This window comes from Metabacillus kandeliae (assembly GCF_021166585.1).
GTDB lineage: Bacteria > Bacillota > Bacilli > Bacillales > Bacillaceae > Metabacillus_B > Metabacillus_B kandeliae.
Genome location: NZ_JAJOZE010000007.1, coordinates 1 through 57,671, shown reverse-complemented (window position 1 = coordinate 57,671; position 57,671 = coordinate 1). Strand labels below are relative to the sequence as shown.

The following is a 57,671-nucleotide window of genomic DNA, read 5'->3' as shown; positions in this document are numbered from 1 at the left end:
TCTTTGCCAATAATGGGAGTTAAATTCGTGCGGAAGTTAGAGAAGGTTTAGCTATTGGCGGATAACGGGATATATACCATTTACCCGTTAAAATAGACTGATAAACATCTTCTTATTTTATTTTTTCAAAATAGGTTTTGTTTCTATCGAGGATGGGAAACTATATATTTGGAATCGTTTTCTGAAAGGAGTACATCAATTGAAAAAACTGAAAATTTTCGCCTCCATTATGCTTCTTCTTTCCTTTTTCCTTACTTCCTGCAGCAACCCCCTTGCAGAAAGCCAAAAGAAAGTAAAGCTAGGATTAATCAACTGGGTTGACAGCATCTCTGTCGCCTATCTCTGGAAAGCCATTTTAGAAAAAAAGGGCTACAACGTACAAATGATGGAGCTTGACAAAGGCGCTATGTGGACTGGTGTAGCAAGAGGTGATGTAGACATCACTGGGTATGTCTGGCTTCCTCAAACAGACAAGCCATATTATGATAAGTACAAAGATAAAGTAGAGGTTGGCGGTTCCTGGTATAAAGGAGCAAAGCTCGGCCTTGCTGTCCCCGAGTATATGAAGGATGTAAATTCAATTGAAGATCTGAATAAGCACAGCAGTGAATTTGGAGGAAAAATTTTCGGAATTGACCCCGGATCAAGCTTAATGCAGCTCTCCCAGACAGTGCAAAAAGAATACGGACTCAAAACCGACCTGATTGAATCCTCAGAGGCTGCGATGCTGACAGAGCTGAATAAAGCCTACGAGCAAAAAAAGCCTGTGGTCGTAACGCTTTGGAATCCCCACTGGATATTTTCTGTTGAAAAGCTAAAATACTTAGAAGATCCTAAAGGTGTTTATGGAAAGCCTGATAACATCCATTACATGATGAAAAAGGGCTTCAGCAAAGAGCACCCTGAAATTGTTAAAATGTATGAAAAATGGGACATGACTGATAAAGAACTTTCACAGCTGATTAAATATGTCAATGAATCAACTAGCGGTGATGCTGGTTATGAACCTGAAAAAGGTGTAAAAAAGTGGATGGATGAAAATCCTGAGCTTGTTAAGAAGTGGATGAATGCGTAAATTTAAAAGAAGGTGCCTCAATATTTTGAGGCACCTTCTTTTATTTTATTTGCCGTTCTGTATAGGCTGTAATGAGTTGGAGCATATGAATTAGCTTGGATTGCTTTTTGTTCTTTCATGCGCAGCTTTCACTTCTTATGCGCGCCTTCCAGTCCCATTCTTCTTATTCAAAAGATTCAAGCGTAATTTTCCCAATCGTTTTGCCGCTTTCCAATTTTCTATGGGCTTCTTTTAATTTTTCAGCATTGATGGGAGAGAGTGTTTCGGTTGCTGTTCCTCTTATTGTTCCCTCATCAAGCATTTGTGCCAGATTGGAAAGAATTTCGCGCTGCTTAATCATATCGTCTGTTTCAAATAAGGATCTTGTAAACATGAACTCCCATACAAATTTGCCGCTTTTTTGCTGCAGCATGGATAGGTCAATTTTTTGGTCGGTTTCCACAATCGAACAGATACTTCCTTGCGGCTTAATTGATTGTACCATCTCTTCCCAATGCTCCGCAGTGCTGTTCAAGCAAAAAATCGCATCCACTTCAGAAATGTCCAGTTCTTTCAGCTGCTCAGAGAGGGACTCGCGGTGATTGATCAAGTAATCTGCCCCCATCTCTCTTGCCCAGCGTTCTGTTTCAGGGCGTGAGGCTGTTCCAATTACAGTAAATCCAGCCCAGCTTGCAAGCTGCACTGCGATAGACCCAACCCCGCCTGCAGCACCGATTATCAGCATTCTCACTCCTTTATTCCCGCCTTTTTCAGCTTTATAGCCAAGCCTTTCAAAGAGCGCTTCCCATGCTGTTATGCCTGTCAGCGGGATTGCAGCCGCTTCTTTAAAACCTAAGCTCTCAGGCTTTCTTGCCGCAATTCTTTCATCAACGAGATGGAATTCACTGTTTGTTCCCTGCCTTGCAACAGATCCGGAATAATATACTTCATCACCCTGTTTGAAAAAAGTGACTTCTGGTCCTGTTTCCACTACAACTCCTGCAGCGTCCCAGCCGAGGATTTTCGGCTCTTCCTCTTCCTCGCCTTTGGATTTTCTGATTTTTGTATCAACTGGGTTAACAGATATAGCCTTTACTTCTATCAGCAGATCTCTTCCTGTTGCCTCAGGCTTGTCTATTTCCAGGTCCAGCAGGCTTTCCGGATGCTCCACAGATAAGTGCTTATATAGCCCTACAGCTTTCATTTTCCCCATACAGTTCTCTCCTTCATTTTTTATTCCCAAAGATAGTTTCCCCTTTATCGCTTTATTGAAAACCAGCTGCTTTTCGAATCGTGCTGTGAATGAGGGGCAAAACAAAAAGAAACCCTGGACGCAGGTCCAGGGTTCTCTTATTAAGAAGCATACATTGTTTCAAGCTGTTTTTGGATCTCTCCATTTTCCAAATACTCATCATATGTCAGCTGCTTATCCAGCATACCGCTTGGTGTGATTTCAATAATGCGGTTGGCAATCGTCTGTACAAACTGATGGTCATGAGAAGTAAAGAGCATTGAGCCTTTAAAGCTTGTCAAACCATTGTTCAATGCGGTAATGGATTCAAGATCCAAATGGTTTGTCGGGTCATCCAAAAGAAGAACATTTGAGCCGCTAAGCATCATTTTGGACAGCATGCAGCGGACCTTTTCTCCACCCGAAAGGACGGATGCTTTCTTTTGCACTTCTTCTCCTGAGAACAGCATTCTTCCCAAAAATCCGCGCAGGAAGCTTTCGCTTTGGTCATTCGGAGAGTATTGGCGCAGCCAGTCAACAAGGCTCATGTCATTCTTCTCGAAATACTCGCTGTTATCTCTCGGGAAGTATGCCTGTGACGTTGTAATGCCCCATTTGAACTTTCCGCTGTCCGGCTCCATCTCGCCTGTCAAAATTTTAAAGAGTGTAGAATAGGCAATTTCATTGCTGCCGACAAAAGCTATTTTATCGCCTTTGTTCATAATGAAGCTGACATTATCCAGAACTTTTACTCCATCAATTGATTTTGAAATGCCTTCAACTGTCAGAAGATCGTTCCCGACTTCTCTCTCAGGCGTAAAGTTGACATAAGGATATTTCCGTGATGACGGCTGAATATCATCAAGAGAAATTTTATCAAGAAGCTTTTTCCTTGAAGTGGCCTGTTTCGATTTAGACGCATTAGCGCTGAATCTCGCAATAAACTCCTGAAGCTCTTTGATTTTTTCTTCTTTTTTCTTGTTGGATTCCTGAGTCAGCTTAGTCGCAAGCTGGCTTGATTCATACCAGAAATCGTAGTTTCCGACATAAACTTTGATTTTGCCAAAGTCAAGATCGGCAATGTGAGTACAAACCTTGTTCAGAAAGTGACGGTCATGGGATACAACAATGACAGTGTTCTCAAAGTTGATCAAAAATTCTTCAAGCCATTGAATAGCTTTCATATCAAGGTTGTTCGTCGGCTCATCGAGCAGAAGAACGTCCGGCTTGCCGAAAAGAGCCTGTGCAAGGAGAACCTTTACTTTGTCTCCTCCAGTAAGCTCTGACATTTTTTTGTCATGAAGGTCTTCGCCAATGCCAAGCCCTTTCAGCAGGATCGCTGCTTCGCTTTCTGCTTCCCAGCCGTTCAGCTCGGCAAACTCGCCCTCAAGCTCAGCTGCGCGCATGCCATCCTCATCAGAAAAGTCCGCCTTCATATAAATAGCATCCTTTTCCTGCATGACTTCGTAAAGGCGGGCGTGGCCCATAATAACAACCTTCAGAACTTCATGTTCTTCATATTCGAATTGATTCTGCTTCAGCACAGCTAAGCGCTCGCCTGGACCCATGTGCACATCGCCTGTCTGAGCTTCAATTTCACCTGACAGGATTTTCAGAAAAGTGGACTTTCCGGCACCGTTCGCTCCAATCAAGCCATAGCAGTTGCCGGGAGTAAATTTTATATTAACATCTTCAAAAAGTTTGCGGTCTCCATATCGCAAACCGACATTGCTAACAGTTATCATGTATGAATCCTCCATCATTATTGCATTTGCCTATTTAAGCTACTGTCATTATAAAGGATGATGCCTGCTGATTACAATGGAATCATCTCTCATACCCATGAAAAGAACACAGCTGACAAGAGCTGTGTTATCTCGTTGCTTTCACTTCATTAAATGGATAAAAAACAAACTCGGATCTGCCCACTATCCGGTTTTCTTTTATCAAACCAAGTCCGTTTCGGCTATCCATGCTGTTCAGCCTGTTGTCACCCATTACAAAATATTGCCCTTTTGGCACCTTTTTCGGTCCAAAATCGGCTGTCAGCTGAAGTCCAAGCTGAACGGCTTCCTTTTCATTGCTGTTTAAGTAAGACTCCTTCAGCTCTTTGCCGTTAATATACAGTTTGTCATTTTTCGCTTGTACAGTGTCCCCGGGAAGACCGATTACCCGTTTTACATAATGGACGTTTTCTTTTTCTCCATCAATGATGACTATGTATCCCCGCTTAATTTGCCCCATGTAATGTATTGTTTTATTAACGAAAAGCTTTTCGCCATCCCGGAGTGTTGGATACATAGAGGACCCTTCAACCATGTACGGCTCAAATAAGAACCAGCGGATGACTGCTGCAAGCACCACTGCAATAAGAATGGCTTTTAACCAGTCTAAATAGGCATTTTTCTTTGGCTTTGATGAACCTTCCGACACGCTTCCTTTCCCCCTTAAAGTGCTGAAAGGCTGTTTAGATCCTATCAGTACTTTTTCATTCACCAGCTTATTTTACCATAGTCTTTCTTTACCCGAGGAAAAATTTTAGCCTGGCCTGTTAATCAGTTTTTCCATGACAGGGGGAGATATAAACAATGAAAAAGAAAAAGCTCTATAAAGATGAAAGAGTGAAAAAGATATTGCGCGGAAAAACTACCTTTGCTGACAGATAAAGAGATAAGGCAGGTGTTTAGAAAAGTGCCGTTTATTAAAATCAGAAGGAATGTAACGCTTCATTATGAATTAAAAGGCAGCGGCCATCCTATTGTGTTTATCCATCCGACAGGAATGGGATTAAAGACTTTTTCCTATCAGGAGGTTCTCAGCAATACCTCCAAGGTGCTTACATACGACATGCGGGGCAATGGCTTGAGCAATAGCGGCAGCGTTCCTGTCACCATCAGCCTTTTAGCAGAGGACCTGCTGTATTTGCTCGATGGGCTCGGCATTCAAAGAGCAGTCGTTGTCGGGTACTCAAACGGTGGAGCCATTGCTCAGGAATTTGCATTGGCTTACCCTGACAGAACGAGAGGTCTTGTTCTGATTGGCGGATTTCCAGAAGTGAATACAGAGCTATTAAAGATGGAATTTTTGCTTGGAATCTCGATAAGCGGGTTTGGCGGACTCCCCCTTCTTGCAGCAGGCATTTCAAAAGCCCATGCACCGAATGAGAAAATCTTTTCTTCCCTTTATGACTCATTTATAAGGACAGACCCGTATATCCTTCATCAAATGTACAAAAAAACCTTTCATTACAAGTCAACCGATCGGCTTCATACTCTTGCATGCCCGCTCTTGCTTGTTTACGGAGCCAAAGATCATTATATTCATTCCTATGATTCTTTATTTAAAATGCATGTTAAAAACACGGTATCTGTTTACATTTCAGGTGCAAAGCACGAGGTGCCGACGAAGAATCCTGCAGAGCTGAACGCCATATTGCGCCGCTTTATGGAGAAGCTGGAACAGCAGGTGAAATGAAAGCATCCGCCCGGGACTTTCCGGGCTTTTTTCCTTTTCATAAGCAAGGTATAATACGTGTGGCCCTCTGCTGAATTTAATAGAAAGCCGTAACAAAACACGCCTGATTGCCGTCTAAAAAAATAGAGAAACGAAACATTTTTGTTTCCCGCAGGATCAGGGAGTATGATAGGATGTAATATAGTTGAAAAAAGCTGGAGACATTGCCAGCCTGTATTTTAGAAAAGAAAATTTTGTAAGTTGGTGAATAAACGGTTATGGAAAGAGAAACAAAAATGATGGGTTCGCGGTTTGATTATCAGCTGGCTTTTTTGCTTTTTTTATTTTTCTGCGTAAGCTGCATTGCCATATATGGATCACAGCTCACTTCCGGACAGTATAGTGAAGGTCTGGGCTTTGTATACAGACAAATCCTATTTTACTTTGTAGGGAGCGGAATTATAGCAGGTGTCATGTTTTTTGACTCAGATCAGCTGCAAAGGCTCTCTTGGTACTTATATGGATTTGGGCTCTTTCTGCTTGGGCTGCTCATCATCGCGCCTTCAAGCATTGCCAAACCGGTCAATGGGGCAAAGAGCTGGTTTAACCCGACATCGAGCCTCACTTTTCAGCCGTCTGAGCTGGTCAAAACGTTCGTTATTATTGCCATTAGTCATGTTATTGTAAAACATAATGCGAAGCATACGGAAAAAACCGTTAAAACCGATTTTATCCTGCTGTTCAAAATTGGTTTAACAGCTCTTGTACCGATCGCATTTATCATGAAGCAGCCTGACTTGGGTACTGCTCTGGTTATTATTGCAATCGCTACAGGATTAATTTTAGTCTCAGGTATTTCCTGGAAAATTATCACAACCATTTTTCTTTCCATTACGCTCGTTGCTGTAACTGTTTTTTACTTAGTGCTGAAAGCCCCCAATGTACTTGAAGCACTCGGTTTTCACCAGTATCAGTTCGGCAGGATCACTTCCTGGCTGAACCCTGAGGAGTACAGCAGCGGAGAAGGGTATCACCTTCTGAATTCCATGAAAGCTATCGGATCTGGACAAATTTACGGCAAAGGATTTGGCAACAGCCAGGTTTATATTCCTGAGAACCATACAGATTTTATCTTTAGCGTTATTGGAGAGCAATTTGGATTTCTCGGAACAAGCGTTGTGCTCAGTCTGTTCTTTCTTCTCGTTTACCACTTAATTAAAGTGGCCATGGAAACGACAGAGCCATTCAACAGCTATCTATGCGCTGGTGTTATCAGCATGATTGTTTTTCATGTATTCCAAAATGCCGGCATGACAATCGGTTTGCTTCCTATTACAGGGATTCCCCTTCCATTCATCAGCTATGGAGGAAGCGCAATTCTTGGAAGCATGCTAGGAATGGGACTCATCTTCGGCATTCGATACCATCACAGAGTTTATATGTTTTCCGATAAGTAAAAGAAGAAAGGCGCAGACCTGTAAAAGGTGCTGCGCTTTTTTTGCGGGAAAATCAGAGATGCTTTTCTTCCCAAATATCTTCAAGCCGCCAGATGCTTACTGTTTTGGCCTTTGCCCTGCCGCCTTCTGCGAACAGCTTGAGAGCGAGGCTTTTCTGATCAGGATAAATTCTTGACGTCATGGCAGTTTCACCGTCATTTACAAACAGTTCAACCGACGACCGGTCAAGAAACAGATGAAACAGGAGCTCGCCGCTGTTCACAGATACTTCGGCTGACCGGATCCCCTTTGGTCCTTCTCCTGAATGTTCTCTGTCAAGATAGACTTTCTGCTCCTTTGCTTCAAAGAAAACAGCCGTCTCCCCGCTCGCTCCGCTGCGGAGCTTAAAGCCAAATTTGCCGGCACTGGTTTTACTGATGTCAAACACTGCTTTCAATTCAAGCAAGTCGCCGAAAGCCAGAACATTTTCCCCTTCCATGCTCACGTCCTCCAGATAGGCCAATTCCTTTTGGCGGAGTTTTTCCAGTTCCTTAACAGGCTTCATGCGCAGCTTCCCCTCAGAAGACATTTCAAGCTCCCGCGGCAATGTCAGGGCTCCTGCCCAGCCATCCCTTTGGGACGGCATTTCCTGCTCCCACATGTCCATCCAGCCGAATAAGAGCCTTCTTCCCTTTTCATCCTGAAATGTTTGAGCTGCATAAAAATCATGTCCTTTATCAAGCTCCGAAAACTCTCCATGCTGAAAAACGCCATTTTGAAAGCTGCCGCAAAAATAGCCGGTTTGTTTTAAATTCCGGTAATTTTCCCCTTCCGCCTCCATTCCTTCAGGAGAAATAAGAAGAATGCGCTGGCCCGAAATTTCAAAAAAGTCCGGGCACTCCCACATGAACCCAAGATTTTTCCCGCTGGTGCTTTCCGCAAGCACACCTTGATACTCCCAGCTAAACAGATCATGAGAATGATAGTAGAGCACCTGCCCGCTGTCACCCATCCGGCAGCCAAGCACCATATGCCATTTACCATCTTCCTTCCATACTTTTGGGTCCCGAAAGTGATTGGAAGCTCCTTCAGGAGGTCTTGATAAAACAGGGTTGTCAGCAAGCTTGATAAATTCCCTGCCATCCTTGCTTTTCGCTGCACATTGAACCTGAACAAGCTCTTCATCACTGTCCTTCAGCCATACATTTCCTGTGTAGAAAAGGACAAGCTCCCCATTCTCTTCAACAGCGCTTCCGGAAAAACAGCCATCCTTGTCATACTCTTCAAACGGTGCCAAAGCAGGCGGCAGGTGCTCCCATCGGACAAGATCATTGCTTACGGCATGTCCCCAGTACATGGGCCCCCATTCGGCACTGAACGGGTGGTATTGGAAAAACACATGATATTCTCCTTTATACTGAATCAGCCCGTTTGGATCATTGATCCAGCCAGCCTGTGCTGTAATATGATAACCAGGCCTGAAGGGCGTCCTGCTGATTTCCTGTCCTCTTTTTTCAGCATGCGCTGCAGCTTTCTCCAATTTTTCTCTATACTCGGAATTCATGCTCTATCAAGCTCCTCTTCTATGTATAAGAGATCAATCCAGTTTTTCCGGAAAATGTTTCTTCATTTCCTCAAAAGGTGTTTTCTCTTTTTGATCGCCTATCCAGCTTTCCCCGTCTTCCCACTGCTCTTTTTTCCAGATAGGAACAAGCTCTTTAATCCGTTCAATTGCATAGCGGCTTGCTTCATATGCATCATTTCGATGAGGCGTTGAAACAGCAATCACAACGGCAATATCCGAAATGTCGAGCTTACCCACCCTGTGAGTAATAGCAGTTACTGCTTCCGGCCATTTTCCCTGTATTTCATCCCCTATTTGCCTCAGCATCTTTTCAGCCATCGGCTTATACGCCTGGTATTCTAAAAATAATGTTTTCTTCCCTTTTGTCATTTCGCGAACCGTGCCAATAAACGATACGATGGCTCCAGCGTTCGGATGAGTGACCTTTTCAATCAGCTCTTCTGCTGAAATCCTGCTATCTGTAATGGTAAACAAGTCTTCTCCTCCTGTCGGCTTCTTACGTTTTAATTTTACATTGTTTCGCCTGCTGCATCCAATGGTATGATGATTCCTATAAAACTGCAAAAAAAAAAAACAGCCGCTTTCCATAGATGGAAAGGGCTGTTTTGAAAAATTATAGTTTTACAACGTTTTCTGCTTGAGGGCCGCGCTGACCGTCAACAACGTTGAATTCTACTTTTTGGCCTTCTTCAAGAGTTTTGAAGCCGTCGCCAGTGATAGCGCTGAAATGAACGAATACGTCATTTCCTTCTTCAAGTTGAATGAAACCAAAACCTTTTTCTGAGTTAAACCATTTAACTGTACCTGTTTGCATGATGGTACCTCCATACTGATTAAAATTTATGCTACTTAAAATTTACCTGTGTAAATAAAAATTCACATACAGTAAGAAACAGCTTCACAAAGTAACACTCTACCTTGGAGATGCATCCTTTTGTATGTGAACTTTACTAATCTTATTAACATTTTTAACTTTATATTAAGAGTATACCTCACTCAGCTGCAAAAGACAAGACATTACATTTTTGTTGTTCTGAATCTCACTTTATTCATGTTACACTTATTCCAGCACCTTTTCAACCAATAACTCACCTTCTGCCGGCAGATTGCGGCAGCCTTTCAAACAGCAATCAATAAAATAAAGCAATTAACTAGATAGGAGAATATCCGCGATGAAAAAAAATAAATCCAGATACATAGCCAATGTCAGCCTTGGCGTTATGGCAGCAGGCTTTGCTGCTACCCTCCCGTTTCATGCACTTCCCGTAAGAATTCTGCAGGGAGGATTTGAGGCAGGGCTTGTCGGCGGGCTTGCAGACTGGTTTGCCGTTACAGCACTATTCAGGCATCCGCTGAATATTCCTATTCCGCACACAGCACTTCTTCCAAAAAACCGGAAGAAAATTACTGAGTCGATTTTAAATGTGGTGGAAAAGGACTGGCTTAACAAGGAGAGCATTACAAAAAAAATTCAAAAAGTACCCTTTTCATCACTTTTATTCAATAAGATGGAAGACTATCTGCACACGGAAGAAGCTGCAGCTCAAATCAGCAGTGCAATCAGGACCGTCTATTCCTATATTGACAAGGAAAAAATAAAATCCTGGATGAAGAAGGCTGCTGCAAAGGAAATTAAACAGGCAGACAAGCCAAAAATGATCGGGTTTTTGGCTGAGGAAGCGATCAAACAGAAGTATCATGAAAAAGGATTTGATATTCTGCTTAACCTGGCAGAGAAAAAACTGACCTCACGGGAAACGAAAGAAAAAATAACAGATTATATTTTAAAAATGATAGAGAAAAAAGCGGAAAACAGTTTTTTCAAATTTGCCTTAACTCCTCTTCTGATGGCAGGGAAGGAAAAAATTCAAACAGCTTTTGACAAAGCCCTTGATGATTTGCTGACAGATTTGAAATTGCCATACAGCGAGAACAGGCAAAACATTCTATCGTATATTGAAAATGAAATTGGAGCAGCGAAAACGAATTCTCTTCTGCTGCTGAAAGCAGAACAGAAAACCGAGGAATTCCTTGAGGGTGATTCTTATGATCAAGTTATTTCGAGCACCGCCGATCTCTTGTTTTCACGGATAGAAAAAGTTATTCATGATCCTCATTTTGCGAAAGCTTCAGTCATACCAAAGCTTCAGGAGCTCACAGCTAAAATACAGGGTGATCAGAATGCCGTTCAGCAGCTGGAAAAAGCTTCTCAAACGGTCATCGTCCAAATCATAGATCAAAATCATGCGAAAATCGGCGGTCTGGTGAAAGAAAATCTGGACAAGCTGAATACAGAAGAATTGGTTGACCTGATGGAAAATAAGATCGGCAAAGAACTGTCCTGGATTCGTGTTAACGGATCGATTTGCGGATTTATTATCGGTATTTTGCTCATCTTTATTAAATTATCAACAGGGTCCTTGTAAACAATGAATGAAAATAGGAATTTCACCTCATTCTAAAACAGAAGAAAATAGGATGAGGAGGAGTTTCCTTGAATATTCAAAGAGCAAGGGAAATTTCAGAACAGACTGAAATGGCAAACGTGACGTATAATGGGAAAGCTGTCTATATACAGCATGTTGATGAGGGCAGCGGAATGGCACGGATTTATCCTCTTGGACAGCCGGAAAACGAAAAAAATGTGGCTGTTCATGAATTACTCGAAGGATAGCAGCCGTGCATACTTTCGAAAAAGCATAAAAAAACGCCGGAAAATTCCCGGCGTTTTTCTTATTCTGCTGCTTCTGTTTCGTTCAGTACACGATTGACTCTTTTTTCAAGCATTTTCATGCCGCTGCCGCCAGCCTGAAAGTGACGCAGGTTGCCATCTTTATCAAATACATAGTAAGCCGGCACATACTGGTTTTCAAAAGTATCATTCAGCTTAAGCTTGCTGTCAACAAAAATTGGCTGTGTAATGCCATGCTCCTCAGCCGTTTTCTTAATATCCTCAATGTCGAGATCGTCCTCTGAACGAGGCATATGAACAGCCACTACGTTCAGTTTATCTTTATAGTCATCACGGAATTGATTTACTTGAGGCATTGCTTCCTTGCACATATGGCAGCTTACAGACCAAAAATGAATTAAGGTTGGTTTTTCCCCAATCAGGTCACTTTTGGACTTCTCGCCGTTCAGCCATTCCACTGCACCTTCTAATTCCGGCATTTGTTCGCGAAGTTTCATTAATAATCCCTCCAATAAGTCATTAAACTATTTAAAAAAGGCCTAACATGTTGTTAGGCCTCGTGAAAGTCAGACAAGAAGCTGATTACAAAGTTTCTTGGCCTGGTCTCCAGTTGGCTGGGCAAAGTCCGCCAGTTTGCAATGCTTGAAGCACACGAAGAGTTTCATCTACGTCACGGCCAATGTTGTTATGGAATACAGTCTGATACTGCACTTCGCCTTCTGGATTGATGATGAACAGTCCGCGCAGGGCGACACCTTCTTCTTCAATCAGAACGCCATAGTCGCGGGACAAGGCATGGTTTGTGTCAGCTGCAAGCGGGTATTTCAGCTCGCCAAGGCCGTTTTCCTTGCGGTCAGTATTGATCCATGCAAGATGTGTATGGATTGTATCTGTTGAGACTCCGATTACTTCTGCATCAAGATCTTCAAACTCATCATAACGGTCAGACATAGCTGTGATTTCAGTCGGGCAAACAAATGTGAAGTCCATTGGATAGAAGAAAAGGACTGTCCATTTGTCATTTTTCATGTTTTCTTCAAGACTTACTTTACCGAATTCTTTGTTCGCCATTACTGCATCAAGTTCAAAGCGGGGAGCTTGTGTTCCTACAAAACGCTCTGCCATATGTATCCCTCCAGGAAGTATATTCAGCTGCTAATGCCAGCTGGTTTAATTGAGAAAAATCTTGTATTTTTCTCAACTATTAAAAACAATCACAAGTACCATTATAATACTTTGGGTATTTCTAGTCAATGTTAGATGATAATAAATTTAAATAAAGATGTGTTCATCCCCCTACATTGGTATGCCCACATCTATAAAAAACTTGCATCTCACCTACCAGTTTTTTCAGCCTTGCAAATATGTTACATTTTTTTATATCCTTATTTATATCCGGGATTAGTTTAACATGGCCAAATAGGGGTATCCAAATGATTAGCCTCATATAGACAGCCACGGAATGAAAGGAAGATGCGAATGGATTTGCTCAGCAAAATTAATTGGGCAGGAATTGCCGTCAGCGCGGGGGTTATTTTTCTAAAGCTGATAGGAATTTTTATTGCCTACTTTTTAATCAGGCTCGCAGGCAATGCTTTTATACAAAAAACTTTCGAACGCGTGCAAAAACGAAAAGACGTGACGGCAGGCCGTGCTAAAACACTTGAGAGCCTAGCATTAAATGTTTTTGGATACATATTGATTTTCATTTTTGTCGTCATGGTTTTCCAGGTTTTCCACTATGATGCTACAGCTATTCTCGCTGGTGCAGGAGTTGTGGGGCTTGCCATAGGGTTTGGGGCTCAAGGTCTTGTGAGTGATGTTGTTACAGGGTTCTTCCTCCTTTTAGAAAAACAAATTGATGTAGGCGATTACGTTACGCTCGGCAGCTTTGACGGCGTTGTGGAACAGGTTGGCCTCAGAACAACTCAGCTTCGCGGATTTGACGGAACTCTTCATTATATTCCTAACAGGGAAATTACAAACGTCAGCAATCATTCCCGCGGGAACATGCGGGCACTTGTTGATATTGGGATCTCGTATAATGATAATATCGATGAGGCCATCAGTGTCCTGCAGGATGTCTGCGATCAAATCGCTAAAGAGAATCCTGTGATCGTGGAAGGTCCGAACGTTGTCGGTGTGCAGACATTAGGTGAATCTGATGTGGTGATCCGGGTTATTGGGAAAACATTGAATGGCGAGCAGTACGGCATTGAACGGTTATTGAGAAAGGCTATAAAGGAAGCTTTTGATGTACATGGAATTGAAATACCCTTTCCTCATCAGGTTACCATTGAAAAAAGGGAAGCTTAGCTGCATGTTAAAAGGCGGAACAGATAAGATCTGTCCCGCCTTTTTGTTATGCCTGATTCATTCTGTGCTGAATTTGCTCGCAGATCTCATCTGCTGAATAACCTCTTGCGTCAATGACAGCCCCTTCGGGAACACTGCTCGCGATTCCCATTACATTTTCTTCTAATCCTGTGATAACACAGCAGTCACAGTTTTCCATATCATTTTCGTTCCGGATTTGAACAACCTCATAACCCATTGCTTTTAAAGCTTCCTGAACATTTGTCAAGGATTCTTCCACACCGATTTTCGCCATGGTACACACCTCCTGAAATTAATGTGTCAATTTTTCAGGAGGATTATTCTTATAAATCATTTTTATAAGTGATAAAGTCACAAACAGCCTTCACAGCCTCCTGTATGGCTGATTCGTCAGGCAGGAGCTTGCTGTGATGAAGGCCGTAAGGAGAATCAACGCCAAGCCAGAACATGAGGCCGGGTATTTCGGCAAGAAAGTAGCCGAAATCCTCTCCAGTCATTGCCTCCTTGCTGAGTTTGACAGAATACCCCTTATCTTTAAGAACATTCATAAATTCGTTTGTGAGCTTTCCTTCATTGTATACTTGGTGGTACATCGCGCCGTAATCAATTTTGGCCTCGCATTCAAATCCTGCTTCAATGCCTTTCACTACAGCTTCGATCCGGTGCTTTACTTTTTTCATCGACTCAACAGAAAGCGTTCTGATTGTTCCTTCAAGCCGTGCTTTTTCGGCAATGATGTTCTGCACAGTGCCCCCGGTTATTTTGCCGATTGTTATAACAGCACTGTCCAGCGGGTCAACGTTTCTCGAGATGATGGACTGCAGCTGGGCGACGAGCATACAGGAAGCGACAACCATGTCCCGTGTCTCATGAGGGTAGGCAGCATGCCCCCCTCTCCCTTTCAGGTCGATGAACAGCTCCGATGTATTTGCAAAAAGAAGCCCCGGCTTTGTAGAAATGATCCCTGATGGAAGCTCTGGCGCTATATGCAGAGCCAGAATAAAATCCGGCCTCCACTCGCTAAGTTCTTCACTGGCAAGCATTGGTTCTGCTCCTCCGGGCCCCTCCTCTGCAGGCTGAAAAAGAAAAAGCAGATTGTCATCAATGGGATGCTCTGTAAAATAACTGAGAATGCCAAGCGCGATCGTCATATGCATATCGTGGCCGCAGGCATGCATCATCCCTTCATGTTCTGAACGGAACGATAGGCCTGTTTCCTCTTCAATCGGCAATCCATCGATATCTGCTCTGTATCCGATCGTTTTTTTGGGCTTTAGCCCTTTGATCAAAACAAGCAGACCTGTCCGCCATTTTCGAATTTCCATTCTTTCCTGCGGCAGCTTGGAAACCACTGATAGAAGAAACTGCTGTGTTTTTACTTCTTCAAAACCTTTTTCAGGAATTCTGTGCAAATCCCGTCTTATTTGAATGAGCTCTTCTGCCGTAAGCATTTTTTCCTCCTTCTGTGAGCCAATATAAAGAAGAGCGTGAATGCTTGGGCATTCACGCAAGTTCTTTTAAGATTAAAGCTGGCGCAGTTCCTGTTTAATCTCAATTTTTGATTTTGTTTTTTCATCAATGTCTTTCAGTTTTTTAGCAGGTGTTCCAGCTACAACAGTGTAAGGCTCAACATCTGAAATCACGATCGCTCCCGCTGCAACAACAGCGCCTTTGCCGACTGTTACACCTTCTAGAATAACGGCGTTTGCTCCAATCAGCACATCGTCCTCTACAACAACAGGTTTTGCAGACGGCGGCTCAATGACTCCCGCCAATACTGCTCCTGCACCAATATGGCAATTCTTTCCGACCGTTGCGCGGCCGCCAAGTACAGCATTCATATCGATCATGGTTCCTTCTCCGATAACAGATCCGATGTTGATGGACGCGCCCATCATAATAACAGCATTATCGCCGATCTCCACTTGATCGCGGATAATCGCACCAGGCTCGATACGGGCTTTGATTCCTTTTAAATCAAGCAGCGGAATCGCTGAGTTGCGGCGGTCGTTTTCAACAGCGTAATCTTCAATTTTAGAAGAATTTGTGTCGATAGCATCCTTGATTTCGTTCCATTCGCCAAATACGACGCCAGTCTGGCCATTGATAAATGTTTTAGAAGAAGAACCGAAGCTGATGCCTTCCAGATCCCCTTTTATGTATACTTTTACAGGTGTAGATTTTGTACTGTTTTGAATAAATGAAATAATTTCATTTGCATCCATTTGTTTCAATGACAATTCCTCCTTCTCATCTATGTCATTTAATGTATCAAAGGATTCACCGTTTATCAAGAGACGCTTCACCGTTATATCCCTTCATCTGTTTCTTCTCTGACAAGCTCCAAAAAAGCCTGAACCTGGCGCAGGCCGAAAGAGGCCTCATAGCCGAGCAGCCAAGTATCCCTGACAAGCGGCTTGCCGTTTTCATCCCGAAGCGGAATTTTATGCACATCCCTGTCCCTTTCATCAATCGTAACTGCCGGCAGGATCGCATAGCCGATTCCATTCAAAGCCATTTGCTTGCATGTCTCAATCTGGTCCACCACAATCGTCCGCTTTGGCGAGGTTTGAAATTTCCTCAGCCACCAATCCTGGATTTCCTGGTAATAGGTCGAATCGCTTTTGAATTGAATAAAAGGACGCTCTGTAGAAAGAACCTGATCGATCTCGCTGATTTCTTTATCTACAAGGTAAAGGGCATCTGTCAGCAAATGCCGCTTCATTCCCTTCCACTCCGGATTGCCGCGGATAATGCCAATATGAACATTATCCTCATAAAGGCTTTTTAAAATTTCACTGCTCCAGCCTGTGATGAGAGATATTTTGGCATGGGGATATCTGGTCACATATTTTTTCAGCACTTTTGGAAGCCAGTGCTGGCCGATAATCGATGCAACAGCCAGCTTTAATGTGCCGCTCACCTCACTTTCGAGAGCGGAAAGCTCCTCTCTTACCTTTTCTTCTCTGTATACCATTTCAGCTGCAAATCCGATAACTTTCTCTCCTGCAGGTGTCACCGTGAGCCCCCGCTGCGATCTAATAAAAATTTTAAACCCCCATGCCTTTTCAATTGATTGAAGCCTTTGCGAAAGTGCTGGCTGTGAAACAAACAGTCTTTCAGAGGCTTTCCGCATGTTCATTTCTTCAGCCAGAACGGTCAGCATGCGAAGTTCTGAGATTTGCATTTGCCCGCCTCCTTCCTATATAAGTTTTACTTATATTATGCACTAAGTATTTTGATATTTCATTAAAGGAATAACTTGAATAAAATAAAATTACAAAGGATCCCATGCAACCTATGAAGCCAGTTCTACTGGTTTATTGCAGACTGCAGGATCATAATTGAAAGCGGGGTGCATTCTTTTGATTTGGCCGCTATTTCTTATCGGAATTTTTACCTCCCTGCTCGGAACCCTGGCAGGAGGAGGCGGACTGATCGGCATGCCGGCGATGATGCTGTACGGTCTTCCGGTTCATACCATTATTGCCGCCAATAAATTTTCCAACACCATTAGTTCATTTTCAAGCTTTTTCGTCCTGTTAAGGGATAAAACCATCAGGCTGAAGGATGCTCTTGCCATCATTCCATTCGCATGTGCAGGAGGAATAACCGGGGCTTTGCTGGCAAGCCTGATCAGCGAAAAAACGATGACAGGCATTGCTTTAGTGCTTCTTGTATTCGCACTGATTCTTCAATTTGTTAAAAAGCCTGTTGCCATGGCAGACCAGACCGGAAAAATTCCCGCAAAAATATACCCGCTCCTATACGGAATCAGTGTTTATGACGGACTGTTCGGGCCAGGGCAGGCTTCTCTTAACATGCAAGTCTATTTGCACCAAGGCTTCTCCTACTTAAAGGCCATCGCGTTTACAAGGTTTCAAACTTTCTTAAGCTGCTTCGGAGCTCTATTGATGTTTCAGGGTCATGGCCTTGTAGACTGGCAAGCAGCCCTGAGCCTTGCCGCCGGATCGCTGATCGGCGCTCAGCTTTCTGTCCGGATTGCTAAAAAAATCCGTTCGAATCAGGCCATTTGGATTGTACGGCTGATTACCATATTCATTATCGCCCAGCTGCTGTATTCTTTTTTCACTTAAACTTCATTTGAAAGGATGAACAAGTTGAAAATTCACTATATAAAGCTCGATCATTTGCAAATTTGCATTCCGCCTGGAAAAGAAGAAGAAGCAAAACGCTTTTATTTTGAAAAGCTCGGCTGGACGGAAATAGTAAAGCCTGAAAGTTTGAAAAAAAATGGAGGCTTTTGGTCATTAGCCGGTGAAACAGAGATCCATTTTGGCATTGAAGAAGAGAGCGGAGCAAGAAGCAAACGCCACCCTGCCTTTTGGGTCAGTGAAACAATGCTTGTGAAAGAATTTCTTAAAGGCAGCGGAATCTCCATTCAGGAGGAAACACCGATTCCAGGGGTAAACCGGTTTTCTTTCTATGATCCCTTCGGCAATAGAATCGAATTTTTGGAAAGGGAAAAATAACCTTCTCTTTGATAAGGAGCATAAAAAAAAGACTGGAAAGGTGACCAGTCTTTTTTACTTATTCAATGTTTTTATATGGGTATTCAGTTGTTTTAGAATCGTTCTTCTAGTAAAAATGCCTTCAAAGTATCCTTCTTCATTTTCCACACAAATAAAGGCATGGTTGACAACAAGCTCAAGTCCTTTTGTAAGCGGATCTGTCAGGCGGAGCCGCGGAATATCAGCATTCATGGCAGCTTCTACCTTTAATTCTTCCAGCTTCTCAAATTCAATTCTTTCCAATCCAAGAATGGCATCCATTATCATGTTTGTACCAATGAGGCCATGGAGCTTAAAGCTCGGATCAAGTACAGGTATCGCTGTATATCCTGTTCTTGTCAGGACGAGCAGAGCATGCTCCAAATTGTTTGCTAATTGCACATGTGCTACTTTGTCTGCAGGAATCATCATATCATTGACTGTTGCTTCAAGCAGTTCTTCAGAACGAAGACTAATCATTGCTGTACTTCCTCTCCTTAAAACTTCCCAATACTTTTGTACCCAGTTTCAGAAAGAATCAAACGCACGTTCATCATACCATACTTTTGACTGCTGTGCAGGCTATTTGTAAACGCTTTCATAAGAAGGTTGCTTCTTTGCTGCAAAACATGTTTTCTTACATGCAATATATACGGCATCCTGAAAAAGGTGCGGGACAGCGATAGAATATAAGCAATAAAAAACGATACCAATTTAATATTGAGGCATCGTTTTTTATCAATTCATTTGCTGAATCTAAGGAGATCATACAAAGCCAGAAGACGGTTATAATCATCTTGGCATATAGCCTTTTCTCCGCTTTCAATATCATTAATTTCACTGCTGACTAATTCCAAGGCATATTGCTGTTTTAGAAGGATATCTACCAAAAGCTTTTGATCGTCATGCGAGATTTGATCCAATGCTAAATTCATTTAGCTGCCCCCTTGTCGCTTTCTCAAAACAAGCATAAAAGAAAAGCTAAAGGTTCGTCAAACGCAAGTTTCGACAAGGTTTAGGCTACTTTGTAAACCTGTTTGCATACCCGAATGCCGTGTATGAATCAGGTTTAATTTTGGCTTCAATCCCCATTGCCTGGATTCTGCCGGTCATTTCCTGTATAAGGTCCTTTGTTAAGCCTTTTCTCCCAATATCAAGATGAATTTCAAAAGTTAAATCTGCGCCTTCTTCTGAATACGGGATGAGAATATCTGACAGTTCCCCCAGGTATTGACTGGTAAAAATGTACGCAAGCTCCTGGCTTAGCGCGGTTTCCGTCGAAATTTTTTCGTGCAGGCTTTGAATTGCTCTCGGAATAATCATGTTCTTTAAACAACCCCAGGCACCTTTTCCGACTCTATGCAAATGAATGGCTGTAATGAATTTAGTTTCTTTATGGTGCACGTGAGAATCAGTTCCAATCGACAGGACATACTCTGAGCGGGGATCCGCACACATGAACGCTTTCAGCCGTTCCATCACTCTCTGAAAATTCATGCCTCCTTCAGAGAGATTGTAAAACATGAAGGATTCAGTCATCTTGCATCTCCTTAGAAGGTTCTCATGTTACAACATATACGAAAACAAAAAAGGATATGTCTATGGAATGGCTTAAACGTTCAGCCCTTGCTGGTCTGAATATTTCTAACTATGTACCCGCATTTCGCGCATTGATAAATCACATTCTGATTAGCCTGCGCTGTCAGAACATCAGACAGCTCCCGCTCGTCTGAACAATCAGGGCATACCGCTTTTGGCAGCTTCATAACATCCTCCTTACTGCTGCAGCAAGTCAAATATTTCTATAGCTATAATATCGATATTGTCGAACTGGAAGGATTGAGGCTTTTCCCCTTTTTCAAACACTTCAAGTTCATATGTACCGCTTTTGTCAAAATATTTCACGCTGCATCTTTTTTCGCCTTCCACTTCAAAAAAACGCTGTGATGGTTCGCTCCCCGTGGCAGTTTCCTGCAGACTTTGCAATCTTTGAATGATACCTAATAGCTGTGACATTTATTGTTTCTCCTTTCGAAGAACCCATCCAGTTTGGCTTTTTAATAATTTGATCTTTTCTAAACTATTTTATCCATTTTTACTGGTGTTTCTTCAAGTTTCTTTACTAGAAAGTGTATCACAATTACAATTGAGAATGAATGACTGAAGCCTTCCATGTTCTTTTTTTTTCTAAGTCAGGCGTTTTGCCGATCATCTCAACTATTTTCTGGCGCTATTGCATTTTAACGCATGATTTCACAGTTGTACATACTATCTTCAGTGCTCAAATGAAGAGTCTGCTCACAAGCAGTACGGCCATTAGCTTTCTTATGGGACTTTAGCTTAGTTCTCACCTGGCAGATTGGAAAAAAATTATAGTGAGGGGATTTAATATGGAAGAAAACAAAAAACTCCATGACTCCATTTCAATCATCGACAGCTATGATCTTCAAAGGGAAGGGCGGACGAGCACCTATGTAATCAGGGATCAGAAAAATGTCCTGCTGGAGCCTTCCGCAAGTCCTTCTGTTCCGCATATTTTAAAGGGACTCAGCAAAATCGGACTTTCTCCTGAAGACATTGACCTCATCATTGTGACACATATACACCTTGACCATGCAGGCGGTGCCGGCCTTTTGCTTAAAAGCTGTCCAAAAGCAAAAGTGGCCGTTCATCCCAAAGGGGCAAAGCATCTGTCAAACCCCTCCAGGCTTATTGCAGGCGCAAAATTAGTATATGGCAGCGAATTTGATGAGCTTTTCGACCCTGTCCTTCCTGTCCCTGAAGAAAGGCTCCTCATTATGGAAAATGGCAGCACCCTTTCCATTGGAGAAGACCGCGAATTGCAATTCTTTGACTCACCAGGCCATGCAGCCCACCATTTCAGCGTTCGGGATACGCTCACAGAAGGTATTTTCACCGGAGATACCATCGGCATTTTTTATCAGGAGCTGGCTGAACATCTCCCATTTTATCTGCCTTCAACCTCTCCAAATCAGTTCGATCCTGAAGCAATGCTGCAGTCAGCCAGAATGATTAGAGAAAAGAATCCCCGCGCTATTTATTTCAGCCATTTTGGAGCAAGCTTTTCTCCTGATAAAGCCCTCGCCTCCCTTGAAGAATGGCTTCCTGAGTTTTTAGAGGCAGCAAGCCGCACCCTCCTCAAGCCAGCCTCAATGGAAGCTGAGGATAAAGTACAGGAAGTAAAGGGGGCGCTTTTCGAGAAAGTCAGCCAATATTTAAAGAAACATGGCGTTCCAGACAGCCATCCTGTTTATGATATATTAGAGCTTGATTTATCAGTCTGCAGCATGGGGCTGATCGATTATTTTTCAAAAAGGAGATCTTGAGATGTCTGAAAGAGTAACTGTTTACACACAAAATGACTGTCCTCCGTGCAAAATCGTTAAGGAGTTTCTAAAACATCATGGCATTGAATATACAGAGCTGAACATCAGTACTGATGCAAAAGCAAAAAACTATTTGACGAAAGAATTAAACTCCTACAGCACTCCAACAGTAACAGCAGGCGGCGGAATTATGAAAGGCTTCGACCTTCAAAAGCTGGAGCAGCTTCTCGGTATCGCTTAAAATGGCTGTTAATTTCTCTGCATGCTTGGCAATTAAGAAAAGCCTTCAGAATGGTTCTGAAGGCTTTTCTTATGAATTATTGCTTTAATGTTTCTGAGTAAGGATTAATAGAAGAAATTTTCCATGCACCGTCATCTTTTTTCAGCGTTACGGATTCATAGTGTCCTGAATAGCTTACAGGCCCTTCATCCTCTGCAGCAAAGTGCTGGTAGACAAGTACACCATCTTTTTCATTGGCAATTTTCGTATTTTGGCTATAGTCAAAATACGGTACAGCCAATGCGGGGAAATCTGTTCCATATACAATCCATTCATTATTGCCTTTAACGGCGTTTGCTTTAATATACTGCCCGGCAATTTCAGGCGTCATGTATGTAGTGAGTATGGCGGCCATCTCTGCCTTAGAGCGTTCTTTTTCAGTTAAAGAAGCTTCAGCGTCCTGGGCTTTTTTGAGCAGAGCACTGGCATCAGCTTGTGATAGCGGGGCTTGATCGGCCTCAGCTGAATTCCCAGCAAACGGCAAGCCCATCATTAAGAATAAAGCACCGGCGATCAGCAAATAAGTGAGCTTTTTCAATTTTGTTCCCTCCATGGTAGCGAAAGTTATAAGTATGTTTAACTGTTTCCACACCTGATGAAGGATGAAACATTATTAGTAGAGTTTCCCGGATAGCTAGAAACCAAAAGGGGCTGGGACATAAATGAAACCACTATCCTTAAAGACGAACAATGTCTGATTGATATGAATAGTTCAGCTGGAGGCACAGGTTCGTTCCATTGCGCTGCAGCCACTCCCTTTCCGCGGGGAGGAAGGCTTTAGCCTCCTCGGCTTCGCCTGCGGGGTCTCAGCCTTTCCTCTACTTCCCGCAGGAGTTGAGTGGCTTCCGCTCCATTCCACTAAGGTTTACGATCCTTAGAAAGAATAAAATCTAATTAAACAAAATAAAAACCCGAACGAGTAGAGGAATAATTCACTTAAATCCACCTAATCATTCGGGTTTTTCATTGTCTAAAGTACTTATGTCCCAGCCTCTTCACGCCTTAAACTTTTTTGAGGACACTCCAGAACTAAAAATAATGCCTAGTAATAAAAAAACCAATCAGAAGGGCAGCAATCACTCCTGCTCCAATATAGGCAAGAAAGATGGGATTCAGCATGTAAGGATGCGCTTTAGTGCTTTCCTGCCCTGGAGGAAGATCCTTGTCTGTCTCCTGCAGGCTTGTCTGTCTGCCAAGCTTAAACGTGTAATAGAGGGAAAATAAAACAATCAGAACTGCGGCAGCCGCGAGCATTGAAAAGATCATGTTACCAGTCCTTTTTCACTAGCATGCCAAAGTTCTTGGAAGATCATGCAAATTACAGCATGCCATCCTGGTCATATAAATAGGCATAAGGAAGATCAATAAAAAGATACAGTCCCTCTCCAATCGGATAAGAAAAGGTCCTGATTGATTCTCCTGTTTCAATATCCCTGTATAAGTCGCTGAAATAGCCTCTATTGTTTCTGCGCATGCGGAAAATAGTTTCAAGAAAATATGGCCGCCAGCTCCAGTTTTTCAATTTGTACTCAGGCTGCGATACCCATGTTTCCCCTGATTTGAAAATGTTTTCAGTTTGCTGAAACCCCTCTTCATTGCAAATATAAATTCTAAAGCTGCAATCAGTGAGATCTAAGGACAGCTCTCTAATCAATGCATCGTAATCAGAACCGATTTTTTTGAATTTAGCCAGCGATTCTTGAACCCGTTCGGAGAAGGATTGAGATAATTGATGAAACTTTTCCAGCTTGTTTTTTTCTCTTTGAATAAATTGCCTGAACTCCCCAGCCAGCTTATCTTTATGAAGGGTTTTTTCAATAAAATGGCCTTCCGGATGGCTTAAATAATAGCCTTGAAAAAACCGGCCGCCTGTCTTCCAGGCATACTGAAGCTGAAAGTTGACTTCTATATCCTCATATAAAACGGCAGCTCCAATTTTGCGGGCCAATAAAGCGATGGACTGAAGAACGTGATGGTAAGCTTCATCAGGTGAAGTCGTAACAAGCGGCTGAAGACCTATTTTTAAAATATCAGGAGACAGCTTGCCTATTCTGTCCAGGTTGCTGCTTTCCTGTCCGGCATTTTCAATCGCCAATTTGATTCCATATGTACGAAAATAGGTCAGCATATGCTGCAGTCTTCCAAAATCGCCTTTAAAATTATGTTCTGTAATTTCCAAAACAATCCGATCGAGCGCAAGACCCCGCTCCTCATATTCTTTTAAAAGTCCTAGAAAGCTCTCTCCCTGGTCCATCATCAGAAGGTTTGCATCCCGATTGATAAACAGCAAAAAAGAATCATTTTCAGAAACAGCAAGATCCAGAGCTTTTGCTAAAATCAAATCATCCATTTCGATTTTATATTCTTCCGGAACTGATTCATCCATAAAAAAGGGACCCATCGAAATGATTTTATCATTGTATTCTATTCTGCCTAATATTTCATATCCGATTACAATTTGCCCGTCTGCACTGTAAATCGGCTGAAAGTAAGGCAAAGCACGATCTGCGCTAGTCAAAATATCCAGTGAATCCAAGACAATCCCCCTTTCTCTTTCTGTTTGGATGATTATATCATATCCATGAGAAAGGGGATGAAACAGTCAGAAAAGTCCTGTTTTAGAAAGGATGCGGGCTTAGCCACTGGCCTCCGTCCATTGTGATGCATTCGCCGTTAATATAGCCTGCGTCATCAGATAAAATAAATGAAGCGAGCGCGGCGATTTCTTCAGGTGTCCCAAGACGCCTGAGCGGCACACTGTCAAGCGTCCTTGCCGCAGCAGCTTCAGATTCCCACAGCTTATCTGCCCCGCCAGTCCTGTCAATCGGACCGGGTGCTATAGCATTGACCCTGATGCCGTAGCGGCGTCCCCACTCAACAGCAAGCGTTCTGGTCATAGACAAAACACCAGCTTTAGCGGCGGCAGAATGAATGACTCCAGCTCCAGCGTTCCAAGCATAAGTTGCCACCATATTAATAATGGAACCTTTTTTGCCATTTTCAATCCAGTAATTTCCTGCAGCAGAACTGCAGTAAAACGTGCCATTCAACACAATGTTAATCACGGAATTCCAGCCGTTTACGGAAAGCTTTTCTGCAGGCACGATAAAATTTCCAGCCGCATTATTGATCAGCGCATCAACACTTCCGAAATTCTCTTCTGTAAACGCTATCATTTCTTTCGCTTTTTCAGGCTCCCTGACATCCATTTGAAAAACAGCTGCCTGGCCTCCTGTGCCTTCTATTTCTTTTTTTGCTTCTTCCAGTTTTTCAAGATTGCGCCCTGTGATGACAACCTTTGCCTTTTGTTCAGCAAAGCGCTTCGCCATAGCTTTGCCCATGCCGCTTGAACCGCCTGTTACAATGATAACTTTTCCTTCCATTCTGCAACCCCCCCTAAAATGAATGAATAACCATTCATATTTTATCATAGTTTGGCATGCACCTCTATGCCAGTTCATAAATATTAGTATGAGAACTGTCAGAACCGTTAAAAAAAGTGCTGCTTTTGCTGTAATTCTTACTGCCGCCTTATTCTTTTATGCTCTGTTCATTGAACCGAACACTCTCCGTGATGCAACAGTCAGGCTGGACATTCCAGATCTGCCGCCTGCCTTAAAAGGAACCAAAATTTTTCAGCTCAGCGATGTGCACCTTGGAGATCATTTCAGCCTTGCCCGGCTCAGCAGCATTGTTGAGAAAGCAAACAAATTAAAGCCAGATATTTTTGTGTTCACTGGAGACTTGATGGACAAACCGAATCGTTACGGGGATATCCATTTGATTCAGAAGGTTTTAAAGAAAATAAAAGCGCCTATGGGGAAATTTGCTGTCTATGGCAACCATGATCATGGCGGTTTCGGAACAGACAATTATAAAAAGATCATGAAGGAATCCGGCTTTACCCTGCTTGTTAATGAAGCACAGCTGCTGTATTCATCAAAAGACTACCGTTTCTATGCAGCAGGGATTGATGATGCCATACTGGGCGCTCCGAAGTGCCCGGTCATCCCAGACAATAAAAAATCACATGTTCTGCTGCTGGTACATGAACCTGTGCTCATAAAAGGAGGCGCCTGCAGCAAAACAGTGCTTCAGCTCTCAGGACATAGCCACGGCGGACAAATAAACCTTCCCTTTATTGAGATTCCTGACCTCAGCCATAGCAGCGGCAATTACAAGCAAGGACTTTACATCAAAAACGGCCGCTACCTATACGTCAGCAGCGGCGTCGGAACAGCCCGCCTCCCCCTGAGACTGTTTTCACCCCCTGAAGTGACGATGTTTGTATTGGAATAAAGAAAAGCGGAAGCCGCTCGTTCAGCCCCGACAAGCATAAGAAGATCAGCCGGGGAAAGGCGTTCTTTCCTTTCCCTGGATGAGCGGCTTAAGACCTCGAGGGGCTAGCGGCTGGAGCTGGACAAAGAAAAGCGCAAGCGCCTCGAACAGCCCCGACAAGCGCTGGAGGAAAAAACCGAAAAGTCTGGTCTTCGACTTTTTGGTTTTTTCTGAAGCGACTCGAGGGGCTAGGCGCTGGAGCTGGACAATATAGAAAAGCGGAAGCGCCTTGACCAGCCCCGACAAGCGCTGGAGCAAAAATCCAGAAAGTCCGGTTTTGACTTTTTGGATTTTTGTGAAGCGACTCGAGGGGCTAGGCGCTGGAGCTGGACAATATAGAAAAGCGCAAGCGCCTTGACCAGCCCCGACAAGCGCTGGAGCAAAAATCCAGAAAGTCCGGTTTTGACTTTTTGGATTTTTGTGAAGCGACACGAGGGGCTAGGCGCTGGAGCTGGACAATATAGAAAAGCGCAAGCCGCTCGTTCAGCCCCGACAAGCATAAGACGATCAGCCGGGGAAAGGCGTCCTTTCCTTTCCCTGGATGAGCGGCTTATGACCTCGAGGGGCTAGCGGCTGGAGCTGGACAACGAAAAGCGCAAGCGCCTTGACCAGCCCCGACAAGCGCTGGAGCAAAAATTCAGAAAGTCCGGTTTTGACTTTTTGGATTTTTGTGAAGCGACTCAGATCGGGCTAGGCGCTGGAGCTGGACAATAAAGAAAAGCGCAAGCCGCTCGTTCAGCCCCGACAAGCTCTTAAGGAAAAATTCACACCATAACAAAAGGACCGGGAAATTCCCGGTCCTATTCCTCGTCTTCAAGCACTTGATAGGCCAAGTCAAACAGCACTTTCTGGCTGTCAACTTCCTCTTCTGATGGCGCTCTTTTTACATACTGATAGACACCATCGCTGTCTTGCTCTCTTGCTTTCAAATTATCTGACAGCTGAATATCCATCACCTTTTTAATCCTGCTTTTTATCTTTCCATCATAAATGGGGAAAAGAATTTCTACACGCTTCTCCATATTTCTTGTCATCAGGTCAGCAGAAGATAAAAATGTTTTTTCTTCTCCATTATGATGAAAAAAGTAAATTCTGCTGTGTTCCAGAAAACGTCCGACTATGCTTCTGACTCGGATATTTTCACTGACTCCCTTAATTCCTGGCTTCAGGCAGCAGATTCCTCTTACTATCAGATCGATCTTCACCCCTGCGTTTGAGGCTTCATAAAATTTCATAATGATGTCTTTATCTGTCAGGGAGTTCATTTTGGCAATCATTCGGCCGTTGCCGTATTGCTTTTGATAGCGGATTTCTTCGTCAATGTTTCGGATAAAGTCCCGCCTTATATCAAACGGTGCGACTGATAGATGATGAAACTCAGGCTTTTCCGCATACCCGCTTAAATAGTTAAAAAAGTTCGTTGCATCTATTCCAAACTTTCTCTTTGAGGTAAACAGCCCCATGTCAGTATAAATGGAAGCTGTTTTATCATTGTAATTTCCAGTGCCAAGATGGACAAACCGCTCAATCCGGTTATTTTTCCTTCTGACAACAAGCGTTATTTTGCTGTGTGTTTTCAGGTAATTCATCCCATAAATAACATGGCAGCCGGCCTTCTCAAGCTCTTTTGCCCATTGAACGTTGTTTTCTTCATCAAACCTTGCTTTCAGCTCGACCAGGACAGTCACCTGCTTGCCGTTTTCAGCTGCTCTCTTCAGCGCTTCAATAATCGGAGAGCCTCCGCTCACTCTGTACAGCGTTTGCTTAATAGCGAGGACATCAGGGTCATCTGCAGCATCTGAAATGAAATCAATTACTGGAACAAATGATTCATATGGATGATGAAGAAAGAGGTCCCGTTCGGAAATTTGTGAAAATAAATCCTGTATTTCAGGAGCAGCCATGTCTTTCGGGGGCTGAGGAATAAGATTTTGATACACTAAATGTTCATAATGTGCAGCCAGCACTTTAGAAAAACTGAATAAAAACGTAAAATCAATCGGGGCATCAATTTCATAAACATCTTTTTCATGAATTTCAAGTTCATTTCTTAAGTAAGCCAGCAAACTTTTGTCAAACTGGTCTTTTCTCACTTCAAGCCTGACAGCTGCGCCCCATTTCCGTTTTTTCAGTTCTTTTTCGATTTCCTTTAAAAGGTCTCTTGCCCCTTCTTCGTGAATCGTCATGTCTGCATTCCGCGTAATTCGGAAGGTAGAAACCGATACAACATGATAGCCTCTGAAAAGCTTATAGATAAAATGGCTCAGCACATCTTCCAAAAGGACAAACTGGTGTTTGCCGTCTTCATTTTCCACTCTGACAAATCTGTCCAGCATTGAAGGAACCTGTACAATGGCTGACTTCACTTTGTTTTCTTCAATTTCATCAGGGTCCTCTAATAGGACGGCCAAATTCAAGCTTTTATTTGAAAGCATTGGAAATGGCCTGTAGGCATCTACCGCCATAGGAGTCAGTACAGGGAAGATCTGTTCTTCGAAGAATTCTTCCAGCTGGTTAAATTGCTTCCTGTTGAGCTCTGCCATCGTAAGGAATTGAATCCCTTCCTCCCGCAGTGCAGGAAGCAGCACCTCTGAAAAGGTGGTGTGCTGCTTTTCTACAAGTTCATGATTTTTTCTCGCTATTTCAGCCAGCTGCTGTTTCGGAGTAAGTCCTGCTTTATTTTCAGGTTTGTTAAAGCCTGCTTTCACTTGATCCTGAAGCCCTGCAACCCTGACCATAAAAAACTCATCAAGGTTCGAGCTGAAAATAGCCAAAAAATTCAGCCGTTCCAGCAGAGGGTTTCTTTCGTCCATGGCCTCTTCTAAAACCCTTTCATTAAAGGCAAGCCAGCTTAATTCTCTGTTGTTGTAATAAAGCGGACTTTTCAAATCGATTTTCTCTGTAGATACGTTCATGTTATCGCCACCCTGTATATTGCAATAGTTTTTTCTTTTATTTTAATCCACTGACTTTCTTAAAGTAAGGAATATTTTATATTTTTTATATGTATGGTATGTAAATTAAATGTTGATTTTATACCGTTTTGTCCCCATAAAAACGGGCGGTTAGCTTTACAGCAGGTGTGAAAAAGGATAGAAGCCTACTATATGACTTCTATCCTGCTGCGTTGAGCCGCAAACCAGCATTTTATTAATTTTTTGTAAATATAATATCAATATTTGTTTTGAGCAGCTTTTCAAGATGCTTCTTCTGCTTTTCAACCTGATATTCCTCTGGTCCCCAATCCTGATCGCAGCCAACTGTTAATGACAGGCCACGCTTGTCCCTTTCCAGTTTAATGTCCTTCACAATATTTCTCCTTGTTGCATTAAGGCTGTAAGAGATTTTCAGGATGGCTCCCAAAAGCCTCATGTTTTGCTGTTCTTCCTTCGAATACCAAGAATCAAAGGGCTCAACATATTGCTTAAAAGAAGCTTTGCTTTTATAAGATGCAATTAGAGCAATTTTCAGGCGCTCTCTTGGAAACAAACCGTCAATAGAGCGATTGGCTAAAAGGTAAAATGTGTGCTGGCTGCTTGATTCAGAGTCAATATATTGGCCAAGGTTATAAACAAAAGCACTTCGCTTTAAGTCCTGGAAATTCTCCGAAGCAAAATCTGCATAGCCTTCCCTCTCAATCAGCTTATAGAGCATTCCTGCGATTTTTGTTACTTGAAATACATAGGCCAAATCTATTTCGAAATCAACTGCAAGATCATGGAGGCTTTCTTCAATAACGTTTGGAAATTTGCTGATCCCAAAGTCTTTTGTCAGCTCCTCAAAAAAAACCCCGTCCCGCAGTCCCTTTCGGCTAAGGATAAACCGGCTGGATCCTGTCAATTCGCAAAGTGTGCGGAAAACTTCAATAGCAGGGATAATTATATCCGCTCTGTCCTTCGAGAGGCCTTCAACCCGCTGCAGGTCCTGAAAAGACAATGAAGTTAAATAGCTTTGCACCATTTCAATATCCTGAAAGCCAATGTCGTACTGGTGCACTCCTGCAAGAGGATACCCTTTTAATGCCTGCTCTGTCTGAATAAGGTTCCTTGCACTTCCCCCGATTCCTATAATTGGAAGTTTTTGACCTTTAAGCCATGGCAAAGAAAGAAGCTGGTCCTCCAAAAACTGGTGCAGCTTTTTTAGCTCTCCCTGTGTGGGAATGCTGTTTTTTACGAACAGCTTTTTCAGCGATAAAGCGCCAAATGGAAAACTGTGATATTCTTTCAGCTCTCTGCCGCGGAAAAGAGTGATTTCCGTACTTCCTCCCCCAATATCGATCGTAATTCCATCTTTTATCGAGGTTGAATTCACGACTGCCAGATAGCCATAATAGGCTTCTTCGTATTCGGAAAGCACACGGACGGCAAAATCCGTTTTTTCTTCTGCTGCTTTCAGTATTTCTTTCTGATTATCTGCCTGGCGGATCGTAGCTGTAGCGACACACTTAATATCCGTTAAATTGTGATGCCTTGTAACCTCCTGAAAACTGAGCAATGTCTGAACGAAAACCCTTATTCCCTCATCAGACAGCTTTTGGTCTTCTGTTAAATAGTTACGGAGCCTCGCAACAGCCTTGACGTTTTCAATCTCCCTTAAACGACCGCTTTTATCGCGCTCAAAAATCACTAGCCGCATCGTATTGGATCCTATATCAATAATCGCACATTTTTCTTTTTCCAATCGAAACACCCTATCCTAAAAAGATCGACCTCATTATACCATAGCTTGGAAGATCAATAGCAAGAACTTCCTTTGTGAGTGACTGCATATAGTTTATAAAGGGAGGAAATGATTTTCCCCTCCGGAACCATTGCTGCATTTAATACTTGTTTCTTTTTTTTTGAAAATGAAAGGTATAAAGGGGGCACTGCGTTGAAATATTATCCATATTCACCCAATTATTACCTTCCAATACAAAGGATGGCTCTATCGGTTCCTCAGAGGGTTTATGGACCGAATGCTTCCAACAGAAGAATCAACCCATACTCTATCGCCGTCTCGCTCTCCAAAAAGCGGCTGATCTTATTTAAAAACGGCCGAATATTGAAAGTGTATCCTGCTGGAATCGGAAAGATGCTGACTGCTACTCCATCCGGCGTTTTTTTCATAGTAAACAGAGAGCCGGATCCCGGAGGACCCTATGGAGCCATGTGGCTTGGCTTATCAAAAAAGCATTACGGCATCCATGGAACAAATGACCCTTCCTCGATTGGGAAAGCCGTTACGCACGGCTGCATCCGGCTGGATAACAAGGATGTGCTGGAGCTTGCTTCTATCGTTCCAAATGGCACTAAAGTGAGCATCAGCAGATAGTTTAGTTTTTAGTAAATATAATTAACTGTAAAACAGGGTGAATTTTGCGAAACAGTTGTATAAAAAAAGGGGCGAAAAAATGGATCTGTTTAAAAACCAGACCTTTGTTAAGCTGTTCTTTGCAGCTCTTGCATCACAAATGGGTACAACCATCGGCAATATGGCGTTTGCTTTTTATTTGCTGGATCATTTCAGCTCAAAACCCTTTTACGCTGCCATTGCTGAGATGATGTATTCCCTTCCCACTCTGTTTGTATTTTTTCTTGCCGGGGCAGCTGCGGACAGGTTTGACAGGGCAAAAATTGCAGAACATTGCGATTGGATCAGGGCGCTCTTAAGCATTCTTCTTTTCCTTTCCTTGTTCAGCGGTTTTCTTCCTATTGTCTTTTGCATTCTATTTTTAAGAAGCGCTGTTACGAAATTTTTCTTTCCGGCGGAAAACAGCCTTGTTCAGGGAGTCATTAAAAAGGAGCAATATGCTCAGGCAGCGGGACTCAATCAAATTCTTTTCAGTGTGTTTATGATCTTTGGTGTCGGCCTTGGAGCAGCTGTCTATCATACTCTCGGCATTCATGGGGCAGTAGCCATTGATTTTTTCAGCTTTATCCTTTCTGCCGTCCTGATCAGGCTGTGCAAAATCCCGATGAGTGCCAGGCTGCCTAATGGCATTCCTGAAAAAGCAGCATTCGGGATTAGAGCAGCCCTCACTGATTTTTCCAGCGGCATAAAATACATTCAATCGAAGAAGCTCTTGACGTCCATCATGTTCGGATTTTTCGTTTTCGGATTCTTTAACGGAGCTTTTGCCATCCTTCCCATGTACACAATGAAATACAAGTTCTCTTCTGACAGCTATGAATGGTATGCTTCGCTGTTTGCTGCTGCGCTTGGATTCGGACTCATCGCAGGGAGTGCTGCAGGGACAATTTTTCAAAAGAAAATGAAACCGCACAGCATGATTATTTATCCCATCCTTGCTGCTTCTATTTTCATCTTTTTGCTTGGAAGAACCAGCAACATTCCAGCTTATTTGAGTATTGTTTTTTTGATCGGCACATGTCTTGGACCGGTTAATATGGCTATTGGAGGGTGGATGCCGAAAATTGTGCATCCTTCCTATATGGGCAGAGTGAGCGGGTGGATCGATCCTTTGATCATGATGGGCCAGTCTCTTACTTTAGGTATTATTGCTTTGCTATTTCCGGCAATTGTCGAGAATACAGACTATATTTACTATGGAATTGGGCTTTTCCTTTTGGCGGTTTTCTTTTATTTTGCAGCGGTTCTTCCTAAGCAAAGCAGAGAAGCAGGAAAGATTGATTATACAAGGCCTGTCAGTAACACCAGCGCAAAAAGCAGCGCCCATACAACCTGATAGAAAAAGCTGTTTTTTTCCTTTTCTTACAAATTAAACGTTACGAATTCGACAAATTTTAGTATAATAGGTATGAAATGCTAATGAGATAAAGGTTGTGTCAAGCATGATGGTTTACAGGAATTTTTTCCGGACAGCAGTGAAAAATTATTTGATCGGTTCGGCCGCAGCAGTGTTTGGCATCGGTGCCATTTTTATGTTTTCAACACTTCGCATGACAGGAAATGAAATGCTCCTTTTAGGCGGCATTCTGAGCGTATCTTTTGCAGTGATGATTCTTGCGGAACTCGCTTTCTTTACTTTTCACACAAGACCGATCAGAGATGTGCTTCTAACTGATCTTCCACCTGCTGACGCCCTGGTTTCAGCCTATAAAAGAGCTCACCAATTTCCCATGTATACGGTATTCAGGATTTACGGACCTCATCTTTTTGGGTTTTCTATCCCTGCGCTTCTGCTGACCATTCTCTCTATAAAATGGAAGCTCTTAAATTTTCCTGTTTATTATGTGTTTCTTGCCATGCTTGGTGCGATTCTAATAGCCGGCATGCACTCAGTGATCGAATTCTTTCTTTCCTCACAGGCTATTAAGCCTGTATTGAATATACTGAAAGAAAGAACGTTTAAAATACATAAAATTGATCTTGCTATGGAAGCGAATGTCTATGTTTCCATCAGGCATAAAATCATGTTCAGTGCCATCTATATCGGAGTTTTTCCCCTAGTACTTTTCAGCCTTGCCACACAGGTACATATTACAGAGGCCGGGCTTTCCATTTCCGGTGAATACTGGCGCTGGGCCGGGATTGTCCTCGTGATGTCCCTCCTCTTCTCTGTACTTGGCGCCTATTTGCTTTTTCACAACATCGTTGATCCGATTACAAGCCTGCTTCATGGCATACGCCAAGTAGAAAAAGGCGATTTTTCTTATAAAGGAGAAATTTATTCAGACGAGTTTTCCAGATTGATTGCAGGGTATAATCAAATGATTGATGGTTTGAAGGAGCGGGACAAAATTAATTCCGAACTGCTTGACAGCTTCTTCCATACCCTTGCTGTCGCTCTTGATGCAAAGGATATTAACACAGCAGGACATTCTGTCAGGGTCAGTGAATATGCTGTGATTATAGGAGAATCAGCTGGCTTGCAGCACAGTGAGCTTGAACAGCTGAAAAAATCCGCTTTGCTTCACGATGTAGGAAAAATAGGAATACGTGATGATATCCTTTTGAAGGAAGGCCGCTTAACAGAGGAAGAATTTGAAGAAATCAAAAAGCACCCAGTGATTGGCGCAAGCATCCTTTCGAAGGTTCAGCCGGCGGATGCAATGGCTTCTCTTATCCCTGGGGTGCGCTATCATCACGAAAGATTTGACGGATTAGGTTATCCTGAAGGAAAAAAAGGGAATGATATCCCTGTGTTCGGCAGGATCCTTGCTGTGGCTGATGCATTTGATGCCATGACATCAGACAGGCCCTACCGGGATGGCATGCCTGTGCACAAAGCCCTTCAGATTATTGAAAAAGGCAAAGGAACCCAATGGGATCCTTACTACGCCCAACTATTTCTAGACATCATGCAAAGTAAAAATGCCGGTCAGGCTGCCAGTGAATAAGAAGAGGGTAAGAGCTGCGCAAGCTAATTTTGAAATTCAGCATTATATTTTCTCCTGGTTATTTTTTCCTTATAAGCCAAAAGAAACAGCAGCTTTAGGACGGTTGCATTCTCGTTTCCAAAAAGTATAATGAGAGATAACCAGCAGAGATGGCTGTTATTAGCCGGCATTTCGCAGGCAATGCTAATAACGGAACACTAACAGAATAAAGGAGAGAAAGAATGGAAGACCAAAATAGTTCCTTCTCATATGAACCCACAATTGAAAATTTATCCAAAGCCATATTTGTAGTAAACAAACATGCTAAAACAGCTCCTAATCCAAAGTTTCTTTATTTGCTAAAAAAGAGAGCTTTGTTAAAGCTGCTCTCAGAAGGAAAAGCCTTTAAAAAAGGATTGCACTTTTCCCAAAATCCAAAATACAGCCGTCAGCAGTCAGATGTTCTTGTTTCAGCTGGCCAATATTATTTTCATATGCCTCCTACAAAGGAAGACTTCCATCAATTGCCGCATCTTGGAGAACTTGATGCCGCCTACCGAAACCCCAAAACTCATTTGTCCCTTACCAAAGCGAAAGCCCTTCTTCAGCAATACACCGGTCTGAAAGAGCAGCAGAGCCCTCGCAGCAAGGCAGGCCAGAAAAAGGAGCCTGTATACAGCAAGCCCGTCTTTAAGCGGCTTGGCGAAAGCTATTTTTAAGAATGAACGGCCTCACATAATTGCAAAAAGCATGCTCCTTAATGGGCATGCTTTTTGCATTCTATGTTTTTATACTGTCTTGGATAATGGAAATAAATCATCGATACAGCGCTTTAAAGAGAAGAAATATGTCGGAATATCCTTTGTCTCCAAATTTTTAAACAGCTGTTCAGACACAGACTGATAATACCACCCTTGCTGATCTCTTCCTCTTTTGAAGTGGGACCAAATCTCTTCCCCGCTTTTCTTCCAGGCTTCATGAAGGCTTTTTACGTTATCAAGCTTGTCAGCAGCAAGCAGGCATCTTTCTTCGAGCGACAGGCTTTGTATCGCCTGTATTGTGTGAAGCTTTCGTTCTTCCCAGCTTAAACGCTTGTCTTCTGTGTTAGAAGACACAAGATCAGCTACTTTTGTGCCAAAAAGCTCTTCAAGCTCAAGTGGTGAGGTTTGTGTGTCCTCCACTGTGTCATGAAGATAGCCCGCAGCAATTAATTCTTTGCCGGCTCCAGCTTTCATCAGGATGGTTGCCACGTTTTCCACATGAGAGAAATACGGTTTTCCGGATAATTTCCGGACCTGTCCCTGGTGCATTTGTTCAGCATAGCGCCTTGCTTCATCAATTAAATTCAGCGGAAGCACCTCCCTAAAGCGTTTACCCTTCATTGCTCCTGCTTGAAGACTACACCAACAGAAAGGAATACGCAAGACCTTCCTGTTTGTATAACAAGCAGTTCATTTCCCCGAACGGCTGGGTACTTTTGCTGCAATGCCTCTAACTGGCTGTTACCTAAATTATAAAATAAACTGATCTATTTTTGAAACAAGTTCTGCAATTTCCGGCTTGGACACTTGCGCTTCAGCTCCAACCATTGCGCCTTTATGAAGCAAATCATCTGTAATAAGGGATGAGAAAATAATGACAGGAAGCTTTGCAAGTCCTGCCGTGTCCTTTATTCTTTTCGTCAGATGATGCCCGTCCATTTGCGGCATTTCAATGTCTGTAATCACGAGCTGTACTCTATCCGTTATTTCTGTTCCTTCATTTACAATGGATTGAAGATAATGCAGTGCATCTTGTCCATTTTCAAAAAATTCCAAATGGTAAAAGCCCGCTTCGTTCAGCGTTTCCTGCAGCAGCTTGCGGAGAAGCGGTGAATCTTCTGCTACAACCAGTCTCTTTTCAGAGCGCTCTCTTGTTCCAAGCTTTTTAACCTGTTCAACAGTTACACCGTACTCTGGGGTAATATCCACAACGATTTTTTCAAAATCCAGCAGGAGCAGCATTTCGCCTTTCAGCTTTATCACACCTGTTACATGGCTTTCAAGTCCCTGGTACATTTGGGATGGCTTTTCAATTTCGTTCCAGGAAATACGATGGATTTGCGTAACAGAATCCACATGAAAAACCATCTTCTGCTTATTAAATTCTGTCACGATAAATTTGCTGGCGCGGGTTTGCGGCTGCGGTTCGCGATTCAGTGCTTTTGCAACATTCACAACAGGCAGAACTTCTCCCCGGAGCTCAATAATCCCCTCTACATGAGGATGTGAATGAGGAACAGGTGTAACGGCAACCGGCTGAATAATCTCTTTTACTTTTATGACATTAATGCCAAATTTATTAGTGCCGACGCTAAATTCCACCAGTTCCAGTTCATTTGTTCCTGATTCCAATAAGATCCCTTTTTGCTGATTCATCCTATTCGTCCTTCCATGTGCACACTTTTGAATTCTTCTATGCTTTATATCGGCATAAATCCTGTTTCATTTAGCGGCTGGAAAGTCGTTCATCCTTTAATATAAATATTTTAATACCCGTTCATCTGCAAGATTGGTATCAATGGAGCATGCATCAGCTTCCCTGCCGTATTGCCAAATCCAGGTATTTGCTTTGCAGTTCGGAAGGGCCGGCTGAAATTTCGGTGCTTTCTTTTCAGTGCTGACGCCTGTTTGCGGTTCAGCGCTCCATAAGATGCTTTGCACAGCTGTCTGGGGATTTTTCTTCACAGCTTCACAATAGGCAGCAGGAAAGCTTCCGCTTACAGGATCATGGTAAAAACCGGGCCTGTAGCCAGCAGAGACCATCGTTTCTATCCAGCCCGACAGCCATTCCGAATCAACAGAAAAAAAGCTTTCAACATTAGCAAAAATAGCGGTTTCTTTCGGAATTCCGAGACGCCTTGCATGGAAAACAGCATTTCTGACAGCTGTTACAGCCTTTTCTCTTCCGATCGCCTGGTCAAACACATTATAAATCGGCAAAACCTTGATATGATGGCTTCTCAAAAAGCTGATTTCCATTTTAGTCAGCCCTCTGGAGACATTGGAAATATCAGTTAAATACCTGCCCCAGAATTTCGGCGTTCCGAAGTTTTGCAGGACACAGCTCAGCAGCACCTGATCGACTTTTCTGGCCGAATCAACTCCCCATACTTTACGAGCCATGGGACCCCACACCCTTTCGCTTCATCTCTCTTGCTGCATCATATGAAAGGGCGGGCTCAGTTGTGCCGGGGTATCTATCTGTCTGTATGCTGCACAACCCTCCGGTGAATGAGAAGCCCGATCAGAACCAGCACCATCAGCGAACCAAGTGCCATTCTGCTTGCCAGGTTTCCATAATCCTTGAAAACAAATGTAATGGTTCCGTATAAAAGCGGGCCAGCAATGGCAGAAACTTTGCCGGAAAAAGCAAACAGTCCGAAGAACTGCCCCCTCTTTTCCTCAGGAGTCAAATAAACGATAAATGTGCGGGATGCCACCCACATGCTTCCGAGTGAAACGCCAAAAAGACTGCCGGCGAGCCAGAACATCCACTGCGCCTGTACAAATACAGCCATCATCAGCGCAATCAGAAGGATCCCAGCAATGTAGCCAATGGCCTTTTTAGGACCGATCCTTTTTGTAATGTACCCGAAGACAAAGGATCCGAGAATGCTTGAAAGTGTTGATACAAGATATAGAATGATAAATTGCCCTGTTGTAAAACCTGCGATGGCCTTTGCATAAACCGCCATCATGGCAATGGCTGTAGAAAGCGCGTCACTGATAAAGAAAAAAGCAATCATGAAAAGAAAAATTTCCCGGAATTTCTTCATCTCCAAAAACGTCTCATAAATTTCCCGGTATCCGCTTAGAAACGATTTTTTGCTGGTTTCAGCGGCAGGCTTCTGCTTGTCCTTTACAAAAATCATAAGCGGAAGAGAGAATACGAGATACAGCACGGCCGTCGGTATGAAAGCTTTATGAAAGCCGGAATCTCCGACAAACGGATAAACCAGCAGGCCTACGAGCGTCCCGATGTAGCCTACAGCGACACCAAAGCCGGAAATTAGAGGGATGTTCTGCTTTACTGTTAAATCTGAAATCATAGAATCATAAAAAATATTGCTGGAAGAGTAAAAAAATTGGGCGATAACAAAACAAATAATCACGAAAACGAGCGTTGCCGGCAGGCTGAAAATCTGCCCAGAAGAAGGAATGACTGCAAAAATGCCCATCATGACTGTGAAAAACACACCAAGCAGCGTAAATGGAATGATGTACTTTTTCTTTTTGCCGCTTCTGTCAATCAAAACGCCAAACAGCGGAGAAAAAAGCACCAAAAACAAGCTGGCAAGTGAATTGGCATATGAAATAAACGTACTTGCGATTTGATTCAGCCTTTCACTCTCTCCAATCGTTTCCTGCAAATAAAAAGGGAAAAAGATCGTAATAATATTAGAGGAGAAAATAGTAGTAGAAAAATCAAACAATGCCCACGACAGGATTGGAAGGGATAAAAAAAGCTTCCAAACATTTTCTTTTTGCTGCAGCTGTGCTTTTGTTTCTAATTGGGCCATAATGTGCTCCTTTTTTATTTTTTCATCCACAGGATACTTATTTCTGTTCAATATGGCCTATTCCTTTTTTGAAGAAGAGAATTTTAAAATTAGGAAGAAAAATTTGCCTGCGAACCTGATTTGCCCCGTGCATCTTTTCAGCCTTGCTGGTATAATGCTTATTGTGAATCGGCTGTGCCGGTATCATGGGTTGGGTCGAGGGTTCGTTTTTAAAGGAAGGTTCCTTTGAAAAACTATTTTCAATTGAAGGAGAATGATACAACATTTAAAAGAGAGATACTGGCTGGTGCGGTATCTTTTGTCACGATCGTTTATATCGTAGCTGTGAACGCGTCCATTCTTTCCGACGCGGGAATACCGCTTGAAGCAGGGATGCTGGCAACTGTTATTTCAGCTGTTGCAGGCTGTCTTCTTATGGGATTTATCGGCAAAACGCCGATTATTCTGGTCCCTGGCATGGGTGTCAATGCACTGTTTACGTACACAGTCTGCCAGTCAATGGGTCTGACCTGGCAAGAAGGCCTTGCAGCTGTAACAGTATCAGGTCTTCTGTTTTGCCTTATTGCCTTCACGAAGCTGACAGAGATCTTATCTGCTGCTATTCCGGCATCCATAAAAGAGGCGATAACAGCAGGAGTCGGTATTTTTCTGACATTTATCGGTCTTCAAAAAGGCCAGCTTGTCGTTTCAAGCAAAACAACTTTTGTTCAGCTTGGAAATTTGAGCAGTCCTCATGTGATCGTAACACTTCTTACTCTCCTTTTGACAGTCATCTTGTTTGCAAGGAAAGTAAAAGGTGAGTTTTTGATCAGCATCGTGTTCGGAACGGTGCTTGCGGCCTGCTTTGGGCTGATTCACCCTAACGAGACAGCTGGAGCTGCGAGTCCCCTTGCTTCCTATCTATCAGTGTTTGGGGCATTATCATTTGGCGCTATGGTAAAGGCAGGTTTCTGGGTTGCCGTTTTTTCTCTTACGATGGTCATTGTTTTTGAAAACATCGGTTTGGTTCATGGGCATACAGAGATGATTAAAAGACCTGACAAATTTAAAAAGTCTTTGCAGGCGAATGCCTTGTCAGCATTATTTTCCGGCATTGCCGGTACCAGTCCTACTGTAAGCACTGTGGAAACAGCAGCTGGAATTGCTTCAGGAGGGCGCACAGGCCTGACAGCGATCACTACTGGACTTTTGTTTCTCAGTTCTTTACTATTTCTGCCGTTTATCAAGCTCGTTCCAGACAGCGCGATTGCTCCAGTGCTGATTATTATCGGCGGTCTGATGATCCAAAGCATTCAAAAAATCAACCTGGAAGACTTTACAGAAAGCTTTCCGGCATTTTTGATCATTGCCCTAATTCCGCTAACGTACAGCATCGTGGATGGCATGGCATTTGGTTTTATTGCCTATCCCATCTTAAAAATTGCGATGAAGCGCAGACAAGAGATTACTGCACCGCTTTACATTATTGCCGTGCTCTTTTTGGCTAATTTTATCTTTCATTCCTTTTAAAAATAGCAAATTAAAAAAAGCAGCTTGAAAAAGCTGCTTTTTTTATTCTATCTTTAGGCTGAAATACTCCCTGGCATTATAGAGGCAAATATCCTGTATGATTTCTCCAAGAAAGGCTTCATCCATCGGAAGCTCCCCATTTTCTGCCCAGCTGCCAATCAGGCTGCAGAGAATTCTTCTGAAATACTCATGTCTCGGGAAAGAGAGAAAGCTTCTTGAATCTGTGACCATGCCTATAAATGTGCTGATGAGGCCTATGCTGGCAAGACATGTAAGCTGCCTTTCAATCCCGTCCTTCTGATCATTAAACCACCAGCCCGCCCCAAGCTGCAATTTGCCTTTTATCCCCCCGCCCTGGAAATTTCCGATCGCAGAAGCAAGCACTTCATGATGGACAGGGTTTAAGCTGTATAGCACGGTCTTCGGCAGTTTCCCTTCTCTGTCCAAGGCATCCAGAAAGGCGTTGATTCTTCTTGAGAGCATGAAGTCAAGCATTGAATCAAAGCCCGCATCTTTGCCAATTGATAAAAATCCCGCTGTTTTGTTATTCCTGGCTGCACCGATATGAAGCTGCATGGCCCAGCCTAATGAATGATACTTCCTGGCAAGAAAAAGCAGCAGCTCTCCCTGAAAAGATTCAGCTTCCTCATTTGTTACTGCCCCGCCGTTCATCGCTTTTTGAAAAATGGCCTCTTGATCTACCTTTTCTTGCTTCACAAGGGGAAATTCTGAAAATCCGTGATCAGAAATCCTGCAGCCATGGGCATGAAAAAAGTTAATTCTTGCTTCTAGTGCTGTCAGAAGCCCGCTGTAAGAGGCAATATGCTGAGAAGATGCTTCCTGGAGCTGCAACACGCAGTTCGTAAAATGATTCCCGCTGCAATTCAGAATGCTGTCGGGACGAAAGGCAGGCAGCACAGCACAATCTGTTTTTGAAGAATTCTCCAGCATTGCTGCATGATGCTCTAGAGAATCGGCCGGGTCATCTGTTGTGCAAAGAACTTCTACAGAAAAAGCCCTCATTAAGCTTCTTGCCGAGTATTCCCGAGATCTCAGCTTTTCGCTGCATTCATCCCAGACCCTTTCGGCATTATCGGCACTCAGCATCTCTTTTATGCCAAAATAGCGGTACAGTTCAAGATGCGTCCATAAAAAGAGCGGATTTCCAGCTGTTTTGGGGACGCATGACGCCCATGCAAGAAACTTTTGCTTATCGTCTGCATCGCCTGTAATCAGTTTCTCTTCTATCCCCAGCCATCTCATTGCGCGCCATTTATAATGATCACCGGCAAGCCACACTTCCGCCGGATTGCTGAAAATCTTATCCTCACAAATATCCCTTGCATCAAGATGAGTGTGATAATCAAAGATCGGCATATCTTTAGCATAGCCGTGATAAAGTTTTTCTCCCATTTTGCTGGAAAGCAGCATATCTTCCTTCATAAATTCCGGCACAGACCCTTCCTCCCTTTTCAGGCCGGGTTTTGCCTGCTTTGTTCCTCAAGAAAGGAACGAACAGCAGCCGGCTTGCCAGTTTTGGCAGATTCATAGATGGCAAGGATAATTTCAAGAGGCTTCAAGCCTTCCTCGCCGTTAACGAGCGGTTCCCTGTTTTCATCAATCGCCTGAATCATATCAAGAAGCTGCAGCCGGTGAGCTTCCCCGCTGATATCCTCTGGACCAGCGGCCCCTGTCCGCGTGTCCTGCACAAGGCAGCTGTTCTTCTCTTCCGTCCCATCTCTCGTAAAAAAATGGGTTAACGCATCATCTGAAATTACCGCGCTCCCTTTACTACCAAAAAGCTCAAGTCTCGCCGGAAAGCCCGGATAGGCCCCTGTTGTTCCAGTGATCGTTCCTATAGCCCCGCTTTTGAACCTGATGACTGCCGCTGCTGCATCTTCTACTTCAATTCTTTCATGGGCTAAAACGTCTGTGTAGGCGAAAACACTATCGGCAGGACCCATCAGATGCTGCAAAAGATCAATCGTATGAATACCCTGGTTCATCAGCACACCGCCGCCATCAAGCTCCCATGTTCCCCGCCATTTTCCGCTGTCATAATACTGCTGTGTTCTGTACCATGGAATAGCCGCATGCCCCATCATCATCCTGCCAAGTGTGCCTTTTTCTATTTCCATCTTTGCCTTTACTGTGGAAGCATCAAAGCGGTGCTGGGAGATGACAGACAGCTTTACTCCTGCTTTCCGGCACTCTTCGATCATAGTCAGCGCTTTTGCACCTGTTACATCCATTGGTTTTTCACAGATTACATGCTTCCCTGCCCGCGCTGCTTCTACAGCAATTGCTGAATGTGTACCGCTTGGGGTCAAAATGCTGACAATATCAATATCCGTTCTTGCCAGCAGCTTCTTGTAATCTGTATACCACTCAGCATCACATAAAGCTGCAAATGATTTTGCTTTTTCCAGGCTTTCATCCGCAGCTGCAGTAATAATGGCTCCAGGAATTTTTTGAATTTGCTGCTGATGAATGCGGCTGATTACGCCGCAGCCGATGATAGCAAATCTTGTCTTTTTCATTGGCCAGGCTCCCCCTTTTATTGCCAGTCCATGTGAAGCTTATCAAGCAGTCTTTTCAGCGCCGCTGATGCCGCCTGAAATTTATCTGGACCGCTGAACCCTGAAAATTTGCCTTCTGTCTCCAGATGAGGCTCCAGCGAAAGAAATCCTTTATAGCCGTTTTTAAGAGCTGCCGCAAGAATGTCTGCAAGCTCCCCGTCCCCCTCACCGGCCGGCACCACACGCCCATTTTGAAACAGAGCATCCTTAACATGGATTTGTGCAATATAAGGGGCAAGGAGCGGATATGCTTCTTCATAAGGCTTCACACCGCACTGAACAAAATTTGCCGGATCAAATGCGAATTTAAAGTTAGGGGAGGAAAGCTCCTTCATTAAATAGAGGCATCTTTCTGCATTGTCGCCATAAATCTCTTTTTCATTTTCATGAAGAAGCACTTTGTCCCCGCGTTCCGCTATGGAGAGCATAATCGCCAGCCTGCTTGCCGCTGCATCCTGATAAGCATCAGGATCTTTTCCTTCCGGGATAAAAAAAGAAAAAATCCGTATATGTCTGACATTAAAAAATTCAGCTATTTTAACCGCTTTTTCCATTTTCTTCAGATGTTCATCAAACGGATCCTGAATGGGTATTTTCCCAATTGGAGAGGCAATCGACGAAATACCGATTCTCTGCTCGCTGAGCTTTGCCTTGACTGCTTCAAGTTCCAGGTCTGATAAATCCAATATATTTTTGCCCCATACTCCCCGTAAATCCATGAATCCTATCTGTTCTCTCTTCAGTATGTCAAGCTGGCCGTTCAGATCCTCTGAAATTTCATCAGCAAAACCTGCAAGGGTAAACATGTAAACATCCTTCCTGTTTGTCCTTCATTTTAAAGAGCATGACAAGCTCTCCCTATTAACTATATGCATACCCCTCTTCAGGAAAGAAGAAGTTTTCAACAGCTAATCACAAGTTCGACAAAATGATTCAAATCGGGTATGAGACAAATAAAAAAGTAGGACTATTTACCTTTACAATAATTTAACATTCAGAAAAATATTGTTTTTTATTTTTTATAGTAAAATAGTAGTAATAAGTAAGGGGAAACAAGGAGACGGTATGAATGATAAAGATTGGAGACATTATTGACCGCGTCCCGTCCGTCAGTTTACAGGCGAAGAGTTCAGAGGTTAAGGCTTTATTTGAAATGCATCCTGAGCTGGAGGGAATTGTTGCTGTAAACTCAGACGAACCAATCGGTCTTTTGATGAAATCACACTTTTATCAAAGGCTATCAGCCAAATACGGGTATGATTTATTTATGGGAAGATCAATTGAACTTGTAATGGACAAATCCCCGCTTATCGTTGACTACTTTGCATCCATTACTAAAGTCAGTTCTCTCGCGATGAACAGAAGCCAGGAGCATTTATATGATTATGTAATCGTTACCTTAAACGGTTCACTTGCAGGCGTTGTGAGCATAAAGACCCTTTTGATCAAGCTCGCTGAGGAGCAGGTGAACATTGCTACCTATTCCAATCCGCTGTCAGGCCTTCCAGGGAATGTGCTGATAGAGAACAAGCTTAAGCAAGTTGTCAGCAAACAGGAGCCTTATACTTTTTTGTATACAGATCTTGACCATTTTAAAGGCTATAATGATACCTATGGCTTTAATAAAGGCGATCTCCTTATTAAAGAAACCGCTGGAATTCTAAATAAATATATTTTGCTGAACGGAACTGAGGATGCCTTCGTTGGGCATATTGGCGGAGATGATTTTATTGCTGTTCTCCCGCATTATGATTTCGAAAATATTTGTGAATCGATTATTCAGGAATATTCGATTCGGCTGAAGCAATTTTATGAGGAAGAGGACTGGGAGAGAGGCTCGATCTATACCCAAACGAGAGACAACCGCTATGTCGATATCCCTCTGGTTTCCCTTTCCATTGCCGTCCTGACAAACAAGGACAGACATTTTCAAAGCGTTGAAGAATTGAGCAACACCGCGGCAAAGGCTAAAAAACAGTGCAAGGCTAATACCGCAAGCTGCTATATCCTTTACAGCGAACCCGAGGCAGTAACATGAAGAAAAGCGTCAGTCCGCATGCTGCGGATTAACGCTTTTTTGGTTTATCCTAAACAGTAGTATTTCCCGCAGCTTAGGGCAAGCTTGTCTTATACTTCAGAAAGGAGGCACCCACATGACGAAACGCAACCATAAAACAAAATCAGGACTTCAAACAGCCAAAAGCCTGACAAGCATGGAAATGTCCAATGAACCGTCAGCTGCTGAAAAAAAGACTGAAAAAACAAGACCAAGAAATCAATAAAAAACGAAAAGCGCAAGCCGCTTGTTCAGCCCCGACAAGCGCTGGAGGAAAAAACCAGAAAGTCCGGTCTTAGACTTTTTGGTTTTTTCTGAAGCGACTCGAGGGGCTAGCGGCTGGAGCTGGACAATTTAGAAAAGCGCAAGCCGCTCGTTCAGCCCCGACAAGCGCTGGAGGAAAAAACCAGAAAGTCCGGTCTTAGACTTTTTGGTTTTTTCTGAAGCGACTCGAGGGGCTAGCGGCTGGAGCTGGACAATTAGAAAAGCGGAAGCGCCTTGACCAGCCCCGACAAGCGCTGGAGGAAGAATCCAGAAAGTCCGGGTTTGACTTTTTGGATTCTTCCGAAGCGACTCGAGGGGCTAGGCGCTGGAGCTGGATCAAGAAAAGCGCAAGCCGCTCGTTCAGCCCCGACAAGCGCTGGAGCTGGACAAACCGGCTTCTGATATCCCGCTGTCGAAGTGAAATTAAAAAGGCTGGTCTCATGGCCAGCCTACATAAAGAATTCTCTTATCGGATTTTCATGTTCTCTCTTTTCCATTTTCTCAAGGAAAGCTTCGCGTCTTTCCGCCTGATCATAAATTTTATCAATTTCTTTTTTATAAAATTTCATATGCTCTACCGTCAGGGCATTAAACATTTCACTTTTAAGCTTTTGAATAATGGCTTTTTCTTCTTGACTGATATAACGGTCATCATTTGTCATGGTCCGCATCCTCTTTCTGTGAGGGTTTTATTTATTATATTTCGTCCTCAATTTGAGACTTATGGGGGTCTGACCGACATATTTTTTACAATTTTTCAGATTTACTGTATCTAAAATATCCTTTTTTCCGAAAGAAGAGGATCATCCCTCCAGCTATGGCTGCCATTACGCCGAGTACAATAAAATAGCTGTATTTTCCTTTTAATTCAGGCATGTTGACGAAGTTCATCCCATATAAGCCCGCTATAAACGTCAGCGGCAGGAAAATGGAGGAAATGACAGTTAAGGTCATCATGATCCTGTTCATCTTTTCAGAGCTGATGGATAAATAACTGTCCCTGATATCAGCAGTCAGTTCCCTGTTTGCATCGACCATTTCCACTTGCTTCAGCAAATGGTCATAAACATCCTGCAGATAAATCTCCTTTTCTTTCAGCTTGCTGAGCTTTGGTGAAGAAATCATTCTGTAGAGAAGATCCCTCATCGGAATAATGGTCCTTCGCAGCTTATATAGATCACTTCTGATTGAAAACACCTGATCCATTAAAAAGCTGACGGACTGACCTCTTGTGTTTTCTTCTATTTCGTTAAGCAAATCCTCCATTTGATAGACAGGAGGAAAATAATCATCCACAAGTCCGTCTAAAATTTGATACATAATCTGCATTGGGCCTGTTTGAAGCATAGGTTCTTTTTTTACTTTCAAAAAAAGGTTATTTAAATCTCTTACAGAGCTTTTATGAAAGGAAACGATATATTGTTCGCTGACGAATAAATCCACTTCTTCGGCAGCAAGTGTTTTTTGGTGAATGGAGTGCAGAACGAGAAAGTAATAATCATCATAAAAATCCATTTTAGGACGCTGAACAAATTCAACGCAATCCTCTATGGCTAACGGGTGAAAACGAAAAAAACGCGAAAGAAGGTTAATTTCCTGCTCCGTGGGAGCCTGGAAATCGACCCAAAACCATTTTATCTCCTGCTTTTTTAATGATCTTAACGGTAGATCGTAGATTACTTCTCCTGAGGATGTAACAGCTAAAGTCTTGATCATTAAAATTCCAACCTTCTATCTTCATTTGCCTATTAGATGGTATACCCCGGGTTTACGAAATAAAAACCTCTTTTGCCGGCTGATTCTTCACCATTTCTCCGATTGAAATGCAAGCAACATTGAGCAGATAATGATAAAATATTGTCTAAGCATGTTTAGAAAAGGTGATTTATATGGAACATTTAATTCAGCCAAGAGTAAAAGAAATAGAAATTTCCGGTATCAGAAAATTTTTTAACCTTGTGGCCGATTATGAGGATGTTGTCTCCCTGACAATCGGACAGCCTGATTTCTTTACTCCGCACCATGTCAAAGCTGCCGCTAAAGAAGCTATTGACCGCAATTTTACATCCTATACGCAAAATGCAGGCTTTCTGGAATTGAGGAAAGCAGCATGCCAGTTCGTACATAAGAAATACCAGCTGAGCTATCAGCCTGAAACTGAAATCATTGTGACTTCCGGAGCAAGCCAGGCAATTGATGTGGCGCTCCGAACAATCCTTACTGAAGGAAGCGAAGTAATTATGCCCGGTCCGGTATATCCGGGCTATGAGCCGATCATCCGTTTATGCGGCGCTGTTCCGGTTATTGTCGATACGACAGACAATGGATTCAAGCTGACAGCTGAATTGATTGCTTCCCATTTGACTGATAAAACCCGCTGCGTCATTCTTCCATACCCTTCTAATCCGACCGGTGTCACACTAACAGAGAAAGAACTATTGGATATTGCCGGCCTGTTAAAAGGAAAAGAAATATTTGTCCTGTCTGATGAAATTTACAGTGAGCTCGTTTTCAGAGGGCAGCACACGTCCATCGGCACCATGCTGCCGGAACAGTCCATAATTATTAACGGTTTGAGCAAATCTCACAGCATGACTGGCTGGAGAATCGGCTTTTTGTTTGCGAGGAAGGACATTATAAAGCATATGCTGAAAGTACATCAATACAGTGTTTCCTGTGCCTCTGCCATTTCACAGAAAGCAGCTTATGAAGCCCTGACGAACGGCTTTGACGACGCCCTTGTGATGCGTGAGCAGTACAGCAGGCGCATGAACTACGTTTATGGAAGGCTTATCAACATGGGAATTGACGCTGAAATGCCGAGCGGCGCCTTTTATTTATTCCCTTCTGTACACCGCTTTAGGCTGTCTTCATTTGATTTCGCCATGTCACTCGTCAGCGACGGCGGTGTAGCACTTGTTCCAGGAAGTGCTTTTTCACGGTATGGAGAAGGCTATGTTCGCCTCTCTTATGCCTATTCGATGGAAAAACTTGAGGAAGCCATGAACAGGATGGAAAAATTCCTGAGCAGGATATCCAGTTAAAATGATGAGGCGGTTCAATGACTGAACCGCTTTTTTTATTGGAGCAGAGATCATAAATGCATTTAGACTGCTGATTTGCATAATCAAGGCGCTTTTTAAAGTGGAAGTGCAATCGTAAACACTGTTCCCTCTCCTGGTTTGCTTTCTGCCTGTATGCTGCCATTATGATTTTCAATAATATTGTACGTAATCATTAAACCAAGCCCCGTACCTTTTTCCTTAGTTGTGAAAAAAGGCTCTCCCATTCTTTTCAGCACTTCTGGAGGAATTCCTTTCCCTTTATCTCTGACCTGGATCGTCAGTTTCTCCCTATCAGCGTTTGTGCTGATCAGAATTTGTCCTCCCTCCGGCATGGCATCTATGGCATTTTTAATCAGGTTAATAAACACTTGTTTCAGCTGGTTTTGATCGCAATTAATCTGCAGGCCGGAAGCTTCGTGATTTTGTAAAATTGAAATGCTGCGCAGATTTGCCTGTGTTTCGAGAAGAGTGACAACATCCTGGATTAAGGTTTTTATGGATGTGCGGGAAAAGACGCTTTCCTGCGGCTTCGCAAGAAGAAGGAGCTCGCTGAGGATTAATTCAATTCTGTTCAGCTCAGAGAAAACAATACTATAGTAAGGATTCGTTTCTTTCGGAGGCTGCATGAGCTGTAAAAAGCCTTTAATGGCTGTAAGAGGGTTGCGGATTTCATGAGCAATTCCTGCTGCAAGCTGTCCTGCGACGGAGAGCTTTTCAGATCGCAGCATTAATTCTTCCGTTGTTTTACGGTCAGATATATCCCGCAGAATCATTTGGACGGCAGGCTCGCCAAAAAAAGTCGTCGGAATGCACACTGCTTCTGTATAAATAACAGTTCCCGCGAATGTTTTCCAGGACTGCTTGATCTCTTCCACTTCGCTTTTGCCGCTTAAAATGCGATCCAGCACACATTTTGTCTGCTGCTGATCTTCTTCCATCATAAAGTAAAAAATACTTTTCCCAAGCAATTCAGGATAATCATTTGCATGAAAAAGATTGACGCCTGACTCATTCATAAACACCCAATTATATTGGTGAATAACCGCTATCGTATCAATGGAATTTTGAATCAGCTTTTGATATCTTTCCCTGCTCTTCTGAAGAATCTTTTGGAATTTTTTCCTCGAAGAGATATCAATCACTACGATCAGCTCGGCCTTTTGGCCATTATAAACCGTTGATGCGGATTTTACCTCTGCTTCAACCAGTTTTCCATCGAGCCTTTTCCATGTTTGCTCAACCAAGCCTACAAAAGAGTTATTATGCAGCCGAGAAATACAGGTTCTTGTTATGTCATGGTATTCCTCTAATATAAAATCAAAGACACTTCTGCCTGCGAGCTCCTCCGGTGAAGCTGCTCCAAGCAAAGAAACCATTGACTGATTAACATATTGAAACTGCCCGTTTATCGCTATAAAAACCGGTGAAGGCAGGGTTTCAAGCATGGATAATGCCTCTTCTTTTAAAGGAGACTCCTGCTTTTTTTCCGTATAGCGGTCTTTTGAGAGCGCTAGAAATGATGGCCAGTACGGCACATTGCTGCATAATTTCAGTTTGATGACCACTTCCCGTTCTTCGGAGACAAGCCTGTTTTCAATAAAATCGGCACTTGTTTCCACCCATACATAATCGTATGTCTTTTTTTGAAAGCGGAAAGTGCAAGGGTACAAATGATGATCGTTGTAAAAATAGCTCTCTACAAGGAAGCTGTCTTCAGGATGTATCATTTCTTTTATATATTTGCCTACCAATTCCCCCTGCTCATAGCCAAAATGCTGCTTAGAATTGGACGAAATAAACAGTATTTTGCCGCTTGATGAGACAACTGCGTAAAGATCTGCCTTTTCGGCTGCTGCCTGGCTCTTCACTAGCTTTTGGTTCATGACCCTCTCCTCCTTCAAAAGGAAACAAGCACATATATGAAATCCCGATCACGTGCCGCACTTCATTGCTGCCGGGTATATATCCATGTATTACCAGAACTATTTCGGTGATGAAACGAAAATTCCTCCAGTAAAAAGGAATTATTTCACCTGCCATTTTTAACACAAAAAGCCAAGGTGACATCATTGGTTTATAAAACGCTGATCATGATGCAGGAGTCCTAAATCGTTCAGTCTTTATTAAAGAGCAAATGAAAAATGCTGCCGATTAGGCAGCATCTTTATTCATGCATTCCGTTCCATTCTCCCTGGTTCTTGGAGGATTTTTCTTTTTTTAACTGTTCTTGCTGCAGCTTGTTTGCATCATGGCTGCCGCCTTCATGGTTATGCATTGAATCAGTTACGCTAGAATCAAACCCCTGCTTGCTTTTCTGGTCAGGGTTAGTTTTCCGTTTTGGCATGCTGCTGCCTCCTTCTATTTTTCTATAGTATGAAGATGTGAAGAAGGTTTTATTCTGTCCAGATCCTTTTCACTTGCCCCGCTAACTCCCATCAGTTAAAATTTTCCTTCCATATAATGTCCCTTTTTTTGCTCCTTCCGAATTAAAGGCAATGCTGCTTAAAAGAAAAACCTTTTGCTCATATAAAACAAAAAGAGAGCAAGTCTGCTCTCTTTTATTGGCTTGATTTAGGATCTTTGTAAACAACATCCTTAGGATTTCTGGCCGTACTGTATTCTTTTTGAAGGGACATATAAGCTTTGACCACTCTGTCAGCTATCTGCAGATTGGCTCCAGAGCCCTGTCCATATGGAACAACGACACTGAAAGCTATTTCCGGATTATTGGATGGATAGTATCCAACAAAGTTTACGTTCTCAGAGTAGCGGCCGTCTTTTCTAGTCTGGGCAGTACCGGTTTTTCCTGAAACCGGTATCCCTTTAAAGACGGATCTCGCCGTCCCATGAGCTCCTTTTGTTACTCTTTCAAAACCCATGTGAACTCGGTCAATATCACTCTGCGTGTTATCTATTTTATTAAGTACCACTGTATTTTGCTGCTTAATTAAAGGCCCCATTCCAGGCATGTCTGTCGGTGAATGCACGGAGTTCAGCATATGCGGCTGAATCCGATATCCATTATTCGCAATGGTTGACACGTACTGAGCCAGCTGAAGCGGGGTGTACGTATCAAATTGTCCAATAGCATAATCAAGTAGCCCCTGTCCATAATATTGTGGATCTGACTGATACCCCGGGGATTCGTTCGGAAGGTCAATGCCAGTTTTCACGCCGAGTCCCAGCTGGCTGAAGTGATTGCGGACATTCCGCAAATCCTGACGACCCGCAGGGAATTTCATATTAGGAGTATAGCCCTTAGCACCGGCAATTTTCAGCATTGTTTTCCACATGTAAACGTTCGAGCTTTGCTCAAGCGCCTGCACGTCACTGATAGGACCTAAAGATCTTTTGCCATGAGAGGTTTTAACACCTGTTCCAGCAAGTTTCAGCGGCCCATCCACCTGGATTTCTCCGTGCTTCAAGCCGTATTTATATCCTGTTAAAAGTGTTGCCCCTTTTACAACTGAGCCCATTGGATACTGGGTTGTAAAGGCACCAGGCGAAAATTCCTGCACGCCTTTTGATGTAGCTTGTTTCCCGGCGATGCTCAGCACTTCTCCTGTATGCGGGTCCATTACTACCACAAAGGCACTGTTTAAAAGGCTTCCAGTTGCTCCTCTTTGTTTTCCTTTGTAGATTTCTTCTGTAATGATTTTCTCCACTTGCTTTTGAAGCTCCATATCAATAGAAAGCTGAAGGTCAAATCCTCTGCTTCCCGGGTCTACTACTTTTTCGGAGATCTCATTTCCTTTGCTGTCTGTTACATATTGGACTTGTGATTTTTTCGGTTTTAAGTACTGCTCGTATTCTGATTCCAGGTAGCCTTTTCCTACCCTGTCATTTTTGGCGTATCCAAGGGATTCGAAGTAATCCTTCCGTTCGAGCGGTATTCCCTGTTCAGGAGTCGTTACACCGCTCAGCAGGCTCCTCATCGTGTCTCCATATGGATAGGCCCTGTCCCAATCTGTTATCACGTTCACTCCAGGCAGGTTTTCCAAATTCTCTGCGACTTTCGAGATTTCTTCTTTCGTTAAAACGTCTGCTGAATTTTTCTTTGCAGGAGTATTGGTGGACTTAATGATTTGAGGTTCATACGCGTAGCCTGACGAAAATCTTTTGTAGATGACCGCTTCGTTTCTTTCGCGGCTGTCCTGCATCATATTTTCTACTTCTGATTTAGGAACGCGGCCGAGCTGAATTTTGTAAGTTTCTTTAGGAGTTTTTTTCAATTCTTCCTTTGTTAATAGCGCTGCAGCCTCATCAGGATGAGAGGCGAGCCAGTAGTCCCGGAAATCCCGGTCTTTCAGCTTGCTCCCTGCAATGGGCAATGAAATCATCTCTGCAAGCTTTTTCGCAGCAGCGACTTTGTCGGCTGCTTTGGTTTTGCTTTCGACTGTATAGGTGATGGCTTCAACGCTGCTGTTGTCTACAATAACACGTCCGTATCTGTCATACATCTTACCGCGCGGTGCAGGGTAGGAAGCGATATTGGCATCTGTTCTTGTCACAACCTTTGTGTATTCTTCACCTTTTACAATCTGGATCACACCAAGCCGGAGAACTAAGGCAACAAAGATCAGAAATACAACGAAAAAGAAAACGTTGATTCGCAGCTGTCTTGATTTTTTGGTCTTGCGGTGTTCGGAAACACTTGCACTTTGCTGTTCAGTCAATGCCTGCTTTCTCCTTTCTTTATGTCAAAATTCCTCAAAATTCGATAGGGAGCGACTAACACTATCCTATTGTAACATTTGCTTAATACTTGTCACATATCTAAAGTCCTAAATTAACTGTCAAGTGCCGATTTTATGAAATCCATACTATCACAGGAAAATTTTTGGAGCCGTATTGAGAGCGCAAATGAAAATCCTCTTTTTGCAAACCCTGATAGATCAAGGATTTGGAAGGTGATTTTTCATTGCGGCTGGATAATATTTGTCAATGGAAAACAGTGGTCCGATTATTACAATAAAACCCATGATATGATGTCCGTGGCAAGAAAAAAAACATTTTCACAGGAGGCTACAGCATATGAATATGAAGAAATCTTTCGTTCTATCTGTTGCAGCTGCAGCTGCACTATTTACTTTCCAAGGTGCGAACGGAGCAAGTGCACAGGAGCTTTCACAGCAAAACGTTCAAGCCAAAGTTGCTCAAATCGGGAATATCAGCCCTGAGCAAGCTCAAAATCTACTAAAAGGTCAAATTGACCCTCAACAAATACAAGAACTATTAAAACAGCAGCAAGGAGCTAACAGCGGTCAGCAGCAAGCTCCACAAGGCGAGCAGGCTCAAGCGCCCGAAGCACAAGCTGGACAGCAAGGACAGCCTTGCCCTGCTCAAGCTCAGCAGCAAGAACAAGCTCAGCCAGAACAGGCTCAGCAAGCTAAAAAACAGCAAGCACAAGCGCCGGTTCAAGGCCAGGCAACTGCACAGCCTGAAAAGAAAGCAGCAAATAACACACAAAAATCAGATTCACAGGCTAAAAGCTTAAGTGAATTCGAGAAAAAAGTAGTAGATTTAACAAATGCAGAGCGTGAAAAGCAAGGTCTTAAACCGCTTCAAGCAGATGAAAAGCTAAGCCAGGTTGCACGCGCAAAATCTGAAGACATGCAGAAAAACAACTATTTCGATCACCAAAGCCCGACATACGGTTCTCCATTCGATATGATGAAAAAATTCGGAGTAACTTATCAGTCAGCAGGTGAAAACATTGCAATGGGGCAGCAGACTCCAGAAGAAGTAGTCCAAGCTTGGATGAACAGTGAAGGTCACCGCAAAAACATCTTGAATCCTGACTTCACTCACATCGGTGTCGGCTATGTGAAAGACGGCAACTACTGGACTCAAGAATTCATCGGAAAATAATGATAGATTGATTAACTAAGAGATAGCCTTAGCGGCTATCTCTTTTTTTGTCCTTATTATTTTTCCCAAAGTTTGTACAAAGCATGCGTACCGCTGTTTTCCTCACCGGCATCTTTTAATTCCATGTATAATTTTCTGGCAAGAGAAAGCCCTGGAAGGTTCAGCTGAAATTGCTCTGCTTCTTCCAAAGCAATGCCCATATCTTTAATAAAATGCTTTACGTAAAAGCCAGGCTCGAAATTGCCGTCTAGCATTCTTGGAGCCAAATTGCTGAGCGACCAGCTTCCGGCAGCACCCGCTGAAATGCTCTTCAGAACAGTTCTTGGATCGAGGCCAGATGCTTCTGCATATGCCATTGCTTCCGAAACGCCAACCATGTTTGAGGCAATCGTAATTTGATTGCACATTTTTGTATGCTGCCCTGCCCCTGCCGCGCCTTGATAAACGATGTTAGAACCCATTGCTTCTAAAAGCGGCAGCGCTTTGTCAAATATGTCCTTGTCGCCTCCTGCCATAATTGCAAGCTTTGCCTCTTTCGCACCTACATCTCCGCCGGAAACAGGTGCATCAAGGGCATGCAGGTTTTTCTCTTTCGCTCTTCTATATATTTCTTTTGCCAGTGAAGGTTTTGATGTCGTCATATCAATGAGAATACTCCCAGCTTGAGCATTCTCAATAATTCCCTTCTCGCCGAAGTATACCTCTTCAACATCTTTCGGGTAGCCGATCATTGTTATCACGGCATTTGCTATAGCAGCCGCCTCCATTGGCGTTTCTGCCCACTCTGCACCGCTTTCCAAAAGCTCACTCGCTTTTTCTTTCGTCCGCGTGTAAACAGTCAGCTCATGGCCTGCTTTCATTAAATTTGACGCCATGCTTTTTCCCATAACACCGATTCCGATAAACAATATTTTAGCCAATGCCAATCTCTCCTCTTTGCTGCATTCTTAAATGGTTTTCACAAGCCCTCCATCAATCAAAAGCGTTTGTCCTGTCAGATAGGTGTTTGCATCAGAAAGCAAAAATGCCGCATAGTTAGCGAATTCTTCCGGACTGCCGTATCTTTTCAAAGGAATTTTAGAAAGCTGCTGTTTTTCCATCTCTTCTATTGTGATTCCGGCTTTTTCTGCACCCGCTTCATCCAGATATTTAATCCTGTCAGTAGCTATTCTTCCAGGTGCAAGTGTGTTAACAAGTATGTTGTAATCTGCAAATTCCTGGGAAAGTGTTTTCGTCAATCCGGCTATGCCCAGTCTGAAAACATTGGATAGCAGCAGATTCGGAAGCGGCTCCTTTATGGAAGAGGAAGCAATATTAACAATTTTTCCGCCCTTTTCTCTCATATAAGGCAGCACTTCCCTGATTACCCTGATGTAGCTCAGCAAGTTAAGCTCAAAGGCAGCCTGCCATGCTTCATCACTCGTTTCTTCGAAAGTTCCCGCTGGAGGTCCGCCTGCATTATTCACAAGCAAGTCGATATGACCGAACTCATCAGCTGCTGTTTTTACAGCTGCAGCAATATCTTCTTTGTTTGTTATGTCGCACCGTGCATGCACAATCCGCCCGGTACCTATGTAGGATAATTCTTTTTGGAGTTCTTCAAGTTTTTCTTCATTTCTTCCTGTGATGATGACATTGGCTCCTTCTTTTGCGAGTTTCTCTGCGATGGCAAAGCCAAGTCCCTGACTTGATGCCATAACCAATGCCGTTTTATGCAGCAGACCAAATTCCATGATGAGCCCTCCCCTTAACCATTTGATACCTTCATTCTACCAATAGAATGCTGCTGTGCGCCAATAAGAAGCGCTCCCTGCCGGAAAAGCGGCTGCGGTCCTGGCTGCGTCAGCAGCACACCAGAAAAAAGCGAAAAAAACGGGCTCATGACAGCCCGTTCATGTAAAGTACTCAATTTTCGCGTTTGGAAAATAATGATCGATATAGCTTTCAAGGGTTTCCCTGAGACTATATTCTTCTTCTTTTTGATAAATATATTTACCGATTCCGTATCTTCCCCATTTGTATCTTCTTTCTTCTTCATCCATTTCGAGTTTTGTTTTTGGATAGTTTTTTTGAATGACACGTTTGGCAGGCTTTGTGAAGCGGTGCTGAATCATTTCAAATGTAATGTCAGTCTGAAGCTCCTTTGGTATCGCATCATAAAGCTTTTGGAAAAGCTCTTTGTACCCTTCCTGCCACCCTTCGTGAATGTAAATCGGCGCAACGATAAAGCCGAGAGGATATCCCGCTTTGGCAACCTTCACCGCTGCTTCAATTCTTTGGTCCAAAGGAGAAGTGCCGGGTTCGAAATTTTTGATGACATAAGCAGCATTCACACTGAAGCGGAATCTCGTTCTTCCATTATGATCGGCATCAAGCAGATGATCCACATGATGAAACTTTGTAACAAAGCGCAGTCTGCCCATATCGGTTTTACCGAAATATTCGATTGCCCTTTTTAAAGAATGAGTCAAATGATCGACCCCGACAATATCCGATGTACACGAGGCTTCAAAACGGGTCATTTCAGGTGCTCTTTCTTCCATATATTGCTTAGCCCTGTCAAAAATCTCATCCGTGTTTACATATGTTCTGATGTATGGCTTCGACCCCATCGTTGTCTGCAGGTAGCAATAATGGCAATGGCCCATGCAGCCAGTAGCAAGCGGTATCGCATATTCTGCCGAAGGCTTTGAAGTGTCAAAATCAAGCGTTTTCCGAACACCTACCACAAGTGTGGATTTGGCATTCCTGTATTGCTGCAAGTGGTTTTTCCCCGGTATGTCACGCACCTGGTTATGCGACGTTGTTTTTCTTATTTCAAGACCCATGTCTTCAAATTTCTTTTTCAATTCGACCCCTAAAGGGTATTCCAGCGCACGCGGTTCAATATAAACCAGCTGCGGCATAAATGGTTTTATCACTATTCCTGCACATCCTTTTTCGACAATCATGATACTTACATTTTTCACTGCAGCAGGCTGTCTTATCCGGATGGACAGCTGGCAAAAACAGGCGTTCAAATTAGAAAAGCGGAAGCGCCTTGATCAGCCCCGACAAGCATAAGACGGGCAGCCGGTGAAAGGCGTTTTTTCCTTTCTCTGGATGACCGGCTTATGACCTCGAGGGGCTAGGCGCTGGAGCTGGACAAAGAAAAGCGCAAGCCGCTCGTTCAGCCCCGACAGCTGCTTGCGCAAAAATCCGAAAGATTTAACCGAGCCAA

Annotated in this window: 58 protein-coding genes; 20 read left to right on the top strand and 38 right to left on the bottom strand. The window is 43.1% G+C overall.

From position 1 onward, the window contains the following. Positions 1-199: 199 nt before the first annotated feature. Positions 200-1,075 carry a glycine betaine ABC transporter substrate-binding protein gene (locus LRR81_RS14705; protein WP_408631611.1) on the top strand — a complete coding sequence of 292 codons (876 nt, stop codon included), beginning with the start codon at positions 200-202 and terminating at the stop codon, positions 1,073-1,075. 163 nt (positions 1,076-1,238) lie between these two features. On the opposite strand, the gene LRR81_RS14700 is transcribed toward LRR81_RS14705, so the two are convergent. The 3 genes from LRR81_RS14700 to lepB form a co-directional block, all read right to left on the bottom strand. Further along, complete coding sequence (locus tag LRR81_RS14700; RefSeq protein ID WP_231790140.1) at positions 1,239-2,267, bottom strand: zinc-binding alcohol dehydrogenase family protein; 1,029 nt, start codon at positions 2,265-2,267, stop codon at positions 1,239-1,241. A 140-nt stretch (positions 2,268-2,407) separates the two neighbouring features. Next, a complete protein-coding gene (locus LRR81_RS14695) occupies positions 2,408-4,030 on the bottom strand; it encodes an ABC-F family ATP-binding cassette domain-containing protein (protein ID WP_231790139.1) in 1,623 nt (540 codons plus the stop codon). 127 nt (positions 4,031-4,157) lie between these two features. Further along, positions 4,158-4,718, bottom strand: a complete 561-nt coding sequence (gene lepB / locus LRR81_RS14690) for a signal peptidase I (RefSeq protein ID WP_231790138.1) — start codon at positions 4,716-4,718, stop codon at positions 4,158-4,160. 246 nt (positions 4,719-4,964) lie between these two features. Here lepB and LRR81_RS14685 point away from each other — a divergent pair, with 246 nt between their 5' ends. Together LRR81_RS14685 and LRR81_RS14680 are read left to right on the top strand one after the other, a co-directional pair. Continuing rightward, entirely contained in the window at positions 4,965-5,759 is a 795-nt protein-coding gene (locus LRR81_RS14685) for an alpha/beta fold hydrolase (RefSeq protein WP_231790137.1), read from the top strand. 257 nt (positions 5,760-6,016) lie between these two features. Next, complete coding sequence (locus LRR81_RS14680) at positions 6,017-7,195, top strand: FtsW/RodA/SpoVE family cell cycle protein (protein ID WP_231790136.1); 1,179 nt, start codon at positions 6,017-6,019, stop codon at positions 7,193-7,195. A 52-nt stretch (positions 7,196-7,247) separates the two neighbouring features. Here the strand turns inward: LRR81_RS14680 and LRR81_RS14675 are convergent, their stop codons facing one another. The 3 genes from LRR81_RS14675 to LRR81_RS14665 form a co-directional block, all read right to left on the bottom strand. Next, positions 7,248-8,738, bottom strand: coding sequence for a glycoside hydrolase family 32 protein (locus LRR81_RS14675; protein ID WP_231790135.1), 1,491 nt, complete (start codon positions 8,736-8,738; stop codon positions 7,248-7,250). 33 nt (positions 8,739-8,771) lie between these two features. Next, entirely contained in the window at positions 8,772-9,233 is a 462-nt protein-coding gene (locus LRR81_RS14670) for a molybdenum cofactor biosynthesis protein MoaE (RefSeq protein ID WP_231790134.1), read from the bottom strand. Positions 9,234-9,372: 139 nt separating this feature from the next. Continuing rightward, positions 9,373-9,573, bottom strand: coding sequence for a cold-shock protein (locus tag LRR81_RS14665; RefSeq protein WP_231790133.1), 201 nt, complete (start codon positions 9,571-9,573; stop codon positions 9,373-9,375). Between the two features lie 358 nt (positions 9,574-9,931). Here LRR81_RS14665 and LRR81_RS14660 point away from each other — a divergent pair, with 358 nt between their 5' ends. Then, the gene (locus LRR81_RS14660) at positions 9,932-11,185 is read left to right on the top strand and encodes a DUF445 domain-containing protein (RefSeq protein WP_231790132.1); all 1,254 of its coding nucleotides are present in this window, start codon (positions 9,932-9,934) and stop codon (positions 11,183-11,185) included. A gap of 68 nt (positions 11,186-11,253) precedes the next feature. Continuing rightward, the gene (locus LRR81_RS14655; protein ID WP_231790131.1) at positions 11,254-11,433 is read left to right on the top strand and encodes an H-type small acid-soluble spore protein; all 180 of its coding nucleotides are present in this window, start codon (positions 11,254-11,256) and stop codon (positions 11,431-11,433) included. Positions 11,434-11,492: 59 nt separating this feature from the next. On the opposite strand, the gene LRR81_RS14650 is transcribed toward LRR81_RS14655, so the two are convergent. Both LRR81_RS14650 and LRR81_RS14645 read right to left on the bottom strand, forming a co-directional pair. Then, the gene (locus tag LRR81_RS14650; protein ID WP_231790130.1) at positions 11,493-11,948 is read right to left on the bottom strand and encodes a TlpA disulfide reductase family protein; all 456 of its coding nucleotides are present in this window, start codon (positions 11,946-11,948) and stop codon (positions 11,493-11,495) included. A gap of 85 nt (positions 11,949-12,033) precedes the next feature. Then, on the bottom strand, positions 12,034-12,576 hold the full coding sequence (locus LRR81_RS14645) for a peroxiredoxin (RefSeq protein WP_231790129.1): 543 nt from the start codon (positions 12,574-12,576) through the stop codon (positions 12,034-12,036). A 354-nt stretch (positions 12,577-12,930) separates the two neighbouring features. Between LRR81_RS14645 and LRR81_RS14640 the strand changes: the two genes are divergently transcribed. Next, positions 12,931-13,767 (top strand): mechanosensitive ion channel family protein, encoded by an 837-nt coding sequence (locus LRR81_RS14640; RefSeq protein WP_231790128.1) that lies wholly within the window; start codon positions 12,931-12,933, stop codon positions 13,765-13,767. A gap of 46 nt (positions 13,768-13,813) precedes the next feature. On the opposite strand, the gene LRR81_RS14635 is transcribed toward LRR81_RS14640, so the two are convergent. From LRR81_RS14635 to LRR81_RS14620, 4 genes are all read right to left on the bottom strand, one after another. Then, the gene (locus tag LRR81_RS14635; RefSeq protein WP_231790127.1) at positions 13,814-14,062 is read right to left on the bottom strand and encodes a YkuS family protein; all 249 of its coding nucleotides are present in this window, start codon (positions 14,060-14,062) and stop codon (positions 13,814-13,816) included. Positions 14,063-14,111: 49 nt separating this feature from the next. Further along, on the bottom strand, positions 14,112-15,239 hold the full coding sequence (locus tag LRR81_RS14630; protein ID WP_231790126.1) for an N-acetyldiaminopimelate deacetylase: 1,128 nt from the start codon (positions 15,237-15,239) through the stop codon (positions 14,112-14,114). Positions 15,240-15,311: 72 nt separating this feature from the next. Beyond that, a complete protein-coding gene (gene dapD, locus LRR81_RS14625; protein WP_231790125.1) occupies positions 15,312-16,022 on the bottom strand; it encodes a 2,3,4,5-tetrahydropyridine-2,6-dicarboxylate N-acetyltransferase in 711 nt (236 codons plus the stop codon). Positions 16,023-16,096: 74 nt separating this feature from the next. Continuing rightward, a complete protein-coding gene (locus LRR81_RS14620; protein WP_231790124.1) occupies positions 16,097-16,975 on the bottom strand; it encodes a LysR family transcriptional regulator in 879 nt (292 codons plus the stop codon). A 178-nt stretch (positions 16,976-17,153) separates the two neighbouring features. Here LRR81_RS14620 and LRR81_RS14615 point away from each other — a divergent pair, with 178 nt between their 5' ends. Both LRR81_RS14615 and LRR81_RS14610 read left to right on the top strand, forming a co-directional pair. Then, on the top strand, positions 17,154-17,885 hold the full coding sequence (locus tag LRR81_RS14615) for a sulfite exporter TauE/SafE family protein (RefSeq protein WP_231790123.1): 732 nt from the start codon (positions 17,154-17,156) through the stop codon (positions 17,883-17,885). Between the two features lie 24 nt (positions 17,886-17,909). Then, a complete protein-coding gene (locus LRR81_RS14610; protein WP_231790122.1) occupies positions 17,910-18,281 on the top strand; it encodes a VOC family protein in 372 nt (123 codons plus the stop codon). A 54-nt stretch (positions 18,282-18,335) separates the two neighbouring features. Here the strand turns inward: LRR81_RS14610 and cbpB are convergent, their stop codons facing one another. The 5 genes from cbpB to LRR81_RS14585 form a co-directional block, all read right to left on the bottom strand. Next, positions 18,336-18,779 (bottom strand): cyclic-di-AMP-binding protein CbpB, encoded by a 444-nt coding sequence (gene cbpB / locus LRR81_RS14605; protein WP_231790121.1) that lies wholly within the window; start codon positions 18,777-18,779, stop codon positions 18,336-18,338. 263 nt (positions 18,780-19,042) lie between these two features. After that, positions 19,043-19,234 (bottom strand): antirepressor AbbA, encoded by a 192-nt coding sequence (gene abbA, locus LRR81_RS14600; protein ID WP_231790120.1) that lies wholly within the window; start codon positions 19,232-19,234, stop codon positions 19,043-19,045. 85 nt (positions 19,235-19,319) lie between these two features. After that, positions 19,320-19,838, bottom strand: coding sequence for a ribonuclease H-like YkuK family protein (locus tag LRR81_RS14595; protein ID WP_231790119.1), 519 nt, complete (start codon positions 19,836-19,838; stop codon positions 19,320-19,322). Positions 19,839-19,918: 80 nt separating this feature from the next. After that, a complete protein-coding gene (locus LRR81_RS14590) occupies positions 19,919-20,065 on the bottom strand; it encodes a hypothetical protein (protein ID WP_231790118.1) in 147 nt (48 codons plus the stop codon). A 10-nt stretch (positions 20,066-20,075) separates the two neighbouring features. Continuing rightward, entirely contained in the window at positions 20,076-20,315 is a 240-nt protein-coding gene (locus LRR81_RS14585) for a YkuJ family protein (protein ID WP_231790117.1), read from the bottom strand. Positions 20,316-20,689: 374 nt separating this feature from the next. Here LRR81_RS14585 and LRR81_RS14580 point away from each other — a divergent pair, with 374 nt between their 5' ends. Together LRR81_RS14580 and LRR81_RS14575 are read left to right on the top strand one after the other, a co-directional pair. After that, complete coding sequence (locus LRR81_RS14580) at positions 20,690-21,646, top strand: MBL fold metallo-hydrolase (protein ID WP_231790116.1); 957 nt, start codon at positions 20,690-20,692, stop codon at positions 21,644-21,646. A 1-nt stretch (position 21,647) separates the two neighbouring features. Further along, positions 21,648-21,887, top strand: coding sequence for a glutaredoxin domain-containing protein (locus LRR81_RS14575; protein ID WP_231790115.1), 240 nt, complete (start codon positions 21,648-21,650; stop codon positions 21,885-21,887). A 76-nt stretch (positions 21,888-21,963) separates the two neighbouring features. Here LRR81_RS14575 and LRR81_RS14570 read toward each other — a convergent pair whose 3' ends face one another. From LRR81_RS14570 to fadH, 4 genes are all read right to left on the bottom strand, one after another. Then, complete coding sequence (locus LRR81_RS14570; RefSeq protein WP_231790114.1) at positions 21,964-22,464, bottom strand: DUF3993 domain-containing protein; 501 nt, start codon at positions 22,462-22,464, stop codon at positions 21,964-21,966. 491 nt (positions 22,465-22,955) lie between these two features. Further along, on the bottom strand, positions 22,956-23,192 hold the full coding sequence (locus LRR81_RS14565; RefSeq protein ID WP_231790113.1) for a hypothetical protein: 237 nt from the start codon (positions 23,190-23,192) through the stop codon (positions 22,956-22,958). 52 nt (positions 23,193-23,244) lie between these two features. Then, positions 23,245-24,468 carry an EAL-associated domain-containing protein gene (locus LRR81_RS14560; RefSeq protein ID WP_231790230.1) on the bottom strand — a complete coding sequence of 408 codons (1,224 nt, stop codon included), beginning with the start codon at positions 24,466-24,468 and terminating at the stop codon, positions 23,245-23,247. Between the two features lie 76 nt (positions 24,469-24,544). Further along, on the bottom strand, positions 24,545-25,309 hold the full coding sequence (fadH, locus tag LRR81_RS14555) for a 2,4-dienoyl-CoA reductase (protein WP_231790112.1): 765 nt from the start codon (positions 25,307-25,309) through the stop codon (positions 24,545-24,547). An 88-nt stretch (positions 25,310-25,397) separates the two neighbouring features. Here fadH and LRR81_RS14550 point away from each other — a divergent pair, with 88 nt between their 5' ends. Beyond that, entirely contained in the window at positions 25,398-26,225 is an 828-nt protein-coding gene (locus LRR81_RS14550; protein ID WP_231790111.1) for a metallophosphoesterase, read from the top strand. An 839-nt stretch (positions 26,226-27,064) separates the two neighbouring features. Here the strand turns inward: LRR81_RS14550 and LRR81_RS14545 are convergent. After that, positions 27,065-29,179, bottom strand: coding sequence for an RNA degradosome polyphosphate kinase (locus tag LRR81_RS14545; RefSeq protein WP_231790110.1), 2,115 nt, complete (start codon positions 29,177-29,179; stop codon positions 27,065-27,067). 235 nt (positions 29,180-29,414) lie between these two features. Then, a complete protein-coding gene (locus LRR81_RS14540; RefSeq protein ID WP_231790229.1) occupies positions 29,415-30,899 on the bottom strand; it encodes a Ppx/GppA family phosphatase in 1,485 nt (494 codons plus the stop codon). 285 nt (positions 30,900-31,184) lie between these two features. Between LRR81_RS14540 and LRR81_RS14535 the strand changes: the two genes are divergently transcribed. From LRR81_RS14535 to LRR81_RS14520, 4 genes are all read left to right on the top strand, one after another. Then, positions 31,185-31,577: a L,D-transpeptidase gene (locus tag LRR81_RS14535; protein WP_408631614.1), complete on the top strand. Its 393-nt coding sequence runs from the start codon at positions 31,185-31,187 to the stop codon at positions 31,575-31,577. 79 nt (positions 31,578-31,656) lie between these two features. Then, the gene (locus LRR81_RS14530) at positions 31,657-32,952 is read left to right on the top strand and encodes an MFS transporter (RefSeq protein ID WP_231790109.1); all 1,296 of its coding nucleotides are present in this window, start codon (positions 31,657-31,659) and stop codon (positions 32,950-32,952) included. A gap of 106 nt (positions 32,953-33,058) precedes the next feature. Continuing rightward, positions 33,059-34,567, top strand: a complete 1,509-nt coding sequence (locus tag LRR81_RS14525) for an HD-GYP domain-containing protein (RefSeq protein ID WP_231790108.1) — start codon at positions 33,059-33,061, stop codon at positions 34,565-34,567. A gap of 221 nt (positions 34,568-34,788) precedes the next feature. Beyond that, the gene (locus tag LRR81_RS14520) at positions 34,789-35,265 is read left to right on the top strand and encodes a YkyB family protein (RefSeq protein ID WP_231790107.1); all 477 of its coding nucleotides are present in this window, start codon (positions 34,789-34,791) and stop codon (positions 35,263-35,265) included. A 69-nt stretch (positions 35,266-35,334) separates the two neighbouring features. Here LRR81_RS14520 and LRR81_RS14515 read toward each other — a convergent pair whose 3' ends face one another. The 4 genes from LRR81_RS14515 to LRR81_RS14500 form a co-directional block, all read right to left on the bottom strand. Beyond that, positions 35,335-35,928, bottom strand: a complete 594-nt coding sequence (locus tag LRR81_RS14515) for an HD domain-containing protein (RefSeq protein WP_231790106.1) — start codon at positions 35,926-35,928, stop codon at positions 35,335-35,337. A gap of 129 nt (positions 35,929-36,057) precedes the next feature. Then, positions 36,058-36,963 carry a chemotaxis protein gene (locus LRR81_RS14510; protein WP_231790105.1) on the bottom strand — a complete coding sequence of 302 codons (906 nt, stop codon included), beginning with the start codon at positions 36,961-36,963 and terminating at the stop codon, positions 36,058-36,060. 96 nt (positions 36,964-37,059) lie between these two features. Further along, a complete protein-coding gene (locus LRR81_RS14505) occupies positions 37,060-37,710 on the bottom strand; it encodes a glycoside hydrolase domain-containing protein (RefSeq protein WP_231790104.1) in 651 nt (216 codons plus the stop codon). A gap of 74 nt (positions 37,711-37,784) precedes the next feature. Then, a complete protein-coding gene (locus LRR81_RS14500) occupies positions 37,785-39,107 on the bottom strand; it encodes an MFS transporter (RefSeq protein WP_231790103.1) in 1,323 nt (440 codons plus the stop codon). 225 nt (positions 39,108-39,332) lie between these two features. Between LRR81_RS14500 and LRR81_RS14495 the strand changes: the two genes are divergently transcribed. After that, a complete protein-coding gene (locus LRR81_RS14495) occupies positions 39,333-40,616 on the top strand; it encodes an NCS2 family permease (RefSeq protein ID WP_231790102.1) in 1,284 nt (427 codons plus the stop codon). Positions 40,617-40,658: 42 nt separating this feature from the next. On the opposite strand, the gene uxaC is transcribed toward LRR81_RS14495, so the two are convergent. The 3 genes from uxaC to LRR81_RS14480 are packed head-to-tail and all read right to left on the bottom strand — an operon-like array spanning position 40,659 to position 44,001. Further along, entirely contained in the window at positions 40,659-42,071 is a 1,413-nt protein-coding gene (gene uxaC, locus LRR81_RS14490; protein WP_231790101.1) for a glucuronate isomerase, read from the bottom strand. A 17-nt stretch (positions 42,072-42,088) separates the two neighbouring features. Then, positions 42,089-43,156 (bottom strand): Gfo/Idh/MocA family protein, encoded by a 1,068-nt coding sequence (locus tag LRR81_RS14485; RefSeq protein ID WP_231790100.1) that lies wholly within the window; start codon positions 43,154-43,156, stop codon positions 42,089-42,091. Positions 43,157-43,173: 17 nt separating this feature from the next. Then, the gene (locus LRR81_RS14480) at positions 43,174-44,001 is read right to left on the bottom strand and encodes a sugar phosphate isomerase/epimerase family protein (protein ID WP_231790099.1); all 828 of its coding nucleotides are present in this window, start codon (positions 43,999-44,001) and stop codon (positions 43,174-43,176) included. Between the two features lie 263 nt (positions 44,002-44,264). Here LRR81_RS14480 and LRR81_RS14475 point away from each other — a divergent pair, with 263 nt between their 5' ends. Next, the gene (locus LRR81_RS14475) at positions 44,265-45,233 is read left to right on the top strand and encodes a GGDEF domain-containing protein (RefSeq protein ID WP_231790098.1); all 969 of its coding nucleotides are present in this window, start codon (positions 44,265-44,267) and stop codon (positions 45,231-45,233) included. A gap of 115 nt (positions 45,234-45,348) precedes the next feature. Continuing rightward, positions 45,349-45,477 (top strand): hypothetical protein, encoded by a 129-nt coding sequence (locus tag LRR81_RS21270; RefSeq protein ID WP_269448671.1) that lies wholly within the window; start codon positions 45,349-45,351, stop codon positions 45,475-45,477. Positions 45,478-45,964: 487 nt separating this feature from the next. Here LRR81_RS21270 and LRR81_RS14470 read toward each other — a convergent pair whose 3' ends face one another. Further along, entirely contained in the window at positions 45,965-46,177 is a 213-nt protein-coding gene (locus LRR81_RS14470; RefSeq protein ID WP_231790097.1) for a hypothetical protein, read from the bottom strand. A gap of 85 nt (positions 46,178-46,262) precedes the next feature. Further along, positions 46,263-47,231, bottom strand: a complete 969-nt coding sequence (corA, locus tag LRR81_RS14465) for a magnesium/cobalt transporter CorA (RefSeq protein ID WP_231790096.1) — start codon at positions 47,229-47,231, stop codon at positions 46,263-46,265. 173 nt (positions 47,232-47,404) lie between these two features. Here corA and LRR81_RS14460 point away from each other — a divergent pair, with 173 nt between their 5' ends. Beyond that, positions 47,405-48,559: an aminotransferase A gene (locus LRR81_RS14460; protein ID WP_231790095.1), complete on the top strand. Its 1,155-nt coding sequence runs from the start codon at positions 47,405-47,407 to the stop codon at positions 48,557-48,559. A gap of 95 nt (positions 48,560-48,654) precedes the next feature. Here the strand turns inward: LRR81_RS14460 and LRR81_RS14455 are convergent, their stop codons facing one another. From LRR81_RS14455 to LRR81_RS14445, 3 genes are all read right to left on the bottom strand, one after another. Then, a complete protein-coding gene (locus LRR81_RS14455) occupies positions 48,655-50,463 on the bottom strand; it encodes a PAS domain S-box protein (RefSeq protein ID WP_231790094.1) in 1,809 nt (602 codons plus the stop codon). 281 nt (positions 50,464-50,744) lie between these two features. Continuing rightward, entirely contained in the window at positions 50,745-50,924 is a 180-nt protein-coding gene (locus LRR81_RS14450; RefSeq protein WP_231790093.1) for a hypothetical protein, read from the bottom strand. Positions 50,925-51,138: 214 nt separating this feature from the next. Beyond that, on the bottom strand, positions 51,139-53,256 hold the full coding sequence (locus LRR81_RS14445) for a peptidoglycan D,D-transpeptidase FtsI family protein (RefSeq protein ID WP_231790092.1): 2,118 nt from the start codon (positions 53,254-53,256) through the stop codon (positions 51,139-51,141). Positions 53,257-53,620: 364 nt separating this feature from the next. Between LRR81_RS14445 and LRR81_RS14440 the strand changes: the two genes are divergently transcribed. Further along, positions 53,621-54,451, top strand: coding sequence for a CAP domain-containing protein (locus tag LRR81_RS14440; RefSeq protein WP_231790228.1), 831 nt, complete (start codon positions 53,621-53,623; stop codon positions 54,449-54,451). 56 nt (positions 54,452-54,507) lie between these two features. On the opposite strand, the gene LRR81_RS14435 is transcribed toward LRR81_RS14440, so the two are convergent. From LRR81_RS14435 to splB, 3 genes are all read right to left on the bottom strand, one after another. Beyond that, positions 54,508-55,371: an NAD(P)-dependent oxidoreductase gene (locus tag LRR81_RS14435; RefSeq protein ID WP_231790091.1), complete on the bottom strand. Its 864-nt coding sequence runs from the start codon at positions 55,369-55,371 to the stop codon at positions 54,508-54,510. 27 nt (positions 55,372-55,398) lie between these two features. Further along, positions 55,399-56,184 carry an SDR family oxidoreductase gene (locus tag LRR81_RS14430; RefSeq protein WP_231790090.1) on the bottom strand — a complete coding sequence of 262 codons (786 nt, stop codon included), beginning with the start codon at positions 56,182-56,184 and terminating at the stop codon, positions 55,399-55,401. Positions 56,185-56,343: 159 nt separating this feature from the next. Continuing rightward, entirely contained in the window at positions 56,344-57,372 is a 1,029-nt protein-coding gene (gene splB, locus LRR81_RS14425) for a spore photoproduct lyase (RefSeq protein ID WP_231790089.1), read from the bottom strand. Between the last annotated feature and the right edge of the window lie 299 nt (positions 57,373-57,671).

Bases quoted from the DNA above. Each gene is read 5' to 3' on its own strand.
- LRR81_RS14475 (WP_231790098.1), top strand. From the start codon at position 44,265: ATGATAAAGATTGGAGACATTATTGACCGCGTCCCGTCCGTCAGTTTA.
- LRR81_RS14485 (WP_231790100.1), bottom strand. From the start codon at position 43,156: ATGAAAAAGACAAGATTTGCTATCATCGGCTGCGGCGTAATCAGCCGC.
- LRR81_RS14500 (WP_231790103.1), bottom strand. From the start codon at position 39,107: ATGGCCCAATTAGAAACAAAAGCACAGCTGCAGCAAAAAGAAAATGTT.
- LRR81_RS14525 (WP_231790108.1), top strand. From the start codon at position 33,059: ATGATGGTTTACAGGAATTTTTTCCGGACAGCAGTGAAAAATTATTTG.
- LRR81_RS14430 (WP_231790090.1), bottom strand. From the start codon at position 56,184: ATGGAATTTGGTCTGCTGCATAAAACGGCATTGGTTATGGCATCAAGT.
- LRR81_RS14540 (WP_231790229.1), bottom strand. From the start codon at position 30,899: ATGCGGCTAGTGATTTTTGAGCGCGATAAAAGCGGTCGTTTAAGGGAG.
- LRR81_RS14505 (WP_231790104.1), bottom strand. From the start codon at position 37,710: ATGGCTCGTAAAGTATGGGGAGTTGATTCGGCCAGAAAAGTCGATCAG.
- LRR81_RS14680 (WP_231790136.1), top strand. From the start codon at position 6,017: ATGGAAAGAGAAACAAAAATGATGGGTTCGCGGTTTGATTATCAGCTG.
- LRR81_RS14650 (WP_231790130.1), bottom strand. From the start codon at position 11,948: ATGAAACTTCGCGAACAAATGCCGGAATTAGAAGGTGCAGTGGAATGG.
- LRR81_RS14510 (WP_231790105.1), bottom strand. From the start codon at position 36,963: ATGAATCAGCAAAAAGGGATCTTATTGGAATCAGGAACAAATGAACTG.
- LRR81_RS14635 (WP_231790127.1), bottom strand. From the start codon at position 14,062: ATGGCGAAAATCGGTGTGGAAGAATCCTTGACAAATGTTCAGGAAGCT.
- LRR81_RS14545 (WP_231790110.1), bottom strand. From the start codon at position 29,179: ATGAACGTATCTACAGAGAAAATCGATTTGAAAAGTCCGCTTTATTAC.
- corA (WP_231790096.1), bottom strand. From the start codon at position 47,231: ATGATCAAGACTTTAGCTGTTACATCCTCAGGAGAAGTAATCTACGAT.
- LRR81_RS14630 (WP_231790126.1), bottom strand. From the start codon at position 15,239: ATGCTTACGGCAGAAGAGCTCATTCAAATAAGACGGGATTTGCACAGA.
- LRR81_RS14620 (WP_231790124.1), bottom strand. From the start codon at position 16,975: ATGCAAATCTCAGAACTTCGCATGCTGACCGTTCTGGCTGAAGAAATG.
- LRR81_RS14530 (WP_231790109.1), top strand. From the start codon at position 31,657: ATGGATCTGTTTAAAAACCAGACCTTTGTTAAGCTGTTCTTTGCAGCT.
- LRR81_RS14480 (WP_231790099.1), bottom strand. From the start codon at position 44,001: ATGTTTACCCTTGCAGGTTTTGCTGATGAAATTTCAGAGGATCTGAAC.
- LRR81_RS14585 (WP_231790117.1), bottom strand. From the start codon at position 20,315: ATGTCACAGCTATTAGGTATCATTCAAAGATTGCAAAGTCTGCAGGAA.
- LRR81_RS14595 (WP_231790119.1), bottom strand. From the start codon at position 19,838: ATGACTGAATCCTTCATGTTTTACAATCTCTCTGAAGGAGGCATGAAT.
- LRR81_RS14550 (WP_231790111.1), top strand. From the start codon at position 25,398: ATGAGAACTGTCAGAACCGTTAAAAAAAGTGCTGCTTTTGCTGTAATT.
- LRR81_RS14640 (WP_231790128.1), top strand. From the start codon at position 12,931: ATGGATTTGCTCAGCAAAATTAATTGGGCAGGAATTGCCGTCAGCGCG.
- LRR81_RS14695 (WP_231790139.1), bottom strand. From the start codon at position 4,030: ATGATAACTGTTAGCAATGTCGGTTTGCGATATGGAGACCGCAAACTT.
- LRR81_RS14665 (WP_231790133.1), bottom strand. From the start codon at position 9,573: ATGCAAACAGGTACAGTTAAATGGTTTAACTCAGAAAAAGGTTTTGGT.
- LRR81_RS14520 (WP_231790107.1), top strand. From the start codon at position 34,789: ATGGAAGACCAAAATAGTTCCTTCTCATATGAACCCACAATTGAAAAT.
- LRR81_RS14450 (WP_231790093.1), bottom strand. From the start codon at position 50,924: ATGCCAAAACGGAAAACTAACCCTGACCAGAAAAGCAAGCAGGGGTTT.
- LRR81_RS14675 (WP_231790135.1), bottom strand. From the start codon at position 8,738: ATGAATTCCGAGTATAGAGAAAAATTGGAGAAAGCTGCAGCGCATGCT.
- LRR81_RS14460 (WP_231790095.1), top strand. From the start codon at position 47,405: ATGGAACATTTAATTCAGCCAAGAGTAAAAGAAATAGAAATTTCCGGT.
- LRR81_RS14645 (WP_231790129.1), bottom strand. From the start codon at position 12,576: ATGGCAGAGCGTTTTGTAGGAACACAAGCTCCCCGCTTTGAACTTGAT.
- LRR81_RS14575 (WP_231790115.1), top strand. From the start codon at position 21,648: ATGTCTGAAAGAGTAACTGTTTACACACAAAATGACTGTCCTCCGTGC.
- fadH (WP_231790112.1), bottom strand. From the start codon at position 25,309: ATGGAAGGAAAAGTTATCATTGTAACAGGCGGTTCAAGCGGCATGGGC.
- LRR81_RS14455 (WP_231790094.1), bottom strand. From the start codon at position 50,463: ATGAACCAAAAGCTAGTGAAGAGCCAGGCAGCAGCCGAAAAGGCAGAT.
- LRR81_RS14700 (WP_231790140.1), bottom strand. From the start codon at position 2,267: ATGGGGAAAATGAAAGCTGTAGGGCTATATAAGCACTTATCTGTGGAG.
- LRR81_RS14535 (WP_408631614.1), top strand. From the start codon at position 31,185: ATGGCTCTATCGGTTCCTCAGAGGGTTTATGGACCGAATGCTTCCAAC.
- LRR81_RS14470 (WP_231790097.1), bottom strand. From the start codon at position 46,177: ATGACAAATGATGACCGTTATATCAGTCAAGAAGAAAAAGCCATTATT.
- LRR81_RS14515 (WP_231790106.1), bottom strand. From the start codon at position 35,928: ATGAAGGGTAAACGCTTTAGGGAGGTGCTTCCGCTGAATTTAATTGAT.
- LRR81_RS14440 (WP_231790228.1), top strand. From the start codon at position 53,621: ATGAAGAAATCTTTCGTTCTATCTGTTGCAGCTGCAGCTGCACTATTT.
- cbpB (WP_231790121.1), bottom strand. From the start codon at position 18,779: ATGATTAGTCTTCGTTCTGAAGAACTGCTTGAAGCAACAGTCAATGAT.
- abbA (WP_231790120.1), bottom strand. From the start codon at position 19,234: ATGAATTTAGCATTGGATCAAATCTCGCATGACGATCAAAAGCTTTTG.
- LRR81_RS14565 (WP_231790113.1), bottom strand. From the start codon at position 23,192: ATGATCTTTTCAATGCTCGCGGCTGCCGCAGTTCTGATTGTTTTATTT.
- LRR81_RS14660 (WP_231790132.1), top strand. From the start codon at position 9,932: ATGAAAAAAAATAAATCCAGATACATAGCCAATGTCAGCCTTGGCGTT.
- LRR81_RS14590 (WP_231790118.1), bottom strand. From the start codon at position 20,065: ATGAAGCTGCCAAAAGCGGTATGCCCTGATTGTTCAGACGAGCGGGAG.
- LRR81_RS21270 (WP_269448671.1), top strand. From the start codon at position 45,349: ATGACGAAACGCAACCATAAAACAAAATCAGGACTTCAAACAGCCAAA.
- LRR81_RS14580 (WP_231790116.1), top strand. From the start codon at position 20,690: ATGGAAGAAAACAAAAAACTCCATGACTCCATTTCAATCATCGACAGC.